Origin of the sequence: Pseudomonas sp. WS 5011, assembly GCF_012985775.1 — a bacterium.
In the GTDB taxonomy this organism is placed as follows: domain Bacteria; phylum Pseudomonadota; class Gammaproteobacteria; order Pseudomonadales; family Pseudomonadaceae; genus Aquipseudomonas; species Aquipseudomonas peli.
On record NZ_JAAQXA010000016.1, the window covers coordinates 53,717 to 110,500 of the forward strand.

Here is a 56,784-nt window from a genome sequence, read left to right on the forward strand (position 1 = left end):
CCGCAAACCCCTCGGCTTGTCTTGCCTGCGGGATGCGCTACCATGGCTACCTTCGTTCTAAGGCTGGCCTTATTTATGCACTGTCCCTTCTGCGGTGCCAATGACACCAAAGTGATCGACTCGCGCCTGGTTGCCGAGGGTGAGCAGGTGCGTCGTCGGCGCGAATGCCTGGCCTGTGAAGAGCGTTTCACCACCTTTGAAACCGCTGAGCTGGTGATGCCCCGTCTGATCAAGCAGGACGGCAGCCGCCAGCCCTTCGATGAAGACAAGCTGCGTGCCGGCATGCAGCGTGCGCTGGAGAAGCGCCCGGTGAGTATCGAGCGCCTCGAAGCCGCAATTGCCCACATCAAGCACAAGCTGCGCGCCACTGGCGAACGTGAGATCAAATCGCTGGTTCTGGGTGAGCTGGTGATGGGCGAGCTGCAAAAGCTCGATGAAGTGGCCTATATCCGCTTTGCCTCGGTGTACAAACGCTTTCAAGACCTTAACGAGTTCCGCGAGGAAATCGATCGACTGTCCCGCGAGCCTATTAAAGGTTGATGATGAATTCAGATCACGCCTTTATGGCGCGCGCGCTGGAGCTGGCCCGTAAAGGCTTGTACTCCACTCACCCTAATCCGCGCGTGGGCTGCGTGATCGTGCGTGACGGGCGTATCGTCGGCGAAGGCTGGCATGCCCGAGCCGGTGAACCGCATGCGGAAGTGCACGCGCTGCGTCAGGCAGGCGACAAGGCTCGTGGCGCGACGGCCTATGTCACGCTGGAACCCTGCAGCCACCATGGGCGTACACCGCCGTGTGCCGATGCCTTGATCAATGCCGGCGTTGCCCGTGTGGTGGCGGCTATGCAGGATCCCAATCCACAAGTCGGTGGTGATGGCCTGCTGCGCTTGATGCATGCCGGTATCGCCGTGCAGAGCGGCGTGCTGGAAACCGAGGCGCGGGCGCTGAATGCTGGCTTTATCAAACGGATGGAGAAGGGCTTGCCGTTTGTGCGGGTCAAGCTGGCCATGAGCCTGGACGGGCGCACCGCCATGGCCAGTGGTGAAAGCCAGTGGATCACCGGGCCCGCCGCCCGAGCGGCGGTTCAGCGGCTGCGCGCGCGCGCCAGCGTGGTGTTGACCGGCGCCGACACGGTGCTGGCCGATGATGCACGGCTGACGGTACGCCCTGACGAGCTGGGCCTTGGGGCAGAACTGAGTGCGCTGGCGCAGGCGCGACCACCCCTGCGGGTGCTGGTTGATGGACGCCTGCGGGTACCGCTCAGCGTGCCGTTCTTTCAGGCTGGCGCTGCGCTCGTGGCGACGTGCGCAGCGGCTTCGGCGCGTGATCGCTATCTGGACGATGGACACGAACTATTGGCCGTTCCCGGCAGTAACGGGCATGTTGACTTGCGTCGTCTGCTGGTCGAGCTGGCCAATCGTGGTGCCAACGAAGTACTGGTGGAAGCTGGGCCGCGGTTGGCCGGGGCGTTTGCCCGTCTGGGCCTGGTGGATGAGTACCAGCTATTTGTCGCGCCCAAGCTGCTGGGGTCCAGCGCGCGGCCGCTGCTTGACCTGCCGTTGGCGCGCATGGCCGATGCGCCAGCGTTGAAAATTGTTGAGATGCGCGCAGTCGGTGATGACTGGCGGATTATCGCGGTGCCACAGCCGGTTGTTTAACCAGCCGTTATCCGCAATGGCCCGCCATTCAGGCGGTCGTTTGCCGGTGCAGGGCGTGTGCAATATGTGGTAAAACGCGTCTCGGCTGCGCAAGCGGCCGTAACGTTCTCAGGGCGGGGTGTAATTCCCCACCGGCGGTAATGGCTGCACAGCCTAGCCCGCGAGCGCTTGCCCGGTGGCGTAAACCGCTTGGCAAGGTCAGCAGACCCGGTGTGATTCCGGGGCCGACGGTTAAAGTCCGGATAAAGAGAGAGCGGGATTGCCTCAAGAAGGCGCGTTCAGGCGTGCCTCGAAATCCCTATCGATCAATCACGCCCTGTTTTTTATAAAACAGGAGTTGGTCTAGATGTCTGATTTTTATTCCAAGCCTCAGGCTACTGGCGTTGTGCGCCAGTGCTTTGCCGTGGCTGCGATACAGGGGGTGGCATGTTTACCGGCATAATCGAAGCTATTGGCAGTATCCGTGCCCTGACACCTAAGGGTGGCGATGTGCGGGTGTATGTGGAAACCGGCAAGCTTGACCTTGCAGACGTCAAGCTGGGCGACAGCATTGCGGTCAACGGCGTGTGCCTGACTGCAGTTGAGTTGCCCGGCGATGGTTTTTGGGCTGATGTCAGCCGCGAAACCTTGGCTCGTACCGCGTTTATCGACTTCAAGGCCGGTAGCAAGGTCAACCTGGAAAAGGCCCTGACACCCACCAGTCGTTTGGGTGGTCACTTGGTCAGTGGGCATATTGACGGTGTCGGTGAGATCGTCTCGATGGCGGAAAATGCCCGAGCGTGGCAATTCACCATTCGTGCACCACGCGAACTGGCCAAGTACATTGCCCACAAAGGCTCGATCACCGTCGACGGCACGAGCCTGACCGTCAATGCGGTCAACGGCGCCGAATTTGAGCTGACCATCGTGCCGCACACCCTGGCCGAAACCATCATGCTCGACTACCGCCCTGGCCGTCAGGTCAACCTCGAAGTGGATCTGCTCGCGCGTTACCTGGAGCGCCTGTTGCTCGGTGACAAAGCCGCCGAACCTGCCGCCTCGGGCCTGACCGCCAGTTTTCTTGCCGAACACGGCTACCTGAATAAGTGAGATCGCCCGCATGGCCCTGAATACCGCAGCAGAACTGATCGAAGACATCCGCGCCGGCAAGATGGTCATCCTGATGGATGACGAGGATCGTGAGAACGAAGGCGACATCATCATCGCCTCGGAATGCGTCACCGCCGAGCACATCAACTTCATGGCCCGCTTCGCTCGCGGCCTGATCTGCATGCCCATGACCCGTGAACGCTGCGAGCTGCTTAAGCTGCCGCTGATGGCGCCGCGCAACGGCTCTGGTTTCGGCACCAAATTCACCGTGTCGATTGAGGCCGCCGAAGGCGTGACGACCGGTATTTCCGCCGCTGACCGTGCGCGTACCGTGCAGGCTGCGGTGGCGCGGAATGTGACCGCCGACGATATCGTTAGCCCTGGCCACATCTTTCCTTTGATGGCTCAGCCTGGTGGCGTGCTGGCTCGTGCCGGGCATACTGAAGCGGCCTGTGACCTGGCGCGTATGGCCGGCTTCGAGCCGAGCGGAGTGATCTGCGAGATCATGAACGACGACGGCACCATGGCTCGTCGCCCGGAGCTGGAAGTGTTTGCTGAGCAGCACGGCCTGAAGATTGGCACCATCGCTGACCTGATCCACTACCGGTTGATCCACGAGCGCACTGTGCAGCGTGTCAGCGAACAGACGATCGACAGCGAGCTGGGCCAGTTCAACCTGGTCAGCTACCGCGATGACCTGGATGACAGCGTGCACATGGCCCTGACCCTGGGCGCCATCTGCGCCGAGACCCCGACCCTGGTGCGCGTGCACAACGCCGATCCGCTGCGTGACTTGCTGATGGTCAAGCAGGCTGGACGGTGGAGCCTGCGTGCGGCCATGGCCGAAGTGGCCAAGTCCGGCAGCGGTGTGGTGCTGTTGCTGGGTAATCCGATCAATGGTCCGGAGCTGTTGGCTCAACTGGAGCGCAGTCAGAGTGCAGAAAGCAAGTCAGCCAGCCCTGCGACCTACAGTACGGTGGGTGCCGGCTCACAGATTCTGCGTGACCTGGGCGTGCGCAAGATGCGCTTGCTCAGCTCGCCGATGAAGTTCAACGCGATATCCGGTTTCGACCTGGAAGTTGTAGAATACCTGCCCGCTGAATAACGACCGCCGCGCTACTGCGCATGGATAGACTGCGTTGCAAACAGGTTTGGCTTGTCCTTTACCTTGGTAAATGTCGCGGCCTTACCTGCTCCTCACCTGTCCTGCGCTCGCTACGCGCTGTTCCGTTGGGCTATAACTTTTTTGCCCCCTGGCTCTTTAACGCTATATGAGAATTGTTTTATGACCCTGAAGACCATCGAAGGTACTTTTATCGCCCCCAAGGGCCGTTTTGCTCTGGTTGTCGGCCGTTTCAACAGCTTCGTTGTTGAAAGCTTGGTCAGCGGTGCGGTGGATGCGCTGGTGCGCCATGGTGTGAGCGAAAGCGACATCACCCTCATTCGCGCGCCGGGTGCCTTCGAGATTCCGCTGGTCGCGCAGAAAGTCGCCCAGCGCGGTGACTTCGACGCCATCATCGCCCTCGGTGCGGTCATCCGTGGCGGCACTCCGCACTTTGAGTACGTGGCAGGCGAGTGCACCAAGGGCCTGGCTCAGGTGTCCATGGAATTCGGCGTGCCGGTTGCATTCGGTGTTCTGACTGTCGACTCCATCGAGCAAGCCATTGAGCGCTCCGGCACCAAGGCCGGCAACAAGGGTGCGGAAGCAGCACTGTCCGCCCTGGAAATGGTCAGCCTGCTGGCGCAGTTGGAGGCCAAGTGAGCCAGCACGACGGTAACGGGCAGCAGCCTCAAGCACCCAAAAAAGGCCCCAGCACCAAGACGCTGGCGCGCCGTCAGGCACGTACGTTGGCCATGCAGGCGCTGTATTCCTGGCACATGGCAGGCCAGTCGCTGAACGAGATCGAAGCACAGTTCCGTGTCGACAATGATTTCACGGCGGTGGACGGTGCCTACTTCCATGAAATCCTGCACGGCGTGCCGCGGCAGAAAACCGAGATTGATGGCGCATTCGAGTCGCTGCTTGATCGTCCGCTGGATGAGATCGATCCGGTTGAACTGTCGATCCTGCGCTTGTCGACCTTCGAGCTGAAAAACCGCATCGATATTCCTTATCGCGTGGTGATCAACGAAGGCATCGAGCTGGCCAAGGTGTTTGGTGCAACCGACGGACACAAGTTCGTCAATGGTGTGCTGGATAAGCTGGCACCGCGCCTGCGCGCCGATGAAGTTCGCGCTAACAAGCGTTAAGCCTGTTTTGGGTGAGTTCGAGCTGATTCGTCATTACTTCGCCGCTGCGTCTTGTGCGCAGGCCGGCGAAGGCGTGGCATTGGGGATCGGCGACGATTGTGCCTTGTTGCAGGTGCCGGTCGGCGAGCAGCTGGCCATTTCTACTGACACCCTGGTTGCCGGGGTGCATTTCCCTGAATCGCCTGACCCGTTTCTGCTGGCGCAACGTGCGCTGGGCGTATCGGTCAGCGACCTGGCCGCGATGGGCGCGACGCCTGTTGGCTTTACCCTGGCCTTGACCCTGCCCAGTGCTGATGCCGACTGGCTGCAGGCGTTCGCCTCTGGTCTGGATCGGATGGCCCAGCAGTGCGCCATCCGCCTGATCGGTGGCGATACCACCCGGGGGCCTTTGAGCCTCACGCTGACCGTATTTGGCCGCGTGCCAGCTGGCATGGCGCTGACCCGCAAGGGTGCGCAGGTCGGTGATCTGCTCTGCGTTGGCGGTGAGTTGGGTGATGCGGCGGGTGCCTTGCCACTGGTGCTGGGGCAACGGGAAACCGAGCCCGCAGTGGCCGAGCCGTTGCTGGCGCGCTACTGGTCACCTATGCCGCAGCTCGACTTGGGTCAGGCACTGCGCGGCAAAGCCACAGCTGCATTGGATATCTCCGATGGCTTGCTGGCCGATTGTGGTCATATCGCCGCCGCCTCTGGCGTAGCGTTAATCATCGAGCAGGCACGGGTGCCGATGTCTGCCGCCCTGTTGGCCTTTGCGGGTGAGTCAGCGGCGCTCCAGTGCGCATTGAGCGGTGGCGATGATTACCGCCTGGCATTTACCCTGCCGACGGCCCATCTGGCGGATTTACAGCAAGCCGGTTTGCCGGTACGTGTTATTGGTCGTGTTGTGGCCGGTGAGGGCGTTACCCTGCTGGACGCGCAAGGTCAGCCCGTAAAGCTGCCGTTTAGCGGCTATCAACATTTTGGACGTGTCAGTGACTGATCATCCCAAGCAAGTTCCCGCCGAGTTCGTACCACCTTCGGTGTGGCGCAACCCCTGGCATTTCCTGGCCTTTGGCTTTGGCTCTGGTACTTTGCCGAAAGCTCCGGGCACCTGGGGGTCGCTGGTGGCGCTGCCCTTCATGCCGTTGTTTCAGATGCTGCCCGACTGGGGTTACTGGCTGATGCTTGGCATCACCATGTTGTTTGGCTTCTGGCTATGCGGCAAAGTGGCAGATGACCTGCGGGTGCATGACCATGAAGGTATCGTCTGGGACGAAATGGTCGGCATGTGGATTACGCTTTGGTTAGCCCCCGACGGCTGGGGCTGGCTGCTGCTAGGCTTTTTATTGTTCCGTGTGTTCGACATCCTCAAACCGTGGCCGATTCGTTGGATTGATCGGCATGTGCATGGCGGTGTCGGCATCATGCTTGATGACGTACTTGCCGGTGTGTTTGCCTGGATGGCTCTGCAACTGATTGTCTGGGGTTGGGGCAATGGGCTGGCCGCTGCGCTGGGCTGGTAATCAGAAGGGATTGAAAATGGGCCGCTGCTGTCGGTGGTTGCTGTGGCTGGTGATAAGTGCTGTCAGCGGGCCGCTGTGCGCCGTTGAGCTTACGCAGATCCGTATAGCCAGTGACACCTGGGAAGGCCGCACTCATCCTGATGGCAGCGGTATGGTGTGGGAGATTTTCCGTACGGTGTTCGAGCCTGCTGGCGTGAGGCTGGATATCCAGACGGTCCCTTACACCCGCTCCATCGGACTGGTGCAGCGCGGTGCTGCCGATGCCTGGGTGGGTTCTTACCTTAACGAAGTCGAGCAAGGCGTGTTCTATCCGCGCTGGAATTACGACTTCGATCAGATTTCTGCACTGGGCTTGCTGGACAAACCTATCCCGACCCAGCAGACCCTTGGCGAATTCCGCCTGGCCTGGATGCGCGGTTATGAATACCAGCGCTATCTGCCAAATTTGCACCAGTACCGCGAAGTGCTGCGTCGCGGCGGTATCCTGCGTATGTTGGACATGGGCCATGTGGATTTCTATATCGATGCCCTGGCCGAAGTTGACGATGTGTTGCGCACGACCAGCCAGCCTGAGCGCTACCGTGTTACTCAGCTGACCGACCTGCCGACTTACCTGGGTTTTGCCGATACGCCGCGTGGCCGGGCGCTGGCTGAGCTGTTCGATAAACGCATGGACAGCCTGGTGGCTGACGGCAGCCTACGGCCGATTTTTCAGCGCTGGCAGCAACCTTATCCATTTGACTAACCTGTGCGAGACGCTCCATGTACGCCTTGAAAGTACTGTTGTTGAGCCTGCCGCTACTGCTGAGCAGTGGCGTCATGGCGGCCACCCAGGTACGGGTTGTCGGCCTGTTCCCTGGCGCTGCGGTGTTGAATGTCGATGGTCAGCGCAAGCTGGTCAAGGTCGGTCAGGTTGGTCCAGGTGGGGTCATGGTGGTCAGTGCTGACAGCCGTGGCGCGGTGTTGCGTGTCGATGGCGTGGAGCGCAGCTACAGCTTGAGTCGTGAGTACAGCGATGGCTTTGCCGAAGCGCAGAAGAAACAGCTCAGTGTGGCCAAGGGCATCGGTGGGCATTACTGGATTGCAGGTTCGGTCAATGGTCAGTCCATTCAGTTCCTGGTGGACACCGGCGCCACTTCGGTGGCCCTGAATGATGAACATGCGCGTCGTCTGGGGATCGATTACCGGGTGATGGGTTCGCCTTTGCAAGTCAACACTGCCAGCGGTACTGCGCGCGGTTGGCGCGTGACGCTGGATCGGGTGAAGGTCGGTGAGCTGGAAGTGCTGGGCGTTGATGCCGTGGTGTTGGAAGGCGGCTCGCCGACCGAGGCGCTGCTTGGCATGAGCTTCCTCGGTCGCGTTGGTTGGAAGGTTGAACAGGATGTGCTGGTGCTGGAGTCCAAATACTAGCTCGTGCGTTGGTTCGATTCTTATCATCAGTAATTCAAGCTAAGCGGCTGCCAGGGCCTGCTGTTACAATGCCGGCCTGATTATTCCTGCCCATTTTCTTTAGGAGCATCCGGTGTCCGTAGTGTTTGTCGCCGCCTCCCAGTTGCCTACGCCTTTTGGCGTGTTCACCATGCATGGCTTCCTCGAAGAGGCCACAGGCAAGGAACATGTAGCCCTGACCTTTGGTGATGTGGCCGATGGCGCGCCCGTACTGGGCCGTTTGCACTCCGAATGCCTGACGGGCGATGCCCTGTTCAGCTTGCGTTGCGACTGCGGATTCCAGCTCGAAGCGGCGCTGCGTGCGATTGCCCATGAAGGCCGTGGCGTTCTGCTCTACCTGCGTCAGGAAGGCCGTGGCATCGGCCTGCTGAACAAGATCCGCGCCTATGAGCTACAGGATGGCGGCGCTGATACCGTAGAAGCCAATGAGCGCTTGGGCTTTGGCGCGGACCAGCGTGACTACGCCATCTGCTTGCCGATGCTCGATCACCTGGGTATTAGCCAGCTCAAGCTGATGACTAACAACCCGCGCAAGGTCAAGGCGCTGGGCGACATGGGCATCAATGTGGCGACCCGTGTGCCGTTGCAGATCGACCACAACCCGCACAACCAAAAGTATCTCGCGACCAAGGCCGGCAAACTCGGGCATATGCTCGGCAGCCTGCACCAGGGCGAGGTTGAGGAAAGCCTGTGACGCGCGGCCAGGTGCGCCGTCGACTGGCGCTTGAGTGGTGGCGGCAACTGGCCGTGACCCTGGCGCCATTGTTCGTGCTCAATCTGCTGTTTGGCGCCGAACAGAAAACCGGTCTGCTGACCATGCCGCTGTTTATCGCCGGCCTGGCCTCAATGTTTGTTAGCCTGCCGCTGTTCAGTGGCTACAAGCGCGCGCTGGTGGCTACGGAACAAGCGCTCGACACTGCCGCTGAACACGATGCCTGGCTGGAACTGGCGCGTGTACGCCGCCTGGCCTTTCTCGGCGCAGCGTTGCCAGCCTGGGTTGCCGCTATCGCAGTCTTCGCCGGTCTGGAAGCGATCCCGCTGATCCTTCTCGCGATTTCCAGCATCGTTTTGCTGTACCTCTATCGTATTCCACGCCAACTCGGCTGATGCGCGCTGCCACTCTCTGTTTGCTGCTGTTGCTGGCGTTACCCGCAGCAGCCGTCGAGCGGGTGGTCACCCTGGCTCCGTCCCTGACTGAGATCATGCTGGAGCTGGATGCGGGCGAACTCTTGGTTGGTCTGCTGGATGGCGGCGAGCGCCCTGCAGCGGTGGCGCAACTGCCTTCGGTGGGCCGCTATGGCCAGCTTGAGCTGGAAAGCGTGCTCAAATTGCAGCCTGACCTGGTGCTGCTCTGGCCTGACAGCATTAGCCGTGCGCAACGTCAGCAGCTAGAGCGCATCGGGATTCCACTGCTGATTGTGGAACCGCGCAAACTGGCTGATCTGGCGGAGAACTTCGTCGAAATCGGCGCGCGTATCGGTCGCCTCGATAAGGGCCGGGCGCTGCAACAGCACTTCAATAACGGCCTGACCGTGCTGCGTCAGCGCTATCAACGTGAGCAGCCTTTGCGGCTGTTCTATCAGGTCTGGGATACGCCGCTGTACACCATCGGCGGCGAGCAGATTATCAGTGATGCCCTGCGTATCTGCGGCGCCGAGAATGTCTTTGCCGAACTCAGCTTGCCGGCACCGCAGGTCAGTGTGGAAGCGGTGCTGCAAGCAAACCCCGAGGTGATTCTGGCCGGTGTGCAAGACCAGCTGGACGCCTGGCGCATCTGGCCAGGCGTGGCGGCGGTTGAGCGTAAGCAGCTGTGGCTGGTGCCGGATGCGGGACTGGAGCGGCCAAGCTTTCAGATGCTGGGGGCGGTGGAGCGGTTGTGTGAGGTGTTGAGCGAGGCTCGCTAAGAAAAGCCCCGCACTCAGGCGGGGTCTCTTTAGGGCGCTATTGAGCGGATAGTGGCTGACTCAAAGCTAAGGTGTCCAGGTCACAGCAAACAGCGCAGTGCGGCCCTCTCTGTTGTAGCCGAAGCGTCCGTTGGGTGTCTTGTAAGTCGCCTCGGCGTAGTCCTTATCGAAAAGGTTGTTTAGCTTAAAGTCGAAGGCCACTTCCTCGCTCGCTTGCCATTTGCCGCGCAGGCTAAACAGGCCGTAACCACTCAGTTCGCGTGTGTTGGCGGCGTCGTCATAGCGGGCGCTGACCGCGCGCCAACTGGCGCCCACTGCAAACTCACCGAACGGGCGGTCCAGATCCAGGCTTAGGGTCCGTTTGGCGCGGCGGGTGAGTGTATGTCCAGTGGCGCGATCCCGTGGATCGATCAAGGCCAGGGTCAGGTTACCCTGCCAGCCGTAGAGCTCCTGCTGGAGCACCGCTTCGAAACCGTTTATTCGAGCGGCCTGGACGTTTTGCGGAATATTATTCTGATCTAGAACAATCGCGTCTTGCAGGTCGATACGGTACAGCGATAGCTCCAGCGCACCGGTTTCGCTATAGCGGCTGCGCCATTGTGCTTCATAGCTCTTAGATGTTTCCGGGCTGAGTTCCGGGTTGGCGCTGGTAACGCATCCGAAACCCGGGAAGCACAAGTCTGGATAGTACAGGTCGTTGAAAGTCGGAGCTCGAAAGCCTTCGCTGTAGGACAGGATCAAGTCGTTGTTGCTGTTGAATGGCACGGTCAGTGCCGCGTTCCAATTGTTTTTGCTGCCGAACTGTTGGTTCTGATCATGACGCAGGCCCAGTTCTGTCGAAAAGCCTTCTGCCTTATAGCGGTGTTGGATAAATGCTGCCTGGTTCCAGCGCGAATCCTCAGTAAAGTCCTCGCTGCCCGTAACCCGATCCTCATACCAGTCGGCACCCAGCAGCACTTGGTGTCGATCATTGAGTGCTAGGGTGTTCACCCAATTTGCCGAGTCGCGGTAGGTATTGATGCTGTAAAACGAGCCCGCGCCGGCCTGTGGCTGGTCATTGCCTGTGTCGCGCTTGTCCTCGCTGTGACCGATTTCCAAGCGGCTATTCCATATATCGTTGACATTGGCATCGATGAAGCTGGACAGGCTGCTGAACTGGAAGTCCGTAGTGGGCAGTGATGTGCCGAAGATGTCCTCAAACTCGCTCTGGCCGCGTTGGTCGAGGGCACTGAAACCGATCGTCAGATCGTCATTGAAACGGTGTGAAAGATTCAGGCTTAGTGATTTATTGCGGTAGGCATCGTCATCGCCGTTGGCGCCGAAGTTATCACGCGTGGCGTCGATCCCTTGGGTTTCATCGAGTGCAGCACCCAGGTTGAAGCGAGTCTGCGCGTCGCCGCCGGACACGCCAAGGCTACGCTCGAAGGTCTGGTTGCTGCCGACGCCAAGGCGAACGTAGGGCTTGAGTCCGTCGCCGCTGCCTTGACGGGTGAAAATCTGCACAACCCCGCCGATGGCATCGGAGCCATAAAGCGCCGAACGCGCGCCGCGCACGACTTCAACGCGTTCGATCTGCTCAGGACTGAGGAACTCCAGGCTGCTGGTGCCGCTGGACGCGGCAGAAATACGTTGCCCGTCTACCAGAACCAGGGTTTGCGCGGTTGAGGTGCCGCGCACAAACAGGCCGGTCTGGCTGCCTGCGCCGCCGGTGCGGCTGATGCTGACGCCGGGTACGCGCTCAAGTAACTCTGCCACGCTGCGCACTTGCAGGCGTTCGATGTCCTTGCGGGTGAATACCGTGGTTGCAGCTGTAGTTTGCTGGACCGGTTCGGCATGACGCCCGGAGGTCACAACCAATGGCTGCAACTCAAGTGGATCTGCATGAGCAGCCAGCGGCATCAGCGCCACAGCCAAGGCAAGACGGGACAATTTCACGTAGAGAATCCTCAAAAGATCAAACGACTTTTGAGGAGGGCAGGGGCAAGAACGGGCGCGCTGGCGCAGCCTGAGCTTGACGGTGATGCCCTCCGCAACACCAGTCACATCCAGCAAGGCCGGTCTCCGGGCTCTCGACGTGCGCCGCCTCGCCTTCCCGGGATAACCCAGTGGCGTTGAGGTGACGTGCAGAACGACTCTGCGGTCGATTACCGTTGCGGGGGCAGCGCCGGGGTTGCTCTTCGTGAGCGCACCGGCTTCCCGTTTAACGCCGCTTCACTGTGGAAGGGCGCACCTTGGCGGAAGTAAAACGCCGCGCACCTTAATGCGCGGGTGAATGAATTACAAGCAAGCCTGGCTCAGCTCTGGATGAGCGGTGCTCATGCAGAAAGCATGGCAAGGCGTGCGCGGATGGCGGCCTCGATGCCGGCGGCATCCAATCCACATTCGGCGAGCATCTGCGCAGGCTTGGCGTGCTCGACGTAGTAGTCCGGCAGGCCCAGGTGCAGCACAGGTTTGAGGATGCCAGCGTGGGCGAGGAACTCGCTGACCGCACTGCCGGCACCGCCCATCACGCTGTTTTCTTCGATAGTGACCATCAGCTCGTGGCTGGCGGCCAGCTGGCGTACCAAGGCCTCATCCAGCGGTTTGACAAAGCGCATGTCGACCACCGTTGCATCCAGTACTTCGCCGACCTTGAGGGCTTCGGCCAGTTGTACGCCAAAGACCAGCAGTGCGGTTTGCTTGCCGTGGCGTCGAATGGTGCCCTTGCCGATTTCCAGCGGTTCCAGGCCCGGCTCGATGGCGGCATTCGGACCGCTGCCGCGCGGATAGCGGACGGCGGCCGGGCCATTGAACAGGTGACCGGTGGTGAGCATACGGCGCAGTTCGTTCTCATCGCTGGGTGTCATCACCAGCATGCCGGGGATGCAGCGCAGGTAGGAGATATCGAAGCTGCCGGCGTGGGTCGGGCCGTCTTCACCGACCAGGCCTGCGCGGTCGATGGCGAACAGCACATCGAGGTGTTGCACGGCTACATCGTGGATCAGCTGGTCATAGGCGCGTTGCAGGAAGGTCGAATAGATCGCCACCACCGGCTTGGCGCCGTCGCAGGCCATGCCGGCCGCCAGGGTCACGGCATGCTGTTCGGCGATGGCCACGTCGAAATAGCGCTCGGGATAACGTTCGCTGAACGCCACCAGGTCCGAGCCTTCCTTCATCGCCGGGGTGATACCGACCAGGCGCGGATCTGTCGCGGCCATGTCGCACAGCCATTGGCCGAAAACGCTGGAGTATTTCGGGCCGCTGGTTTGTTTGGGAACGGCCGGCGCGTTGATCGGCTCCAACTTGGTAATGGCGTGGTAGCCAATCGGGTCGGCTTCGGCCGGGGCAAAACCTTTGCCTTTCTTGGTCACCACATGGAGGAACTGCGGGCCGTCGAGGTCGCGCATATTACGCAGGGTGGCGAGCAGGGTGGGTAGGTCGTGGCCGTCGATGGGGCCGACATAGTTCCAGCCCAGCTCTTCGAACAGGGTGCCGGGCACCAGCATGCCTTTGGCGTGTTCTTCGACCTTGCGCGCGATTTCCCAGGCACCCGGCAGGTGCGAGAGGATCTTTTTGCTGCCTTCGCGCATGTTCGAGTAGGTGCGGCTGGAGATGATCTTGGCCAGGTAGTTGGACAGGCCGCCGACGTTCTTGGAGATCGACATGTCGTTGTCGTTGAGGATCACCAGCATGTTGGCCCCCACGTCGCTGGCGTGGTTCAGGGCCTCGAAGGCCATGCCGGCGGTCATGGCACCGTCGCCGATTACGGCGACGGCCTTGCGCTTGCTGTTCTGCAGGCGCGCGGCGATGGCCATGCCCAGCGCGGCGCTGATGCTGGTGCTGGAGTGGCCGACGCCAAAGGTGTCGTACTCGCTCTCCGAGCGGCGCGGGAACGCGGCGATGCCGTCCTTCTGACGCAGGCTACCCATCTGTTCGCGGCGGCCGGTGAGGATCTTGTGCGGGTAGGCCTGATGGCCCACGTCCCACACCAGGCGGTCGTCCGGAGTATCGAAGACGTAATGCAGGGCCACGGTCAGTTCGATCACGCCCAGGCCCGCACCAAAATGTCCGCCCGTCTGCCCAACGGTATACAGCAGGTACTGGCGCAGCTCGTCGGCCAGAATTTCCAGTTCGGCTTCACCCAGACGGCGCAGCTCGTCCGGCGTATTGGCGCGGTCTAGAAGGGGCGTCAGCGGGCGCTCACGGGGAATCTCGTGGAAGGTCGTCGGCATCAGGCAGATCGTTATCGGTGCAAAAGATGCGGCAGTTTACCCGAAGCGCCGGAAAGTGCCCAAACAAGGTTCGGGCAGACGGTTATTACCAGGTGTCGACTGAGCGTTTCTTGCCTTCGCGCTTAGCGGGTTTAGGCGTGGCGTTGAGGCCGCGCAGCAGCCACGCGCGGGTTTCCACGGGGTCAATCACCGCATCGATCTCCAGGAAACTGGCCATATTGATGCCCTTGCCATTCTCGTAGGCCTTGGCCACCAGCTTGTCGAACAGCTGTTGGCGTGCCGCCGGTTCTTCGACGGCGGCCAGTTCCTTGGCAAACCCCAGGCGCACCGCGCCTTCCAGGCCCATGGCGCCAAATTCGGCGCTGGGCCAGGCTATGGTGAACAGCGGCGAATGGAAACTGCCGGCCGCCATGGCCTGGGCACCTAGACCGTAGCCTTTGCGCAGCACTACGGTGAAAAACGGCACGGTCAGACTGGCGGCGGCGACAAACATGCGTGAGACATGGCGCACCGTGGCCTGTTTCTCCGCCTCCGGGCCGACCATAAAGCCGGGGGTGTCGCACAGCGACAGCAACGGAATATCGAAGGCATCGCACAGCTGCATAAAGCGCGCAGCCTTGTCGCCGGCGACCGCATCGATGGCGCCGCCGAGGTGCGCGGGGTTGTTGGCCAGCAGGCCGAATGGTTGGCCTTCGATGCGGATAAAGGCAGTGATCAGCCCTGGGGCGAACTCGCGGCGCAGTTCCAGCACGCTGTCCCTGTCGGCGAGGGTGGCAATCACTTGGCGGATGTCATACACGCGCAAACGGTTTTCCGGGATCAGCTGGCGCAGCTCGCGCTGATCGGCGCAGTCCCATTCGCTGAGCGCACCCTGAAAGTAGCTCAGGTACTGCTTGGCTACCTGCACCGCTGCGGCTTCATCGTCCACCCGTACGTCGATGACGCCATTGGGGCCCTGCACGCTGACCGGGCCGACCTGCTCAGGCTTGAAGCTGCCAAGGCCGCCGCCTTCGATCATCGCCGGGCCGGCCATGCCGATGGTGGCGTTGTCGGTGGCGATAATCACATCGCAGCAGCCGAGCAGGGCGGCGTTGCCGGCAAAGCAGCGCCCGGACACCACGCCCACCAGCGGCACCAGGCCGGAGAGTTTGGCCATGCCGACAAAGGTGTGGCAGTCCAGCCCGGCCACGCCGACAAAATCGGTGTCACCCGGCCGGCCGCCGCCACCTTCGGCAAACAGCACCAGCGGCAAGCGCCACTGCGCGGCCAGGCTGAGCATGCGGTCGGTCTTTTTGTGGTTCATCACGCCCTGGGTGCCGGCGAAGACCGTGTAGTCGTAGGCGATGGCCATGCAGCGCGCGGCCTGGCTGCCGAACGCCTCGGCGTTGACCGTGCCGGTGCCAGCCACCAGGCCATCGGCCGGACTCTGCTCAATCAGCTCGGCTAGCGAGCGGCGCCGCCGTTGGGCGGCAATCGCCAGGGCGCCGTATTCGCTGAAACTGCCTTCATCCAGCAGGTCCGCCAGGTTCTCGCGCACGGTGCGTTGACCCGTCTTGCGCCGTTTGGCCACGGCGGCAGGACGGCGTACATCGGTGAGGAGCGCGTGGCGTTCGAGCACTTCGGCCAGGTCCGCACGGATATGATCCAGGTCCAGGCTCTGTTCGCTCTGGCGGGCCGCGGCATCGACCTCGGCGGGTTCGATAAACAGCAGCGGCTGGCCTTCATTGAGCGCGCTGCCGACCTGCACGGCCAACTGGCGGACGATGCCGCTGTGGCTGGCGGTGACGACAAACTCCATCTTCATTGCTTCCAGCACGGCAATGCTCTGGCCAACAGCCACCGCATCGCCTTCGGCCACCTCCAGGCTGACCACCACGCCGGTGCTTTGGGTTAGCAGGGGCACGCAGCCGGGTGGTGCATCCTGTATCTGCTGTGTGTCTTGGCTGGCCGCCTGCGCACCGGCAAAGAAATGATGTGGATGGGCCTGGGGCTTGGCGGCCAGCAGCTCGCTTAGCTGGCTTTCGACAAAGCGCGTGGTCAGCTGATAGCTCGCCACTTGCGGCAGGCGCAGCAGGTTCTGCAGCAGGTGCAGATTGCTCGCCACGCCCTCCAGGCGGAATTCGCACAGGCCGCGGTAGGCGCGGCGCAGGGCGCTGGGGTAGTCCGGCGCATGGGCGATCAGCTTGGCCAGCAGTGAGTCGTAACTGGGACTGACCGGGTAGCCGGCGTAACCGTAGCCATCTACGCGCAGGCCGGGACCGCTGGGCGGCTGGTAGGCCGTCAGGGTGCCGGCGGCTGGGCGGGTGCTGCCATCGCTGCTCATGCTTTCCAGGTTGATGCGCAGCTGTACGGCGCAGCCATTAAGCGGCGGCGGCTGCAGCAGGCCGAGTTGCTCAAGCGACTGACCCGCCGCCAGCTTGAGCTGGGTATGCAGCAGGTCGATGCCGGTGACCTGCTCGGTGACGGTGTGCTCGACCTGAATACGCGGGTTGGCTTCCATAAAGTAAAAACGCTCGGGCTGCTCGGCATCCAGCAGAAATTCGAACGTGCCCAGGCCCTGGTACTTCGCTGCGCCGGCCAGTTTCAGCGCGGCCGCGATCATCCGTTCGCGGGTGGCTGCGGGCAGGTCCGGGCTGGGGGCGATTTCCACCAGTTTCTGCTGGCGGCGTTGCAGGCTGCAGTCGCGCTCCCATAGATGGCTGACCGCACCCGTGCTGTCGCCCAGTACTTGAATCTCGATATGCCGGGCGCTGCGCACCAGTTGCTCGATATACAGCGCATCATTGCCGAAGGCGGCGCGGGATTCGGACTGGCAGCGGGCAAAGGCCTGATCCAGCTCACTGGCTGCGAATACCGGGCGCATGCCGCGACCACCGCCACCCGCCAGGGCCTTGAGCATGACGGCGCCATGTTCAGCGAGAAAGCCATGGGCATCCTCCAGGCTGATCGGCCGATTGATCCCCGCCACCAGCGGCACGGTGCAGCGTTCGGCTAATGCCCGCGCCGCTGCCTTGTCGCCAAACAATTGCAGCACCTCGCTGCTGGGGCCGACAAAGCACAGCCCAACGGCCTCGCAGCGACGGGCGAATTCGGCGTTCTCCGCGAGAAAACCATAGCCGGGGTGAACGGCATCGCAGCCCTGCGCCTGGGCAATCGCGATCAGCTGGTCCATATCCAGGTAAGCCGGTACGCCACGGCCCTTGAGCGCCACGGCGCTGTCGGCCTGCCGCACATGCAGGGAGGCAACATCGTCTTCGGCGTAGATGGCGACCGAGCGGATGTCCAGCTCACTGGCTGCGCGGGCGATGCGGATGGCGATTTCGCCCCGGTTGGCGATCAGCAGGGCGGCGAAGGGCGCAGTCGTAATGGGCATGATGGCTCCAGATTTTTATTCTGCAGCCATCTTAGGCGCTCTGTGCGCGAGGTAAACCAAGCCTTAGCGGGTGAGGGTTGGGCTATTGATGCGGGTGATAAGGTGCCGCTGGGTTAGCTGCGCCGCTCGACGATATAGCGCGCCAGATCGCGCAGCGGCTCTGCAGCCTGATCGAATGGGCGCAGTGCATGCAGGGCTTGGTCACGCAGTTCCATGGCATAGGCCTTGGCCGCGTCAAGGCCGAGCAGGGCCGGGTAGGTCGGTTTGTCGTGGGCCTGATCTTTGCCCTGCGTCTTGCCAAGGGTGGCAGTGTCGCTTTCCACGTCGAGGATGTCGTCCTGCACCTGGAAGGCCAGGCCGATGGCGCGGGCGTAGATGTGCAGGGCTTTTAGTGCGTGTTCATCGGCCCGGCCACTGGCCAATGCGCCGAGCTGTACGCTGGCTTCGATCAGCGCGCCGGTTTTGTGCCGGTGCATGATTTCCAGGGCGTTCTGGTCGAGGGTCTGGCCCACTGAGCCGAGGTCGATGGCTTGCCCACCTACCATGCCGGCCGGGCCAGCGGCGCGCGCCAGGGCGCTGATCATGGCCAGACGCAGGTCGGCGTCATGCGGGTTGTGTGTGGCATCGCTGAGCACTTCAAACGCCAGGCTCTGCAGGCCATCACCGGCGAGAATCGCGCAGGCTTCATCGAAGGCGATGTGGGTAGTCGGCTGGCCACGGCGCAGGTCGTCATCGTCCATTGCCGGCAGGTCATCGTGGACCAGGGAGTAGGCGTGAATCAGCTCCACTGCGCAGGCGGCCGCATTGGCGCGCTCCGGCGCGCCGCCGAGGGCTTCACAGGCGGCGTAGGCCAGCAGCGGGCGTACGCGTTTGCCGCCATTGAACAGGCTGTAGCGCATGGCGGCATAGAGGCGTTCCAGTTCCGGGCGTGGGCTGCTCAGGAGATTTTCCAGGGCCGCATCGACGCGGCTTTGGCAGCTGCTCTGGTAGGCCGCAATCATGCCTGTTGGTCCGCGTCGAAGGGGGCTTCCTCAAGCTCGCCGTCGCGCTCCATGAGGATTTGCACTTTCTGTTCGGCCTGGGCCAGCGCAGCCTGGCAATCACGGGTCAGGCGCACGCCTTGCTCGAAGGCCGTCAACGAGTCTTCCAGCGACAGCTCGCCGTTTTCCAGACGCTCGACCAGGTTCTGCAGATCGGTCAGGGATTGCTCGAAGTCGAGCGCGGCTTTTTTGCGGGCGGCCATGGCGGATATCTCGGGGTAGATCGGGGAGTCGGAACCGGCGCGACACTAGCAGAGCCATGCCGCGCGGGCAAATCAGCGCGGCAGGTGGCTGGCGGCTGGCTGTCAGCCGATTACGCCGTAGCCGCGTGCCATCAGCACCGCTAGTAATGGGATGACCAGTAGCAGCAACAGTTCCAGGCGAATCACCATGATCACCATGCGCGCCTTGGCTGGACTGACCTGTGGCACTTCGCCGGCCTTGAGGCTGTTGCGCCAGTTAAGGAAGACAAAGGTCGGCACCACGGAAATCAGCCCGACCAGGATAAATAGGCCGACTTTTGCGTGAAACAGGCTGTTGCCCAGGTAGTAGTCCAGGCCCTTGCCGTACCAGAGCACCCGCGCCAGACCGGTAAACAGCACCACGCCGGCGCAGATGCCGTAGGCGATGTCAGTGATGATCAGGCTGCGCGCGCGGCGCACGTCCAGCGGTAGTTTGAATTGCACATGCTCGATGCTGAGCAGGGCGAACAGCAGAAATATCGACAGGTAGTGCAGATAGGCGGCAATGGCTTGGCCCATGGTTGCGTCCTTTCTTTGGGGTGTGTGATCAGCTGGCCAGCTCGACCCGGTTACGGCCATTGCCTTTGGCCTGATACAGCGCCTGGTCAGCGCGGTTCATGGCTTCGTTTGGCGTCTCACTAGGCGTGCGCAGGGCTGCGCCGATGCTGATGGTCAGGCTGAGCTGCTGCTCATCCAGTTCAATGGGCTCTTTGCTCAGGGTGTTGCGAATCCGCTCGGCAATGTGCAGCAGTTCCTGTTCATCGTGTACCTGCAGCAGCACCACGAACTCCTCACCGCCGCTGCGGGTGACGATATCTTGCGGACGCACGGCCGCATTGATGCGCCGGGCAGTTTCCCACAGCACCTGATCACCTGCGGCATGCCCGTACTGGTCGTTGATCCGTTTGAAATGATCAAGGTCGCAGAACAGTACACCCAGGTGTAGGCCGAGTTCGTCTGCCTGTTGTTCCTGCTTGAGCAGGAAGTGGTTCAGGCCGGCACGGTTCCAAAGTTGTGTCAGCGGATCGAGCATGGTTTTGCGTTGCTCGCGGCTCAGGGCCTCGCGCAGTTTTGCCGTCTGGGCACTTACATGGCGCAGCTTCAGGTAACCCTCCACCAGCACAGCCATGTCGACAAACAGACGCAATTGTTTGGCGGTGAGCTGCCGGGGCTCTGGGTCGATCATGCACAGCGTACCCAGTGGCTGGCCTTCTTCGGAGAGCAACGGCTGTCCGGCATAGAAGCGAATCTGCGGGTTGTTGATCACTACCGGGTTATCGTGAAATCGCAGATCGTTGTGCGTGTCTTCGACGATAAAAGGTTGAGTGCCAAGAATGGCGTGAGCACAAAAGGAGATGGTTCGTGGGGTTTCGGTGATCTCCAGGCCGATGCGCGACTTGAACCACTGACGGTCATGGTCGATCAGGCTGATCAGCACGGTCTTCACCCCGAAAACTTCACGTACTACCCGCACCAGCGTGTCCAGGTAGGCGTCGGCCGGGGTATCGACCAGCTCGTTATCATCGAGAATCTGCTGGCGCAGCACTTCATCGCAGGGCATTTCAGGACTGAGCATGGGGTGTTCCTGATTGACTGGGGGCGAACCATTGATTGGCACGTGTCAGACGATAAGCATAGCCACCTAGGCACAGACCGCGAAGGGCCATAAAAGCCAGCAGGGCCAGCCACAACCCGTGGTTGCCCAGCGTCTGCAGCCACCATGCCAATGGCAGGCTTAGCAGCAGGGCAAGGAGCATGGCGTTGCGCATTTCGCGGGCGCGGGTTGCGCCGATAAACAGGCCGTCGAGCAAGTAGCTCCAGACGCCGATGAGTGGCAACAGAGCTAGGTAGGGTAAATAGGTCAGGGCCATGCTGCGCACGGCGGCAATATCGGTCTGCAGGCCGATAAACCAGTGTCCACCCAGCCAGAAGAACAGGGCGAATACCAGGCTGGCCAGCAGGGACCAGGCCCCCGCCACCAGTAGGCTGCGTCGCAGTGCCTGGCGATCCCCCGCTCCCAGCGCATGTCCGCCGAGCGCCTCGACTGCATGGGCCAGCCCGTCTAGGGCGAAGGCGCTTAGCATCAGTCCATTGATCAGTAGAGCGTTGGCCGCCACAGTGGCATCACCTAGGCGGGTGCCTTGTACGGTGATGAGAAAAAATGCCGCTTGCAGCGCCATGGTGCGGATAAAAATATCGCGATTTACCGCCAGCAAAGGTCGCCAGTTCCTCCATAGCCGCAGCGCGGGCCAATTGATGCGCCCAGCTTGGCGCTTGATTGTCTGGCATGCCAAGTAAAGGCCGAGCAGCGCCCCACTCCATTCAGTCAGTACCGAGCCCCAGGCCGCGCCCGCCACTTCCCAGCCCAGCCCGAGGACGAACAGCAGGGTCAGGGCAACATTGAGCAGGTTGGTGCCAAGCATGATCAACAACGGCCCACGGGCGTTTTGTGTGCCCAGTAGCCAGCCGACCAGGGCATAACTGGCCAGCGCGCCCGGCAGGCCGAATAGCCGAATATGCAGATAACTGCGGGCGAGGGCGTCGAGCTGCGTTGAAGGCTGCATCAGCTCCAATATCGGTGCGCTGTGCAGGCGCATCAGCAGGCTGAGCGCCAAGGCAAGTACGCCGCCCAACAACAAGGCTTGTAGCAACACCTGGCGCAGCGCGCTGCCGTCCCTGCGGCCAGCAGCCTGGGCGGAAAATCCCGTGGTGCCCATCCGCAGAAAACCAACGCTGCCGACCAATAAGCCGTACAAGCTTGCTCCCACCGCCACTGCAGCCAATTGATGGGCGTGCGGCAAATGGCCGATCACCGCACTGTCGACCAGCGCCACCAGGGGCACCGAGAGGTTGCAGAGGATCATCGGCGCAGCCAGTGCCCAGACCCGTTTATGGGTAGGCGAGTGCTGCCAGGCATCGCGTAAGGCGTTTATCAAATGTGCTCTCAAACTTGATTGGCGTTAGCTGCAACGAAATGCGCGGGCGTGTGTCACAGGCGGGTTATTAAACACTGATCGACAAGCGTGCGCTGCCAAGCAATTTTGCATGTGTACGCGTAGAACCTGTTTATGGTCTTGCGAGCTAGAGCCCTGCAAGGCAAAGGCAGGCGAGAAACGCAGCGTAGCGGAGTAACAGCCAACGGCTGGCCCGTAGGGTGAGCGAAACGAATCACGCGGAGTGTACGAGTTGTACATGAGCATTACTCGTTTCACTCGCCCTTCGGGCCGCGCTAAAGCGCGTTAGCCGCAAGCGGCTTGTCGAGCCTGGCTTTAACGCAGCAGGGCCGACGCGCAGCAGACCGTTAACAGGTTCTTAGTTGTCGGCAGGTGCCTCGACTATAGTGTCAGGCCTCTGCACCTACCCTTGTTGGAGCCCGCAATGCCGAAGAATGGACTGCTTCTGGCACTTGTCCTGAGCCTGCTCAGCGCCTGTGATTCATCCACCCCAGGGCCTGCCGAAGTAACGGCGACCCAAACTCCCGCCGAGAGCAGTGAGGCTGCCAAGCCTGTGGTCGACCGCAAGGCGTTGGCCGAGCGTTACGCCGGCCGCGAGCTGACCGTGGTGGATGTCTCGGAGGTGCAGCTGGATGGTGCCAGCACGCTGTCGATCAGCTTCTCGGTGCCGCTCGACCCTGAGCAGAAGCTCGCCGAGCGTCTGCACCTGGTCGATAGCAAAGACGGCAAGGTCGATGGCGCCTGGGAGCTGACGGACAATCTGATGGAGGTGCGCCTGCGCCACCTGGAACCACAGCGCAAGCTGGTGCTGACCGTTGATGCCGGCCTGCTCGGGCTGAATGGCAAAAGCCTCGCTGCCGAGCAGGTCACCCGCCTGGAAACCCGCGACCTGCAAGCCAGTGTCGGCTTCGCCAGCCGTGGTTCCTTGTTGCCCACACGCCTCGCTGAAGGCCTGCCGGTGATCGCACTGAACGTCGACAAGGTGAATGTCGAGTTCTTCCGCATCAAACCTGAATCGTTACCGGCCTTCCTTAACCGCTGGGGCCGCGCGAGCAATCTGGACAACTGGGAAGCCCGCAGTCTGTTGCCGATGGCCGATCTGGTCTATGGCGGCCGTTTCGATCTGAACCCTGCGCGCAACACCCGCGAAACCTTGCTGCTGCCGATTGCCGGCCTGGAGCCGTTCAAGCAGCCCGGTGTGTACCTGGCGGTGATGCGTGAAGCCGGCAGCTACAACTACTCGCAACCGGCTACGCTGTTCACCCTGAGTGATATTGGCCTGTCCGCGCGGCGCTACCAGAACCGTATCGATGTGTTCACCCAGGCCCTAGCCGGCGGTGATGCCCTGGGTGATGTAAGCCTGGAAATCCTTGATGCCGAAGGCCAGGTGCTGGCCGAAGGCAAGACCGATGGCGCTGGCCATGGCGAACTGCCGCTGCCGCCCAAGGCCGAAGTGCTGCTGGCCCACCAGGGCGAACAGACCAGCCTGCTGCGCCTGAACACTGCGGCATTGGACCTGGCCGAGTTTGATATCGCCGGCCCCGTCGCTCACCCGTTGCAGTTCTTCGTGTTCGGCCCGCGTGACCTTTACCGTCCCGGCGAGACCGTGCTGCTCAACGGCCTGCTGCGTGACGCCGATGGCCGCGCAGTAAAAGCCCAGCCGGTAAATGTGGAAGTGCGCCGGCCGGATGAGCAGGTCAGCCGCAAGTTCGTCTGGCAGGCCGATGACAGCGGTCTGTACCAATACCAGCTGCAACTGGCCGATGAAGCGCCGACCGGGCGCTGGCAGCTGCTGTTCGACCTCGGCGATGGCCGCCAGCAGCTGTATGAATTCTCTGTAGAAGACTTCCTGCCCGAGCGCATGGCCCTGGAACTCAAGGGCAGCGAAGAACCCTACACCCCAGCGGAAAACGCTCAGTTCGACGTGACCGGACGCTACTTGTACGGCGCACCGGCCGCTGGCAATCGTCTCAGCGGGCAGCTCTATGTAAGGCCGTTGCGTGAGGCGGTGGCGAGTCTGCCGGGCTATCAGTTCGGCTCGGTTACCGAAGAAGAACTGAGCGAGGATATCGAGCTGGATGAAACCAGCCTCGACGAGCAGGGCAAGGCCAGTCTGGATATCGAAAGCCGTTGGAGCGATGCCAAATCGCCGCTGCGTTTGATCCTGCAAGCCAGTCTGCAGGAGTCCGGCGGCCGGGCGATTACCCGGCGGATTATCCAGCCGGTCTGGCCAGCCGAGCGTCTGCCGGGTGTGCGCGGGCTGTTCGATGGCGAGGAAGTCGACGCCGACAGTCTGGCCGAGTTCGAAGTGTTGGTGGCCGATGCCGAGGGCAACAAGCTGGCGGCTGATCAACTTAGCGTGCGCCTGATTCGTGAGCGCCGTGACTACTTCTGGAATTTCTCCGAAAGCGATGGCTGGAGCCATAACTACACCGAGAAATTCCTTACCCTTAGCGAAGAAACCCTCAAGGTCAGCGCTGGCGGCACCGCCAAGATCAGCTTCCCGGTGGAGTGGGGCCCGTACCGCGTCGAGGTCATCGACGGTCAGACTGGCATGCTCAGCAGCATGCGCTTCTGGGCCGGCTACCGCTGGCAGGACAACGCCGACGGCGGCGCCGTGCGCCCGGATCAGGTCAAGCTGGCGCTGGATAAACCGGCGTACGTCGATGGCGACACCGCTCAGGTCACCGTAACCCCGCCTTCTGCGGGCAAGGGTTACCTGATGGTGGAGTCCAGCGAAGGGCCGCTGTGGTGGGAAGAGATCGACGTGCCGGCCGAGGGCAAGACCTTCGACATCCCGATTGCCAAGGACTGGGCGCGGCATGACCTGTATGTCAGCGCCCTGGTGATTCGCCCCGGCGAGCGCAAGAGCAATGCCACGCCTAAACGCGCGGTCGGCCTGCTGCATCTGCCGCTGGAACGTGCGCCGCGCAAACTGGCGCTGACCCTCACTGCTGCGGAAAAGATGCGTCCTAATCAGCCGCTGAAGGTCAAGGTACAGGCGCGCAACGCTGACGGCAGCATCCCGAAACAGGCGCAGGTGCTGGTGGCTGCGGTGGATGTCGGCATCCTCAATATCACCGAGTACGCCACGCCTGATCCATTCGCCAACTTCTTCGGCCGCAAGGCCTATGGCGCGGACCATCTGGATATCTACGGGCAACTGATCGAAGCCGGCCAGGGGCGAGTGGCCAAACTGGCCTTCGGTGGTGACGCGGCGCTGGCCGGTGGCGGCAAGCGTCCGGACACCAGCGTGTTGATCGTCGCGTTGCAGAGTGAGCCGCTGAAATTGAACGAGCAGGGTGAAGGCGAAGTCAGCCTGAATATCCCTGACTTCAACGGCGAACTGCGGCTGATGGCGCAAGCCTGGACCGATGAGCACTACGGTATGGGCGAAGGCAAGACAGTGGTCGCTGCGCCGCTGATCGCCGAGCTGTCCGCGCCGCGCTTCCTCGCTGGCGGTGATGAAACCACCCTGGCCCTTGACCTGAGCAACTTGTCCGGGCGCGAGCAGAAACTCGATGTGCAACTGAGCGCCGAAGGCCAGCTGCGTCTGGCGCAGAATCCGGGTGCTGCGGTTGCACCGATCACCCTGGCGGATGGTCAGCGCACCATTCTGCGCATCCCGGTCACCGCGCTTGGCGGTTACGGGCAAGGGCGCTTCAAGGTCAGTGTCAACGGCCTGGCCCTGCCCGGTGAGGATCTGCCGCCGTTTAGCCGTGAGTGGACGCTGGGCATTCGCCCGGCCTACCCTGCGCAGTTGCAGCATTTCCGCGCGGTGCTGAAAGATGAAGCCTGGCTGCTGCCTGCGGATGCTTTGAGCGCCTTTGAAACGGCGGGTCTGGAAGCGCGGCTGGCGATTTCCAGTCGTCCGCCGCTGAATCTTGGCGAGCAGATTCGTGCGCTCAAGGCGTATCCGTATGGCTGCCTGGAGCAGACCACCAGCGGTCTGTACCCGTCGCTGTATGCCGATGCTGCAACGCTAAAACGCCTGGGCGTGGAAGCCGAGCCGGATGAGCAGCGCAAGCGGTCCATCGAGTTGGGCATCGAGCGTCTGCTGAGCATGCAGCGCTACAACGGCAGCTTCGGTCTGTGGGGCGCGGACAGCGACGAGGAATACTGGCTGACTGCTTACGTCAGCGACTTTCTCCTGCGTGCCCGCGAGCAGGGCTTTGGCGTACCGGAAGAGGCGCTGAAAAAGGCCAACGAACGCCTGCTGCGCTACCTGCAGGAACGCCACCTTATTGAGGTCAACTACAGCGACAACGCCGAACACAGCCGTTTTGCCGTGCAGGCCTACGCCGGCTATGTGCTGGCGCGCAGCCAACAGGCGCCGCTGGGTGCCTTGCGCAGCCTGTATGAGCGGCGCAGTGATGCACGCTCCGGCTTGCCGCTGGTGCACCTGGCTGTGGCCCTGCAGAAAATGGGCGACCAGCCGCGTGCCGACGAGCTGCTGACCGCCGGCCTGGCCCGTGGTCGTGACAGCAATAACTGGCTGGCCGACTACGGCAGCCCGCTGCGCGATCAGGCGCTGATTCTGGCGCTGCTGGAAGAGCACGACCTGGCCGGCAATCGCCGCGAAGAGCGGCTGTTCAACCTGGCCGATGAAGTGGCTGGGCAGCAGTGGCTGTCGACCCAGGAGCGCAACTCGCTGTACCTGGCCGGGCGCAACCTGCTGAGCAAGCCGGAGCCGAGCTGGAGCGCCGCGCTGCAAAGCGGCAGCCTGGCTTTCGAGCTGAGCAATGCGCAGCCGGGGCTCAAACTCGATGGCAGCGACCTTACTGCGCCGTTGAGCATCCGTAATTCGGCAAGCAAGCCGGGTGATACCCCGCTGTATCAGCAGCTGACCCTGTCCGGTTACCCCAGTCAGGCCCCAGCTGCCGGTGGTGAAAACCTCAGTATCTACCGTGAATACCTAGGTATGGACGGTGAGAAGCTGGACCTGAGCAACCTGCAAAGCGGCGAGCTGGTGCTGGTGCACCTGGCCGTATCCGCCCAGCAGCGCGTACCGGATGCCTTGGTGGTTGATCTGCTGCCGGCGGGCCTGGAGTTGGAAAACCAGAACCTGGCACAAAGCTCGGCCAGCCTGGATGACGCCAGCAGTGCGGTGAAAGAGTGGCGTGAGTCGATGCAGAACGCGGCGATCAAGCACCAGGAGTTCCGTGGTGATCGCTACGTTGCGGCGCTGGATGTGAACGGCTACGACACCACCCACCTGCTGTACCTGGCCCGCGCTGTTACCCCGGGAAGCTACCGCGTGCCGCCACCGCAAGTAGAGTCGATGTACCGGCCGAACTGGCAGGCCCTGGGCACCACGCCGGGGCGTCTGGTGGTCAAGGAGCGCTAGAACGCACAAGGCCCGCCAAATTGGCGGGCCTTGTTGTTTAGCCGGTGTGATTTAGCTGATCAGACCGCTCAGCAGCCACAATCCGAGCACCAGCCAGATCACCCCAGCAATGATCGAGCGGCGTATAAAGGCGCGTACCGCCAGGTACAGCAACCAGAGACCAGCCAGCAGAACCACGATGCTGAGCAATGATGGCGTTACCCCCAAGGCCTTGGACATGCCCGTGATAAAGCTGCTGACCGCGCCGCCGAGCATGCCGAAAAAGCCGCTCAAGCCTTCGACGATAAAGCGGATCACCGAGCCGACTGCCTCGCCAAGGGATTCAAAAAAACCTTCTACACCCATAGTTCTCGTTCCACTCGACCCTGCGTTGATTGCTGCTGCGCGCCAGTGTGCCAGTCATTTGGCAGAATGGCAGCGCTGTTGGCCGGTTGGGCCGTTAATTGTGGTTACAGACCCGCGATGCAAGGAATGGATCAGCGCATGACCCGCGTTAAACAGTTGTATTGGTTGGCTCTGTGCGTGTGGCGTAACCGTCTGTGGTCGCTGCTACGGCGTCCTTGGTTGGGGCTTCCGCTGTGCCTGCTGCTGGTTCTGGCAGCCGCTGACCGGCTATTTCCGCTGCCCTTGCCTGGCGATGACCTGGCCCGCGTGGTGCTGGCCGAGGACGGTGCGCCGCTGTGGCGTTTTGCCGACCGTGATGGCGTCTGGCGTTATCCGATCAGCCCCGGTGAAGTGTCGCCCTATTACCTGGACGCGCTGCTGACCTACGAGGATCGCTGGTTCTATCAGCACCCCGGGGTCAACCCACTGGCGCTGGGCCGCGCGGCCTGGCAGAACCTCAGTGGCGGGCGCGTGCTGTCGGGTGGTAGCACGCTGTCGATGCAGGTGGCGCGGCTGCTGGATCCACATGCGCGCAGTTACAGCGGCAAGCTCAAGCAGTTGTGGCGCACGCTGCAGCTGGAGTGGCACCTGTCCAAGGATGAAATCCTCACCCTTTATCTCAATCGCGCGCCGTTTGGCGGCACGCTGCAGGGGGTGGCGGCCGCCAGTTGGGCTTATCTGGGCAAATCACCGAGTCAACTGACCCGCGCCGAAGCCGCTCTGCTCGCTGTGCTGCCGCAAGCGCCCAGTCGTTTGCGCCCCGATCGCCACCCCGAGCGAGCGCAGGCGGCGCGCGACAAGGTGCTCAAGCGCCTGGCCAGTTTTCAGATATGGCCGCAGTCGGCAATCAACGATGCGCTGGAAGAACCGGTGCTGCTGGCGCCGCGTCAGGAACCGCGCCTGGCCCCGTTGCTGGCGCGGCGGCTGAATACGGCGGGCAGTCCAACGCTGATTCGTACGACGATCGATGCCGCGTTGCAGCGCCGCCTGGAAGACCTGCTGCTGGGCTGGCGGGCGCGGCTGCCAGAGCGCACCTCGGCGGCGATTCTGGTGGTCGAGCAACCCAGCATGGCGGTGCGCGCCTACCTGGGCTCAGTGGATATCGGCGATGCCAAACGCTTTGGCCATGTCGACATGATCAACGCCGTACGCTCGCCGGGTTCGACCCTGAAACCCTTTCTTTACGGCATGGCACTGGACGAGGGGCTGATCCATTCCGAATCGTTGCTGCAGGATGTGCCGCGACGTTATGGCGATTATCGCCCGGGCAACTTTGCTGCCGGTTTCAGCGGCGCGGTGTCCGCCAGCGAGGCCCTCGCCACCTCGCTCAATCTACCCGCTGTGCAACTGTTGGAAGCCTACGGGCCGAAGCGTTTTGCCGGCGAGTTGCGCAGTGCCGGCGTGCCGTTGCTGCTGCCGCCGCTGGCCGAACCTAATCTGGCGCTGATTCTCGGCGGTGCCGGCAGCCGCCTGGAGGAATTGGTCAGCGGTTACAGCGCCTTTGCCCGTGGCGGCATGGCCGCACGTCTGCGTTTGCAGCCACAGGATGGGCTGCATGAGCGGCGCCTGCTGTCGCCTGGCTCGGCCTGGATCGTGCGGCGCATTCTCAGCGGCCAGGCCCGACCGGACCGTGACCCGCGCGCGCAGCTGGTGCAGCGCCCGAGCCTCGCCTGGAAGACCGGCACCAGCTACGGTTTTCGCGATGCCTGGGCGATTGGCGTGGCACCGCGCTACCTGATCGGCATCTGGATCGGTCGACCGGACGGCACCCCGGTGTCCGGGCAGTTTGGCCTGGCCTCAGCCGCACCGCTTCTGCTGCAGGTGCATGATCTATTGGTCAACCGCGACAGCCAGCGCGGCATTTCCCTGCCGATTGACCCGCAACCTAGCTCAGTCGGTGTAGCCGCGATTTGTTGGCCGCTGGGCCAGCCACTCGACAGCGACGACCCCAACTGCCGGCGCCAGCGCTTTGCCTGGACGCTGGATGGCACCACACCTCCGACCTTGCCGGCGCAGGATCAACCGCTGGGCTTGGGGTTGCAGGAAAGCCTCTGGGTCAATGCCGCCGGGCTGCGGGTTGATGCCAGTTGTCCGGGGGCCAAGGCACAGAGCCTGGCGCTGTGGCCGGCGCCGCTGGAGCCCTGGCTGCCGCGCCGTGAGCGGCGCAGTGCGCGCCTGCCGGCGGTTGATTCGCAGTGCCCACCATGGCATGTACCCGTTGCCGCGCCGCTGTCGATAGTCGGTGTGCGCGAAGGCGACCGTTTACGCCGTCCGGCCGGCAGCGCCGAACCGTTGCGTTTGCGTCTTTCGGCCTTGGGTGGCAGTGGCCGGCGTTGGTGGTTTGTCGACGGCCAGCCGGTCGCAGAAACCACGGCCGACGTGGCGCTGAACCAGCTGTTCTCTCGCCCCGGTCGCTATCAACTCAGTGTCCTCGACGAGAGTGGTCAGACCGCCAAGCTGAGTTTCAGCGTATTGCCGTGAGTGTTGCCCAGAAGGGCCGCGTTGAAAAATCAACGCCCTGTTGTGCCAAGGTGCTCAAGACGCCGGGTTGCGGGTCGATAGGGTTATACATCGGCGAGCGTTTGAGTTTGTATACAAAATTGTATTCAATTGGCTCTTCGAATAATAACGAGAGGGTATCCCCATGGGTTTGTGGAAGCGCAGCATTCAGTGGCAGCTGATTCTCAGCATGGGCGCCGCCCTGCTCACCAGTATTTTGATCGTCGTGGGCGTTTACTCGGCAGTGGTTAACCGCCTGACTGAACGCTTTCTGGTGGAAGAGGCCTTGCCGGCGAGGGTGCTGGCGATCCGCAACGACCTGGAACGGGTACTGACGGCACCGATCACCGCCAACGCCGGGATTGCCGCCAATACCTTTATTCAGGATTGGCTGGCCGCTGGCGAAGATGAAGGCCAGCGCGACGCCGTGGCGCGTTACCTGGAGGGCGTGCGTACGCAGCAGAACGCCATGACCACCTCGATTGCTGTGTTGGAAAGCGGCAACTACTTCACCGGCGAGGGCCTGGCCCGGGTAATCAGCCGTGATCAGCCGGAAAACCAGTGGTTCTATAAGCTGGTCGACAGCAGCCGTGATCAGGTGTTGGAAATCGATATCGACAAGGGCACACGACTGCCGACCCTGTTTATCAACCAGCGGATCAAGCAGGGCGGCAAAACCCTCGGTGTTTCTGGCTTGGGGTTCAGCCTCAAAGCCATGTCGGAAATGATCCGCGACTTTCGTTTTGGTGAGCGCGGTCAGGTGTTTCTGATCGATGCCCAGGGCGAGGTCAAGGTGCATCCACAGGCTGACCTGAGTGGCAGTGGCCGCCTCGCCGAGTTGTTTGGCAAGGCGCCGGCGGATGAACTGTTGAGCAGCGGTGGTAAGGCAGTACGTTTCGAGCGTGATGGTGAAACCTACCTGGCGGTGGCACAGAAGCTGTCCAGCCTGGATTGGCTGCTGGTCAGTGAGGTGCCGGAAGCGGAAGTCTATGCCGAAGCGCGTCAGGCGCTGCTGATGACCAGCGCCATTGGGGTGGGTGTAGCCTTGCTGTTCCTCGGCCTAGTGGTGCTGTTGGCGCGTGGCCTGGTGCGGCCGATCCGTCAGGTGACCGCTGCACTGGTGGAAATTGGCGGCGGCGGTGGCGACCTGACCCGTCGCCTGGATGAGTCCCGCGAGGATGAGCTGGGCGATCTAGCCCGTGGCTTCAACCGCTTTATCGGTGGTCAGCGCAGCCTGATCAGCGATGTGCTGGCGACCAGCGAGCGTTTGCGTGCCTCGGTCAGCCAGGTCGCGCAGGTGGTCGACAACACTGCTGGGCGTTCCGGCCAGCAGCAAGAAATGACCGATATGGTCGCCACGGCGGTGCACGAGATGGGCCTGACCGTGCAGGAGATTGCCCGTAACGCCAGCAGCGCCGCGCAGTCATCGCAAAGCGCACGGGACGAGGCGCAAGGCGCGCGTAATGAGGTGCGCCAATCCATAGGGCATATCGAGAGCATGTCCACTGATATTGGTAATGCCGCCGCCGCAGTCAGTGAGCTGGCCGAGCAGGTGGCCTCAATTGATCAGGTGCTGGCTGTGATTCGTGGGATTTCCGAGCAGACCAACCTGCTGGCGCTAAACGCGGCCATCGAAGCGGCGCGCGCGGGCGAGATGGGCCGTGGTTTTGCTGTGGTAGCCGATGAAGTGCGCACCCTGGCCAGCCGCACGCAGAGTTCGACCGATGAAATTCAGCAGATGATCCAGCGCCTCAAGCAGGGCGCGGAAACGGCCGTGAGTTCCATGCATGCCGGTCAACGTGCGACCGGTACTGGTGTGCAAGCCAGTCAGCGGACGGGTCAGTCGCTTAGCGCGATTACCGAACAGATTGAACGCATCAGTGATATGAACACCCAGGTGGCCACCGCGACCGAGGAACAGTCATCGGTGACCGAGGAGATCAACCGCAACGTGCAGGGCATTGCCGACCTGGCGCATGCCACCGCCGGCGAGGTGCAGGTGTGTAAAGAGGACTGCAAGACCCTGCGCGGTCTGGCGGATGACCTGGCTAAGCAGATGAGCAGTTTTCGCTTGTAAGCCTAAACAGGCGGCACGCCGGTGCCGCCGCACTCAGGCCTGCTCCAGGCGGTTACGCCCGGCAGCCTTGGCCTGATAGAGCGCATCGTCGACGCGCTTGAAGAAGCTTTCAGCGCTGCCGTCACGGCGCATGTCGTAACAGCCCACCCCAAGGCTCGTGGTCAGCGGCAGGATTGCCCCCGGTACATTGAAGCCTTCACGCTCCAGTTCCAGGCGAAACTGCTCGGCCAGCAGGCGTGCCTGTTCCAGCGGGGTGTTGGGCATTAGGATGCCGAATTCTTCGCCGCCCAGGCGCAGCAGCGCGTCGCTGTCGCGGCGGAAGTTCTGGCGCATGCGCTCGGCAAAATCGCTCAGGCAGCTATCGCCACAGGCATGTCCGTACTCGTCGTTGATCCGCTTGAAGAAGTCGATATCCAGCAGTACCAGCGATAGCGGTTGGCTCTGCCGCTGGGCGTTGGCCACCATCACCGGGAACAGGCTGTTGAACTGATAGCGGTTGCCCAGCTGGGTCAGGCTATCGGTGCAGCTGAGGTGTTCGAGGCGCTCCTGCTGGTCGAGCAGCTGCAACTCCAGCTTGAGCGTGTTGTGGTATTCGCGGTGGCTGCGGTTCAACGCCAATAGTAGGTAGCTGAGGTAAAAGCTCAGGGTAATCAGAAGGGCGTACTGCTCGCGCCATGCCAGTGCCAGCGTGAGCAGCCCCGGCAGGTAAATCAGCAGCAATGCCAGGAGCGCGCGCTTTTTGCGCATGGCGAAGTTGAAGGCCAGGGCGGTGCTAAAGGCGATGGTGCTCAGGGTGGCGATAATCGCTGAGCTGCTGAACAGCGGATGGTGCTGCGCCAGGGCATGGGCAGCGCCCCAGCTCAGCGCGGTGATCAGAATCAGGCTCCAATGCAGGTTGAGCCAGCGGCTGAGTGAATCGTTGCTCTGCTCCTGAGGCAGGCGGTGTAGCAGGCGTAGAGCCAGCAGCAGGGCAAATAGGGCGATGCCGATGACACCCGGCAGCACTAGGGCGGCCGGGTCATTGCTGAACGCCCACGTGAGCAGCCAGGCCAGCAGATAATAGATGCCACCCAGTGGCGAGCGAATGCGTGTGTCTTGCGCTTCGCGCCAGAGGGCGAAGGCATGTGGTTGGCGAGGTACTTGGGCTTCAGCCATGGCTTGTGATCACAAATAGCAGCGTTATAGCAGCATAACTCTTTGCTTTTGAAAAAGCTGTCACATTGCTATCGCGCCTTGGGCGACACCCAATGCCGAGCTGGCATGCGCCAGCACGGGCTTACAGCATGATCGCCGCGCCGAACTTAGTGGCCGAGTACCCGCTCAATCGCTTCAGGATTTTCGTGGGTGCCGAAACGATCAACGATGGTGGCGCTAGCCTCGTTCAGGCCCAGAACGTGGACCTCAATACCTTCGCGGCGCAGTTTGATCACCACTTTGTCCAAGGCGGCAACGGCGGTGATGTCCCAGAAGTGTGCCCGGGACAGGTCGATGGTGACCTTGCGGACGGTGTCCTTGAAATCAAAGGCGGCGATGAATTTGTCGGCAGAGCTGAAGAACACCTGCCCAACCACCTTGTAGGTACGCTGGCTGCCCTCGCTGTCGAGTTCAGCGTTGATATAGAGGAAGTGGCCAATCTTGTTGGCGAAGAACATGGCCGCCAGCAGCACCCCGACAAACACGCCGTAGGCCAGGTTGTGGGTGTAAACGGTCACGGCCACGGTGGCGAGCATCACGATATTGGTGGAGAGCGGGTAGTGCTTCAGGTTGCGCAACGAGTCCCAGCTGAAGGTGCCGATCGACACCATGATCATCACCGCCACCAGCGCGGCCATGGGAATCTGGCTGACCCAGTCGCTGAGGAATACCACCATCAGCAACAACACCACGCCGGCCACCAGGCACGACAGTCGACCACGGCCGCCGGATTTCACGTTGATGACTGACTGGCCGATCATCGCGCAGCCCGCCATACCGCCCAGCAGGCCGGAGGCGATATTGGCCACGCCCTGGCCTTTGCATTCGCGGTTCTTGTCGCTGTTGGTGTCGGTCAGGTCATCAATGATGGTCGCGGTCATCATCGACTCCAGCAGGCCCACCACAGCCAGCGCAGCGGCGTAGGGAAAGATGATGGCCAGGGTTTCAAACGTCAGCGGTACATCTGGCCAGAGGAAAATCGGCAAGGTGTCCGGCAGCTCGCCCATGTCGCCGACGGTGCGGATATCCAGGCCGAAATACATGGCCACGGCAGTCATCGACAGGATGCACACCAGCGGTGAGGGAATGACCTTGCCCAGCTTAGGCACATAGGGGAACAGGTAAATGATGGCCAGGCCCGCCGCACACATGGCGTAGACCTGCCAGGTGACGTTGGTCAGCTCCGGCAACTGCGCCATGAAAATCAGGATGGCCAATGCGTTGACGAAACCGGTGACCACCGAGCGCGAGACAAAGCGCATCAGCGAGCCGAGCTTGAGGTAGCCCGCGCCGATCTGCAGCACGCCAGTCAGTAGGGTCGCTGCCAGCAGGTATTCCAGGCCGTGGTTTTTCACCAGAGTGACCATGACCAGAGCCATGGCCCCGGTGGCGGCGCTGATCATGCCTGGGCGGCCACCGACAAAGGCGATCACTACGGCGATACAGAAGGAGGCATACAGGCCGACCTTGGGGTCGACGCCGGCGATGATCGAGAAGGCGATGGCTTCCGGGATCAGCGCCAGCGCCACCACCAGACCGGCGAGCACATCGCCGCGGATGTTAAAGAACCAGGTGTTTTTCAGGCTTTGCAACATGGTCAATTCCAAAAACTGGGGTCCGCAGATGCACGCAAGGGCAGGGCGGATGGGCTAATAAACGCTGGGTACAACGAGAGCAACGCAGCCTTGCGGCCAGCGTGCAGGCGCACAGCTACGGCAACGGGTAAGCCGCCGGGCTATGCAGGGAGGGGCGAAGCGCTATGGCGGCGTAGGCAGCCAGCGGGATGGTTGGGCCAGTGTCATATCGACCTGTCTCGATCCATTCGGGCGAAAAGGGCGCTCACCTTAACACATGCCTCTCAGTCTTCGCCGGCCGCGGGTTGTGGCTCTGCGAGTTGAACTCAGCAGCAGGCGGGGACTCATACACCCGCAGCCCAGCGTCTGGCCCGACCAATCGACACCCTTACAGCCGTGCTGTCATGTTCACGCAGCACACTGCTGTTTCCCGTAAGCACGCGAGTATGACTATTCATGATGTCCGCTGCGAAAGGGGTGCTAGGACGGCTACCTGATGTAAGCCCATGGAAATGGGCGCTATTACTGCTGGTGCTGACCCTGGTTTACCAGATAGGCGTGCAGCACCTGGATAACCGTCTGTATTTCTGGATCAAGACCTCCTGGCATGAAACCGAATGGGAAAGCCGCAGCCTGTGGCTGCCCGAGTACCAGGTGCGCATCGATGCGCTGCCGATTGCCGGAGTGAGCAACAACCTGTCCGGCCTGACCTACGACGAAGGGCGCGACCAGCTCTGGGCGGTGGTGAATAACCCCGAGGAGCTGCTGGCCCTGAGCAAGGAGGGTGAGCTGTTGGCGCGTTATCCGCTCAGCGGCTTCAGCGATGTCGAAGGCATCACGTACCTGGGCGATAACCTCTTGTTACTGGCTGAAGAGCGCGATCAGGCGCTGGTGGTGGTCGAACTGCCGGAAAAACCCGGTGCTCTGTTTCGCGAGGATTACCGGGCGCTGACCCTGGGCATTGATCTGGGCGGCAACCAAGGCTTTGAAGGGGTCGGCTACGACCGCGCGGGTGACCGACTGTATGTGGTCAAGGAGCATTCACCGCGCAAGCTGTATGAGGTGCGTGGCCTGAAATCCAGCTTCCAGGGGGACTTCAACCTGCAGGTAATCGATCGCCAGGCCTGGATCGATCACAAGGTGTTTGCCACGGACTTGTCGTCGGTGCATTACGACGAGCAGACCGGGCATCTGGCCCTGCTCAGCGATGAGTCCAAGGTGCTGATCGAACTGGATGCCGAGGACGGCAAGCTGATCAGCTTCCGCTCGCTGCTCAGTGGCTTCGCCGGGCTGCAAGGCAGCGTGCCACAGGGCGAGGGTCTGACCCTGGATGATCAGGGCAATCTCTATCTGGTCAGCGAACCCAACCTGTTCTACCGCTTTGAACGCGAGAGTCGGCCTGGCGCTTAACCGCGCCTGATCAGCCAGATGCCGGCGACGATCAGCAGCAGGCCGCCGACTTTGCCCGCAGTAATCGGCGCTTCGCGAAAGCCGGCCCAGCCGAAGTGGTCCAAGGTCAGGGCCATGCTCAGTTGCCCGGCGATCACCAAGGCCATAAATAGCACGGCGCCAACCTTGGGGCCGGCAAAGGCGGCGGTGGCGATAAACATCACCCCCAGCAGGCCGCCACTCCAGTGCCACCAGGTCAGGCCTTTCAGCGCGCCGAGGCTGGGGAACTCGCGCTGGGCCAGCACCAGAATCAGCAGCGCAAGGGTACCCACGGCAAAGGACACCAGCGCGGCGGCCATCACGCTCGACACCTGTTTGGCCAATTGACCGTTGATGCCCGCTTGCAACGGCAGGCAGGCGCCGGCTACGAAGGGCAAGGCCATCAACCACCAGATCGGGGCAGGCATGGGCATATCTCCAGGTGGGCAAGGAGCGATTATGCCGCAAATGCGCCCCGCGCCGTCAGCCTCACCAGGGCAACGCCTGGCCTTGGTAATCGAGGAATGTGCAGCGTCGGCGACCCAGCTCTGCGGTGATCACCTGACACAGACCGCTTGCGCTGTCCGCCACGCTCAAGGGGGCATCCGCGCCTCCCATGGCCGTGCGCACCCAGCCTGGATGTAGGGCCAGCAGGCTCCAGGGCAGCTCGGCATAGTGGCTGCTCCAGCTCAGCAGCAGGCTGTTCAGCGCCGCTTTGCTGGCACCGTAGAGCGGCATGTCGAGGGCACGGTTGAGCTGCAGGCTGGCCATCTGCGAGCTGATAAAGGCCATCACCCCGCCGGTTTCGATTCGACCGGCAAGCTGTTGCGCCAGGCTGATCGGCGCGACCGCATTGGCGAGAAACAGCTGGCCGATCTCCGCGCTATTGGCCTGGCGCGGGTCCTGATGCGCTGGGCCATAGACGCCGGCATTGAACAGCGCACAGGTCAGCGGTTGGTCGCCCAGGGCGTGGTCAATCAAGGGGCCCGCTTCGCGTTGCTCCAAGTCGCACTCGATCAGCTGCAAGCACTGACCATATTGCGTGGCCAGCGCCTGCAATTCATGGCTACCCGCCAGGTTGCGGATCACGGCGTGCACCTGCCAGCCCGCCTGCACAAAGGCCTGGGTCAAACCCAGGCCAATGCCGCGTGAGGCGCCGGTGATCAGGATATGGCGGCTTACGGCCACTGCATTTCACCCTTGAGCACCTTGGCGCTCAGTTCCAGGCTGCTGGCGTCGAGCAGCTGTGGGTACTTGGCTTTCATTGTCTCGATCAGCGCCTGGCTGTTCTGTGCCTTGGGCAGTGCTACTTCTAGGTCATTCAGGTAGTTGCGGGTAAAGCGCAGGTCATCCAGGCTCAGCGTCGGTTGGCCCATAAAGTGCCCCGGCACCAGGGTCTTTGGCTGCAGCGCTTGCAGTTCATCCAGGGATTTCAGCCAGGATTTACGCGCCTCTGCGGTTTGTGCATCGGCAATCCAAGGGTGAATGTTGGCGTAGGTCAGCACACCGCCGACCACGGCCTTGATGCTCGGAATCCATAGGCTGGTGTGCTTGGGGTCATGGCCGATCAGCTCGATGCGCTGGCCTTCCAGGCTCAGGTGGTCGCCTTGCAGGGCTTGCGGCACCATTGTGCGGGCCGGTGCGCTGTCCTTAAGGATCGGGGCCCAGTAGGCCAGCTTCGGTTCACGGCTTTTCTCGATATAGGCGATGGTCTGCGGCGTGGCCAGGACCTTGGCCTTGGGGAAGGCGCGGGTCAGGGTGTCCAGGCCGAAGTAGAAATCCGGGTCACCGTGGCTGATAAAGATGGTGGTCAGGGTTTTGCCGCTGGCTTGGATGCGCTCGACGAGCTCTTGCGCTTCACGGTTGGAGAACTGCGCATCGACGAGGATGGCCTCGCGTTCGCCGCTGATCAGCGTCGAGGTTACCGGGAAGATGGCCTTGTCGCCTGGGTTGTAAACGTCCAGGGTCAGCGGTTGGGCGAGGGCGGTGGTGGCCAGGGTCAGCAGGCTGGCGCTGGCGAGCAGGCTGCGCAGGTGAGTGATGAGCGACATGGTGAACTCCTGTTGAGTGAATGAGTTCATTTTAGTTGCTTTAAATCGATCAAAAAGCCCGTAATCTGCGCATGTTTGTTGCGTTAAATGGGCTAATTATGGATCGCCTGACGGCTACGCGGGTTTTTGTCGAAGTGGTGGAGCGTGGCAGCCAGACCGCCGCTGCCGATGCGCTGGAGATGTCGCGGGCGATGGTCTCGCGTTACCTCGGCGAGCTGGAAACCTGGGTCGGCGCGCGCCTGCTGCACCGCACCACGCGCAAGCTGAGCCTGACCGGTGCCGGTGAGCAACTGCTGGGGCAATGCCGCGAGATGTTGGCCATGGCCGACGCCATGCAGAGCGTCAGCCGTACGGACGAGGCCGCGCCGCGTGGCACCTTGCGCATCGCTTGTAGCCAGTCGCTGGCTCAGGCCTGGTTGGTGCACGCGCTGGATGACTTCACCCGCCTGTATCCGCAGGTCAGCGTCGATCTGCTGGTGGGCAGCCAGGCGGTCAATCTGGTGGAAGCGCGTATCGACCTGGCCCTGCGCATCACCAATCAGCTCGACCCCAACCTGATCGCCCGCCAGCTGGCGGTGTGCCGTTCGGTGGTGTGCGCAACACCCGCGTACCTGGCCAGGCATGGCACGCCGCAGCGGCCCGAGGACCTGGCGCAACACAATTGCCTGAGTTATGCCTATTTTGGCCGCAGCATCTGGGAGTTCAGCCGTGCTGGTGAGCCGCATGCTGTGGCGGTCAGCGGCAACCTTAGCGCCAATGAATCCATGGTGCTGCTGGAGGCCGTGCTGGCCGATATCGGCATCAGTTTGCAGCCGCGCTATTCGGTCGGCGCGTATTTGCGTTCCGGGGCGCTGGTGCAGTTGCTGCCTGACTACGAGCCACAGCAATTAGGTATTCACGCCCTCTACGGAACGCGCCGGCAGATGCCGCCGGCGCTGCGCGCTGCTGGATTTTCTGATCCAGCGGTTGGCGGATCGGCCGGACTGGGACTTGTAAACGGTCTACAGGAGTTTGCTGAACTGGATCAGCGCGACGCGCTGGCCCTTGGGGTCGCGGCGTTCGACCACGCCGCTGAGGGCATAACCGAGCTTGGGGTAGAGCAGCAGACCGGCACTGTTGGCATTGAAGCACGATACCTGCATGCGTTTGGCGTGGTAATGCTCGCGCGCCAGCTGCTCCATCACCGCCACCAGATAGTGCGCCACGCCATGGCCACGGGCCCAGGGTGCGACCATCAGGTTGCCGAGGGCGCAGTGGTCGTCGTAGTGACATTGGTAGAAGTTGGCAAAGCCGGCTAACCGGCCATCGAGCAGCACCACGGTACTGTCGCGGCGCTCAGCCATGGCGGCGGCCAGCTGACCGATGCTCAGCGGCCAGTCGGCCTTGGGGTAACAGAAAAACAGCTCATCAGCGTTCTGCGGGAAACCGACAATCTCGGCCAGATCAGCCGCCGCCGCGGGGCGATGGCTGAGGTGTGGGGTTGGGCTCATGCAACATCCTTGTGGGTCAGCGGGGTGGGCACGCTGCTGCTCATTGAGGCGGGTACTGGCTCAATACGTCCTCCACGCTGCGGCGAATCGCGGCCTCGCGCTCGCTCGGGCTGGGATGTGGATTGCGCAGCACCTGTTCAGTACTGCCGCGCCAGACCAGTTTGCCATCCTTGCCGTCGAGCAGGTCGATCTGCAGGGTGCCGACCTGATAGTCCAGGGTGCGGGTTTCCACGTAACTCGGGCCGCCCCAGAAGCCGCCGCTCCAGGGATCACCCCAGGCGCCGCCGAGCTGGGTACTGACCTGCTGCTGGCGATTGTCGACGATCATCCACACCTGCACCTTGAGATCGCCTGGCGTGTTTGCCGCTGCCGGGCGCAGGCCGCGTTGGTCGAGCTGTTGGCTGACCGCCGTGCGGATGCGCTGGTCTGTCAGGTCGCTTTTCAGGCGTGGGTCATCAGGTTTGTATTGCACCGCCGGTTCCTGCCAGCTCCAGCTGCGGTAGGCGGCAAAGTCCCGGTTAGGGTCGAAGTCGCGCTGCAGCTGCGCGGTTTGGCAGGCGCTGAGGATCAACAGCATGGGCAGTAACAGCAGTGTTGCACGCACGGGTGCTCTCCTTTAATACAGCAATCAGTTTGGCGGGTATGCCGTCAGGGCCTGTTGGACCGCATTGCGCAGCGCGGCGGCGCGTTCACTCTGGCTGCCGCTGCTAAGGGTTTCGGCGCTGGCACTCCAGACGGGTTGGCCATCCTGGCCGTCGAACAGTTCGATGCGCACCACCATGACTTCTTCGGTATAGCTGCGCACCAGCGGCGCGCTGCCCCACATGCCGTAGTCGTTGCCATACCGACTATGACCGTACTGGCTGCCGTAGTGTTCGGTGACCTGGCGCAGGCGTTGCTCCAAACGCAGCTCGGCGCTGACCTTGAGGTCGCTGGTTTTACCGGCGCGATGTGGGCGCAGGCCGCGCTGGTCGAGGGCATTGCTGAGGGCTTCCTGCACCTGCTCGGAGCTGGCCCAGGCCGTGCCGGCAGGCAGGCGTTGCCAGCTCCAGGTAAGGTAGCGGCCGAAGTCGCGTGGTTTTGCCGGATAGGCGCTGAGATCCAGTTGCTGGGCCGCCTGTGCGGGTGCAGGCGGCAGGGGCTTACTTTCGGCGGTATACGGGTTGTCGCTCTGGCAGGCTGCGAGGCTCGCCAGTAGCAGTAATGCGCCCAGTCTTTTCATTGAGTGTTCAGCCTCCAGTGAGAGGGCAATCAGCGAGGCCGGCAGATCCAGTGCAGATAACGGCCCAGCCCGGCAAAGCTGGGGTGGCGGCGGTAGGCCAGCTCCATTTCCAGCAGATCGATCAGCTCGGCCTTGGCCTGGAAGGGTTGCGGCATATAGTCGTGAAACACCCGCACGCCACTCTGGCTTTCGACCTGCCAATTAGCCTCAAGTTGCGCCGCCAGCTCGCGCGGATCAAGCGGCATCTGCGGGGTCAGGCTCTGTTTTTCCCCGGCGAACTCGGCCTTGCGCAGTTTGCGGAAGTGGCCCTTGAGCAGGTTACGGTAGATCAGCGCGTCCTTGTTGTAGAACGCCAACGACAGCCAGCCGCCGGGCGCGCACAACTGGTGCAACACCGGCAGGATGCTGTGCGGCTCGGCTAACCATTCCAGCACCGCATGGCAGATCACCAGGTCATAAGCTTGCTCAAGCTGGCCGAGCAGGTCCTGCCAGGGCGCTTGGATAAAGGTGGCGTCTTGTCCTGCGGCGGCAAAGCGCTCGCGTGCGCCATTGAGCATCGGTTCGGCGGGTTCCGTCAGCGTCACCTGATGGCCGCGCTCGGCCAGCCACAGCGACATATGGCCGAGGCCCGCGCCGATATCCAGCACCCGCAGTGGGCGTTCGGGTAGCGCTTCGGCCAGGTCAGCCTGGAGTACGGCCAGGCGAATCGCGCCCTTGGCGCCGCCATAGATCTTCTCGGCAAAGCGTGTGGCCAGTTCGTCGAAGTGACGATCACTCATTGGATGCGCTCCCGAGGAAGCGCCGTTCGTTGTCGGCCAGCTTGGCGCGCACCACCTGTTCCATATCCAGGCCCAGCTCGCCGCACAGCAGCACCAGGTAGAGGATCACGTCGCCGATTTCCTGGCCGGCATGGGCCAGGTGTTCAGCTGGTAGTTCGCGGGACTGCGCTTCGCTCAGCCACTGGAAGATTTCCACCAGCTCGGCCATTTCCACGCTGGCCGCCATGGCCAGGTTCTTCGGGCTGTGGAATGGCCGCCAGTCGTTGTGGTCACGAATGGCGTGCATGCGGGTGGTCAGTTCGGCGAGGTTCATCAGGCGCTCCAGCAAAGAGGAGCATAGCTTCGGGGTTTGCCGGCCGGTCTTCAAGCCGGCAAACCGATACCGCAGGTTATGGGTAGCCGCTTTCGTTCGGGTTGTTAGTCACTTCCAGCACGCGCCAGACGTTGGCATAGACACTTTCCTGGGAAAACGTAATGCGCCCCTTGCCTTTGTACAGCGACACCACGCGGGCGACGTCCTTGCCTTTGAAGTTGAACGGGATCCAGGCCTTGCCTGTCTGGTGCGAGAAGGTGGCGGTCGGCGCGCCGAGCAGCGCATTGACTTCATCCATGCTCATACCGGTGCGTATATCGCTGAACGAACCGCTGCCCTGGGCGGCGGTCTCTGGTGCAGCAGCGGGCGTCAGCGTTTGCGTGCTAGTAGCCGCTTGGCCTTGGCCGGCGCGGTAGGCGTCCAGGTTGACGCTGCCTGCGGTGTAAGGCGCGCCACCGGCGCTGAGGCTGTCAGCGGCTTTCTCGCAATGACGGTCGAGCTTGCGGTTGTCGGAGTTGGCCACCACTTCGCTCAGTACCGGCTTGTAGCGGCCGTTACCCGAGCTGGCCAAGGCCTTGCAGACCCAGGCGAGGGCGTCTGAGGTGGTGTTATCGGAGGCGCTACGGTACTTCTGCAGCAGCACTTCGGCTGCCACGTCGAGGGTTTCCTGGTCACGGTAGCCGCTGTGGTAGATGCTCTGCGCGGCCTCGCGAATCGACACCGGACCGCCCTGCACCAGCTGATTGACATAGCGCTGCCCGGACGCGTCCAGGGCATGGGCCTGCAGTGCGCTGCAGGCGAGGACGAAGGACGTGGCAAGTACGGCGGTGTTTTTCATGCTGAGGCTCTCTGATCCATTGGAGTTGCCGTGCGGGTCAACCATGACCGCGTGGGCGCAGGAGTCGACACGATAATCGGCCCCCGCAAAAACGCCAAGCCTTGCGGTGCGCCTAGTCCAGCGGCTGCCAACTGCCGCTCATATGGCTCAGATCATTCTGGCCAAGGAGGCTGAACTGGCCATGGCTGCCGGGTTCGCTGGCCAGCAGACGCACCTCTGCCGGCAACAGCACCGGTTTCTGGAAACGCACGCTCACGCTGTAACCGGCATCCGGTAGGCGTGCGCCCAGTTCGGCCAGGGCGCGGCCCTTGTTCCACAGGCCATGGGCAATGGCGCGGGGAAAACCGAACAACTTGGCGGTGGCGGCAAACATATGGATCGGGTTGTAGTCGCCGGCGATGCGCGCATAGCGCCGGCCGATATCTGCGGGGGCGCGCCAGTGGGCCAGGGTGGTCTGGGTAAGCGTGGTTTCGGCTGCGCGTTCGGCCGTTTTGCCGTCCAGGCGCAGAGCACGGCAAAGGATGCGGCTATCGCCTTCCCAAAGCAGACCGAGCTGGTCGTGCAGCTGGGTGATCAGGCTGAAGGTCACACCCTTGTCATGGGGCTGCAGGTCTTGCACCTGCACGCTGACGGTAAAGGGCCCGAGACCGCCGAGGGGGCGCAGCACGCGAATATGGTTTTCCAGATGCACCAGGCCGAGCAGCGGAAAGGGAAAGCGCGTATCGGTGAGCAACTGCATTTGCAGGGCAAACGCCAGAATATGCGGGTAGGGTGCGGGCAGCCGATGCTCATCGCTAAAGCCGCAGATCTGCCGATAGCGCGACAGGTGCTTGGGGTCTACCGTGACCTGGCAGCGCACGCCCAGCTCGGGCAGGCTGCGGCCGGTCACACGGCGGCGCAGGGCGGCGCGCAGAAAAAGACCGGGTAGCGCGGGCGGGGCGGGCAGGTCGAGCCAGTCGATGGCCATGGGGTCACTCCTCAGAACGGTGGCAGCAGCTTAGATGGCGCGCCTGTATCTGCATTGGCCGTGCTGCCTGGTTATGTGGCGGGGCAGTCAATTGCCTGCATTCACGCCTTGAGCGCATGGCCTAAAGCTGCCTAAGATGGCCGCGCCTCGCACACAATAAGAACTCTTCAATATGCGTGACCTGACTGACGACGTGGCGCTGATGCGCCCCGTGATCGACGCCCTGCGTGCCAGCGGTACCGACCCTGATCGGGTGCTGGCGCGGGTTGGCCTGCCGCCGGGTGGTTTACCTGCCGGGCGCTTCCCCCATGCCGCCCAAGCGCTGTTCTGGAAAGCCGCCATCGACGAATGCGGCGAAGAGCATGTCGGCCTCTACCTGGCTCAACACCTGCCGGCCTTCCACGGCCTGCTGCTGGAGTACCTGTTTCTTTCCAGTGAAACCTTCGGCGAAGGCCTGCGCCATGCCCTGCGCTATGTGCGTCTGCTCTCCGACACCCTGAATGCCAAGTTGGAGGTGCAGGACGACCGCGCGGTGCTGCTACTTGGGCTGGTTCCCGGCACGCCGCGACACTTCCCGGAGATGCTCGCCGGCGCGGTGATCCGCCTGTTTGATGCGCTGACCGAAGGTGATTTCACCCCTTATGAAGTGCAGTTCATGCACACCGAAGGTGCGCCGGCCGAGCGCTATCAGCAGGTCTACGGCTGCCCGGCGCAACTGGGCGGCGAGCGTTACGCGCTGGTGTTCAATGCCTCGGTGCTGGACAAGACCTCACGGCACGCTGCGCCAGAATTACTGCGCATGCACGAGTCGCTGGCGCGCCGGCAGCTGGCTGAAGTCGAACGTCTGGACCTGGTGCGCAAGGTACGTGAGTTGATCGGCGAATTACTGGTCGACAGCGGCGCGACCCTGGAGCAGGTCGCCGCGCGATTGAACATGCCGGCGCGGCGTCTGCGCGAGCGCCTGGCCATGGCTGGGGTGCGCTTTAACGACCTGGTCACCGACTACCGTTGCCGTTTGGCCAAAGACCTGCTGCTCAACACCGACGAGCGTATCGAAGTGATCGTCGAGCGCACCGGCTTCTCTGAGCCGAGCACCTTCTATCGTGCCTTCAAGCGCTGGGTCGGCGAAACGCCAGTGGAGTTTCGCAAGCGCGGCAAGCAGTGATGGCTACTGGGCGAAATAGGTCGCCCAGAAGTAATAGAGCGTCATCCCGCTGCCCACGCTGATCACCAGCAGGCGCAGGAACTTGGCCGGCAAACGTTGGCCCAGTGCACCGCCGACATAACCGCCGACGGTGGCGCCCACCAGCAGAATCACCAGCTCATACCAACTGACTCGGCCGGCGATGATAAAAGTCGCGGTGGCGACGCTGTAGATCACCGCGGAAATCAGGTTCTTCAGGGCATTGGCGCGGGCCAGCGGGTGGCCTTCGATAGAAAACGCCGCCAGTTGCAGAATGCCCATGCCGGCACCGAAGTAACCGCCATAGATCGATACGCCGATATGCGCGGCCAGTGACAGTGGGCCGTGCGGCGGTTGTGCAGCCTCGGCACGGCGAGCAGCCAACCAGCGGCTCAGCCAGGGACTGGCTGCAAACAGCGCGGTGGCGGCCAGCAGCAGCCAGGGAATCAGCTTGGCAAACACCGCATCGCCGCCAACAAGCAGCAACAGCCCACCCAGCAAGCCGCCCGCCAGCCCGGCCGCCAACAACGGCAGCAGATAACGCCCCAACGGCCGCAGCGAATCCCGCGCCGCCCAGGCCCCAGCCAGGCTGGCCGGCCACAGCGCCACGGCATTGGTGGCGTTGGCCGTCACCGGCGGCAGACCCGCAGCGAGCAACGCCGGAAAAGAGAAAAACGTGCCGCCACCGGCCAGGGCATTCATCCCACCAGCAGCAAAACCGGCAAGCACCAGCAGCAGAATCTCGAACACAGGCATGGCAAAGGCTCGGGCAAAAGGTCAGCAGCTTACCCAGCGCGCGCGGTGGGGCCAAGTCGACCAAGGTTGTTGGCGCATGGGTTGGCCGCATTGCGGGCATAAAAAGCTGTGTGGAGCCGTTTTTAACGTCACGCAGCGACGGTTAGAAGGGTGGCTGCCATAAATTACAGGCAATAAAAAAGCCGGCTTGTGGCCGGTGTTCTTATTAAATATGTTGTTGATTTTAAAATACTTTATTTTTGCTTGTCGTATTGACCCACACTTTGACCCCCACTGATGCGGGTTGCTGCCCTGGGAAGCTGATCTCAGATGTTCCTAGGGCTCATCATTTCATGCTTCGCTAGGACGGCCCTGATTGCCTCCTGGATCTCGCGCATTCGCTTCTCGGCAATCCTGTTAGCTTCGGACTCCTGCTCAGCCGAAAGTTCGGGGGTCTGTTCGTTGAGGTATACCTGCCAGCCAGCCAGTCGTCTCAGGCTGGCGTCCAGGTGCTTGGTGGTCACTTCGAGCCTGATCTTGTTCAGCTCCTGCGCAAGCTTGCTTGAGTTGCGGGTGATTGTTTTCTCCAGGGCCTCGCGTCGCTTTCCCTCTTTCTGATCTTGGCTCGACTGCAGGGCGCCTGCGATCAGACTTTCTATGATCGCTGTTTCGGTGGTGTCAGCATTTTTTGCAAGGATTTTTAGCTTGTCCTTGGTGTTGAGAGGCAGGGTGAACGAGCACGTCTTTCGACCGCCTTCTGCTTGCCGATAGCGCCGCTGTCTGATGGCGTTTCTCAGTCGTTCAATGAGCTTCACGCCTGCGACATCTGACTCCAGGGTGCGGATCGAGTCGCCAAAGGTGATGAAAACCATGACGGGCGACGGGTCGGGCTTAGGCTCAAGTTCATCAGGCCATCGATTCAGCAGGTAGTTTGCGGCCCACACTGTCTCCTCACGATCGAGCTTCTTTAGCCAGCCCGGCTTATTCCCGGTCGTCTCCATCCAATTTTCTCCTGTTGCTGAGCGGTGCCGCTGCGCGGTGGATGCTCAGCTAATTGCGTAGTGTTAACAGCGATGTTAACTGTCTCGTTAACGGATTTTAATAATGAACTGTTAATGGATGTGTTAAACGAATTGTTAACGTATCCGTTACATGAATTGTGAATACTGATTCTATAGGTATAAAATCACTTAAAATCTATGTTTTATCCGGGCTTATTTGCGCATGATAGCTCTGTCATCACTAATAGATGTTAATGCTGAGTCAAGATTTTTTCTTCAGGCTTTGATGCTCAGAAAGCCTGACTGGCTGGGTGCGCCTTATGAGATCAAGTCGGTAGCGAAGGAGCTCTGCTTGACGGAGAGGTTCGCTAGAGATGCGTCGAGGGAGCTGATCAGGGCTGGGCTTCTGATAGAAAATAAGCAGCACGGTGGTCTTGGGCGCCCAGGTGTCGGTTACGTAGCCTCGGAGTACGTACGCAGAGTGCTTTGCGAAGTGGACAGAGATCTTGCCCACCACGAGCTCATCGTTCGCCTTTTTCTTGAGCCGAATATCTATGCGACTGGGCTGGAGGCCACGTCGACATCGATAGCTCAGAAGGAAAAATCATCCCGTCCAGCTATCCGCAAAGATGGTCGGCCTGCCGCCCCGGGGGCTAAGGGACGGCTGGGCGCTGCAAGTCGTGTTTTATTGGCGGCTCTTCTTAGCGAGGCCGATAAGTGCGGTGTAGTGGCGGAGCTTAGCGGGCGCAAGCTGAGGGAAATGACGGGGCTCGATTCCTCGTCGATCAAGCACCAATTGAATCGTCTGTTGAGCTTGGGCTTTCTTCGAAGCTATGTGCCGGGGGTGTCCAATGGGGTCTTGGTCGGCTCGAAGACTATGAGCATCTACTACCTGAACCTCGACCACCCCCAGCTCCCAGTGAGGCAGGGGAAGCAGGAGCGGGGCTTGGTGGTGTATGCAGTTAAAGGGCCGCAAAAGTACGACCTGGTCGAAGCTGCGCTGCCTTCAACGGTGCAGCTAGCAGGGGTGGATAATCAAGTTAAAGAGATGCTTTATCACAGGCTGGCAAGTCATGCGTCACAGCTGCTGACGGCTCTCTGGTCTGATCCTAAGTGCGATATTGCCGATCTGAAGGCTGCAGGCTTCGAAAGCGTTGGCGGTAAGTCAATCGAGCCACTGACGGTTAGCCCCGAACCGAGCGAGCCTGACCGATGGAGTGACTTCAAGGAAAGCTTGCATGCTGAGGCGTGTCGATGGGCCGAAAGCATCTACAAAGGGCTGCGCCGTATGAACGTATGGCCAGAATACAGCCCACAGCTGGTGAGGCTCATACCTGCACCTGACGCAGGGGATGGCTGGAGCGTCGTGTCGCTGATTGTCTATCCAGCGCCCAAGGCCAGTAATACATGCCTTTGGGTATGGGACGTGCGCGGAGGGAGGTCTGACCCGTATGTGGGAGAGGAGGCGTTGGGTTTGGAGCTGCGCTACAGGCTGGCGCTCTTGACCAAGACCAAGGTGCCCTAGGCCAAGCTAGGGCGGGTGATTTTTTACTGCCCCTGCAGATCCTCTGAGCCACAGAGGAGCCTGCTCATGCGAATCATCCGTCTGAAAGAAGTCATCGACTCGACCGGCCTGTCTCGGTCGACCCTGTACAAGTACATCGGCGAAGGCACCTTCCCGAAACCGGTATCGTTGGGCGACCGCTGCGTCGGCTGGGTCGATAGCGAGGTGCACGACTGGATCCTGGCCAGGATTGAGGAGCGTGACCAAGCAGAGGGCGCGTCCACGCGTCCCATCGGCCATCTGAGCATGGCCAGCTAGAACCGCCACCTGCGCCATGATCGGCTTCGGCTGGTCATGGCGTTTATGCCGACTCGAACAGCTTTGGGCTCTCAGCTAACTCTCCCAAAGCTCAATGCGGCAAATCTCTCGACAGGCTCGGCAATGTTGCTCCCCATTGCCCGGCCTGCTCGGGGGGGACTGCTCTGGTCAGGGCTGCATCTATTGATATAGCTGTTAACTACCAACTCTTACTAACCATCACTACCCATCACCACTGACTACACCAGAGGGAAAGAAGACCAGTAAAAAGAAACACACCACGTACCTGGTATGCACCAACAACCAACCAGGTACTCAGCCATGAACAACCGCAAGCACAACACCCACCTCTCACAGTCCGACATAGCCCTGCAGATCGAATCACTCGTCCAGGCTATCGAGCGCAGCGATACACCCGCATTCCGGATTACGCACAAACGGTCAGGCTATGAGCAAGTCGAGCAGACCAGACTCTCCCGGTCCTTCACCAACGTCCAGCAGATGTACAACCTGTTCGATGACCGAGTGCCATACGACTACAGCGAGCACCTGTTAGCGTTCCGGGAAGCCTGTGACGACATCGGCCTTCAGCGTTCACCCAATGGCCCTGTCTGCATGAGCGAGACGGGGACGTACTGGCTCAGTCATCACCAGAGCATGAACGTACTCACCGAACGGATCCGTGAGTTGACCCGCCAGCAACGGTATCGACGCAAGCCGGGGGATCGTCGGGGGCTGGCCAGGCAGCAAGAGATGGAGATCAAGGCGTACACGGATGCTGTGATGAGCCTTTACTCACGCACTACGGTCATCAGACTGGACCTCTACTACCGACCTGAAGCTCGGGCAAGGCAGCGCGTCGAGCAGGTCTTTGATCACCTGGATGATCTGATCTATGAGCACAGCCGTAATCCGATATTCGAGCACCTGATTGGCTACACCTACTCAGTGGAGCACGGAGATCGCAATGACGGGAGTGGTTATCACATCCATGCGGCCTACTTCTTCAATGGCAACCAGGTATGCCGGGATGTTTGGAAGGCGATTGAGATCAGTGAGCTATGGGAGGAGGTCACGCGTGGTCAGGGCTATGCCCACAGCTGCAATCATGAAAAGGAGGGGTATGGCGATAGGCGTGGAATCGGCCATATCCAGAGGGATGATCAGTCAATACGGCCTCATACGCACTACGCGATGAAGTACCTGGTCAAGGACGGTCAGCACCTTCGCTTGAAGCCTGCTGGGGCGCGCTGTCTGCGTAAGGGCACTCTGAACCGTGTTCGTCGCAGATAGATGAATGGGAAGGCTACTTGGCCTTTGCAGCCTTTAACTCGGACCGACGAGTGGGCTATGCGCAGAGAATTGCTCTCCCCCGCATAGCCAACTCGGCTGGCTTGGCATCCCGTCGCCGGGCGTCGTTCACATCAGCTGAAGTAGTGCGGCACCTTGGTCTTCCAGTCGCTGATGAGGACCATGTCGCACACGACCTTGGTGTCACCGGCCACCACAAGCTCCAGTTCACCCGCCTTGGTGGTGCCGTCCTCGCGGAAGTGCTGCGTCATCAGTTCTAGTAGCTTGCGCTTGTACTTCGTGTCGTCGTTCCCGGCCAGTTGGTCGCCCTTGGTCTCGACGACCATCACCTTGTGCTGGCCACCGGTCTCCTTTAGCCCGAACAAGAAGTCGGGATAGACCTTCGCCTTACGCCAGCCCTGCACGTGATAGTGGCCTGACTTCGCCACGTTGCGATGCCACCAGACCAGCGCAGCCTGCTCGTCGATGTAGCAGGCGAAGTCGCGCTCGTCATTGTTGAGTTCGTCTTCCAGTACCGGCTCCAGCACGCTCTTCTCAATCGGTGCATCTGACTTGCGACGCAAGCTCCGGGACCCTTCCGGCAGGTCGGATGTGATGGTGTGTGGCACGCGCCAGTTGCCACCGTCCGCACGCAGTCGGAACTGAATGTCACCTTTCGCCACCGCCGCGATGAAGTGACCCTCGGCCATGCGGTCGCGCTCAGCCAGTAGGTGCTTGCGCAGTTCTTCCAGCAGGTAAGACGCCATCGCGCCGATAGTCTTTGCCTCGAAGCCCCGAGCCACCAAGCGGGCATAGAAGCGTCCGACCAAGTCACGCGCAACCCATGGGTTCACGACAATGTCAGACACGATACGCGTCGCATAGACGGGGTCGAACAGTACCGCGTCTTCAGCAGCGATAGCGGCATCAGTCTTAAGCAGTTCACCCTTGTCCGCACCGACAAAGCTAATGCGCGTGACCTGCGTTCGCTCCAGATGAGCTCCCGGCTTGATGCCATCAGCGAGCGTGTCGACATCCACACCGTTCCAGTCGACAGCCGCCAGTACGTCCTGCTCGTAATCGAGGTCACGAGCGACCGAACCATCCACCCACTTCACCACCGGCAAGAAAATTTCGACTTTGTTGAACTGGCTACGACGCTTCAGCACCTGCTTGGCCTTGGTCGTTCCAGAACCATCACTCGTGTCCCGAATTTGGTCCACGAGGTCGCCCATGCCATCCTCCTCCAGCGCCTTCTTGATGTTCGTAACGACATCGCGGGTTGATGCGTGGTGGCATACCACATAGCACTGGTCGAGCGACGGAACGCCGGTCTTGCGTGCATAGGGCTGACGCAAGATACGACCCACCAATTGGGTCATGGCCGACAGGTTCGAGTTCGCGGCCAGCGAGCACAATAGGTACGCGAACGGGCAGTTCCAACCTTCCTGCAAAGCCGACTTCGTTATCACCACCCGCACCCGGTTGTTCGGGCTGAGCAGGTCTTGGTTTTCCGGGTTCTTCAGGTCGTTGACCTCGGCGCTCTTAACTGCAATCTCCGCGTCGTCAAGGCCCAACAGCTTCAAGTAATCGCGCACGTCTTCGGTGTGGATGTAGCCCGACTCGCGCTGCTCCTTACCCGTGCGCTCCACCTGCACCAGCATGATGGGGCGGATGTAGGTCGCTTCGTTCGCATGCAATTTGTCTGCATCGGCCTGTAACTGCTTCAGAAGGTCCCACGAGTCACGAATGCAGTCGCGCCAATCATCCCCAGCCTTCACCTTCAGGTTGATAGGCAGCTTTATCATGTCCTCGGCTTCGAGGTCTGCGCCACGCACGTCCACCAGCCAGTTGGCGTAGGTCGGCGGGGTGTCGCCCAAACGGTCACGGGGTGTGCCTGACAACTCCAGCACGAAGCTGGGATTGAAACCGTAGATGGTCTCCATCGCCTTGGTCGAGTACGCCTTGTGGCCCTCGTCGATGATGGCCATCGGGCGAATCAGGCGCAGCACGTTGCCGAGGCTGTCCTTGATGATGTTCGCCTGCCCACCGGGAATCAGTTCCGCGTAGCAGTCAAGGTTGGGTATCTCAGCCTTCAGCGCGTTGTGGGCGTCGTAGTCATCGCCCACTGGGAAGAAGCCCCGGACGTTGCCACGGTCACGGAAGAAGCGCAGTGTCTCCTTGGTCTCGCGGTTTGCGGACTGGAGCATCAACATCATCACGCACAAGTGCGTTTCCACGTCCCGCGCATCGAGCGGGTCGTCCTTGTCTAGCACCTTCACCTTGCCGGCGCTGACCTTTTCCAGCAGTTGCCGGTAGGGGTGCTCACGGTTCGCCAGTTGTCGCTTGGTTTGGGTGTAGATGGCCTCGTTGGGCACCACCCACAGCACAAAACCTGTGTTGCTGTTGAGCAGATGGCTAAACACCTTCTGCACCGCTGCCGTGGCCAGCAAGGTTTTGCCGCCGCCGACCGGTACCTTCGCGCAGATGCTTGGCACAGCACGTCCTACCCCGTCCTTGCGCGGACTGTAGGGGATGTTTGTGCGGCTCGCGGGCAGCCAGCCCTTCGCGTTCAGTTCAGTCCAGGTTTCGCCGCAGAAGTCCGGCAACGGGATACCCAGGTCAGGATTTGCGCGGCGCAGTTCCTCGACCTTGTCAGCCTTGTACTTGCGCTCCTTCAGTTCAGACAGGTACACATCGAGCGTGTCCAGCACGCGCTGCTGATAGTCCTTGTACTCCATGGCTCACTTCTCCACACGGTACAAGGCGAATGGCAGCGGCGAAAACTCTACGCCCATGGGCAGCAGATCCTTATTCGGGACGAACTTGGCTGCTGCGAACACCAGATGCTTTTTGCCGGACTTCGCTGCAGCAATCTTCTGCGCGAGGTTCAGCGTGAGTGCCGCATCACGGGACTTGAGGAATTCAAGCTCAGGGCGATAGACCAGCCACACGTGGTACTGGCTCGACTCGCCCAAGTACCACTCGACCTCATTAACCTTGGCAGGCTCCAGCGCAGCCATGGTCGCCGTATGGAACAGCCATGAACCCAGCGAAAGGTAGTCCGGCAGCGCCTCGCCGGTCAGCAGCTTATCGAGGTCCAGCGGTTCGCCCAGCGTGCAGTAGGTGAAGCTGCCGCCCAATCCCTCGACCTTTTCGGTTACCTTCTTCTCACCGACCACAGTGAGCGTGTCGTTCTCGATTTTCTTGGTGATTTTGTCGAAGCGATGGCCTTCGAGGTTTTCAATGCCTTGGATTTGCGCCAACAGCTTGTCTGCCTTCTTCAGGCTAGTGAAGGAAATCTTCGTTGACAGCAGCTGCTCCTTGGTCGTGCCCTCAAAAGCATATCCGCCGATAACGCGCCGAACTCTTTCCGCAGTAAGGCGGTCAGCATAACTCTCACATTCCACCAAGATGAATCGACGGTTACCACTATCTCGTTTGTTCAGGCGAAGAATGGCATGCGCGGTAGTCCCCGAGCCTGCAAAACTATCCAAGACCAAACTATCAGGGCGAGTCGCAATCTGAAGAATCTTCTCCAATAGCCTCACAGGCTTCGGTGTTGCAAACTGTTCTTCAAGATTGAATGCTGCCAATTCCTTGCTGGCCTCATCAGTATGTCCAGAGTTGTCGTGCGGCCACCAAGTAGTCGGAACGACGGTTTCCGCATGTTTCAAATAGCGCTTGTATGATGGTGCGCCATCTTCGTTTTTACCGAAGTATGCCAGTCCTTTTTCGACCAACTCTAACCACTGCGACTCTTCCCGCGACCAATGCCGTCCTTTTGGCGGATACTTGAGTGAGCCCTTAGGGGTTTTAATTGGATAACAGAGGTTCTCTCGCTCTTCCGGCGCATCCCAGGGTATCGCCCTCCAAGGCCCCTCTGGATCTTTGTCTAGGTTTGAATATTGGCGCGCTTGCTTCTCGTCTCGTTCAATCTCATTCCTCAATTTTTTCCAGGTTTCAGGTGCTTTTGAGTAGACAAGAATGTGGTTGTGAGAGTTGGAAACCGACGCATCACTTGAAACCGAATAACGAGCCTGCCAGACGATGGAGGCAACGAATGCCCCTTCACCGAAAATTTCATCCATTAGCATTCGCGCCCGATGGATTTCATTATCGTCAAGAGTCATCCAGAAACTGCCATCTTCAGCGAGCAGCTCATGGAGCAATTTCAACCGGGGATACATCAAACAGCACCACTTGTCGTGGCGCAGCATGTCTTCTTTATCCACTGGATTCGTCGTGAGCCAGTCCTTCAGAATGGGGCTGTTGACGTTGTCGTTATATGACCACTTTTCGTTGCCAGTGTTGTAGGGCGGGTCGATGAAGATGCAGTCAACCTGTCCCGCATAGAACGGCATAAGCGCCTTTAGCGCGTGTAGGTTGTCGCCTTGGATGATGAGATTGCCGTCCAGCGCAGCACCGCCGACAGACTTGTTGGCGTCCGGCTGGAGAGGCCGATACGGCACCCCGAGGTGGTGGTTGAAGACAAACTCTTTCCCCTTGAAGTGAAGTTCCGGCATCGCTCTGTTCTCATTCCTATAGTTGTGCAAAGCCACAGGCCGCAGCCTTCGGCTCTTCCTTTATGTTCTCGTAGCTACTGCTCAACCCCGAGCGGCAGCACCTTGCAGGAAGGGCATCAATTCCTGCAGGTCGGCTGTTGCGTCTCCAATATGTCCCGCAGCAGCCGAAAACATGTGGCTGCTATCAGTCGAGTCATTGCAGCTCCAAGGATACCGGTTCTTCGCCCATCACGGACCTTTCATAACCAGTAACAGCGCTGGTACAGAGCAAAAGAAAAACTGGAGCCGGTTGGACAGCCTTTCGACTGCCCATCCAAGCCCGGCACTCAAAGGGTTTATGTGATTTTCTGCTTTCGGTAGATCCAGCACGCAAACACCACGGCTATCAGCAATGGTGGAAAGCGCACCATTAGAATCGCCAGCAGCAATACACCTAAACAGCCCGATAGAATCCCGGCAAAGATCATCACAGCACCGAAAGTGCGTAGTAGCCGTTTCATGCCTCCTCCTTTATTCGCTCTGCTTGTGCATCCAGCTTCTCAGCCAACCTGGTTTTGGTGGCAGTGACTTGAGGGTTGATGGCTGTCGGGCTTTCTCCTTCGGGGTAGAACTCCTCAACGATCGCGCCGGCATCCTCCTCGCTGTCCTCGAATGCACCGTTGCCGAATCCGCGTCGCGCAGCCTCATCCAACGCGGCCTGATTGAAGCCAGCAGCCTGGCGCCGTGAGTCGAGTTCATTGGCGGTCACAAGTGCTTCAGCCATGTCCATGCTGCCGCGTACTGTCAGGTCGGCGTAGAAGATCGGCGTACCATGACTCTGGCGAGTCGACTTACCACGCAGACGCAACTCCAGCGGCAGACAGGCCAGGCGGTTACCCGAGATGGCCTGGAAGTAATGCAGGCGAGCGGCGAGGGTGCGGATGCTGTTGAAGCCAGTGGTGCGAAACACAAAGCTGCCCAGCGGATCCTCATCGCCAATGACCACGTTCAGTCGGCCGTAGGGCTTGCAGGCACCGCCTTTGGCGAGTGGGCAGGCATCTGGTGAAGGACAGGGCAATGACTGCATACCGTCCTGTGTGACCCGCTTGCAGGTTTCGCCATTACCGACGCAAACCGGGCGCCCCGATTGCCGGTCGAACAGTGTGTAGTCGGCTCGGAAATTCAGCTCAGGTTCGTTGAACAGCAGGCGTACCGGAATGCTGCGCAGCTTGTCGTCCTTGCCCTGACGTAGCTCGTCATTGAGCGGGTGCAGCAGCCAGCCGTCCTTGCCTTGCACCTGTGAGGTGATAGTGAATTGGTCATCCTTCTCCGGTAGTCGTTTGCCGTTCTTCTCGATGACCTTGCCGATGGAAATCCGCCCGAGTACCGGCGGCGTGATAGCCAGACCTTTGAGCATGGTGTGTCTCCTGGAAATGAAAAAAGGCCAGCCACGCCGGGTGAGCGGCATGGACTGGCCAAGTGGGAGGGAAGGGTTGGAGAAGTTGGGTTTCAGCCGACCAGGAAGCGCCGTGCACCCGGTTTCAGTAGCGGGTACTTGGCCTGCAGGTAGGGCTTGTCTTTGAGCAGTTGAGCGACATCGAGGCCGATGCTGTCCTTGGCCTTGCGCCAGCTGACATAGCCGCTGGTGAACTCCGCCCGACTGGCATCGCCCATGGCCTGCTGCAGCATCTGCTTGAGCTCAGACTCGCGTTTTTCCTTGTCAGCAATCGACTGACGCACGGCTTTCAGCTCGATGTAAGCCGCTGACAGACCAGCATGCTGGCTGAAGTCGATGACCTGGCCGTTGTCCTCCGGGTAGAGGCAGCGCAGTGCCGACTCAGCGGAAGCCGTGCCATCAGCCGGTGGTGGCGTATCAGTCTCCACGTAGTGCCAGAACTTGCGCTCCAGCTCGATCAGGCGGGAGATCATCTGCTCGTCCCGCTCGATGCGGTGGATCTCCAGCGTCTGGCCACCGAGCAGCACGGCGACATCCGCCGCCTGTTTGCCGGTGACGGCGAGCTGGTGCATCACTTGCAACTGCACATACTCCGGCACGCCTTCCTTCCAGAGGCGTGCCCCGTTTATGCCCGCGGTCTTGCATTCGAGGATCTGCACATCGTCGGCCCCGATCACCTCGCGGTCGATGTTGGCCAGCATCCAGGGCAGCTGGGGATCGGGATGCTGCAGCACGGCGTTGATGCGGCGGACCTTGTGCTTGGTGCGCTTGCTGTAATGCCAGGCCACGATGGGCTCCAGGACGTTGCCCCAGTACATCGGACTTTCCTCATCCTGGGGATCGGCCTTCGGAAGCCCAGCATCACGACCGGTCTTCTCCATCCAGAGTTCCAGCTGCGACTTGTAGGGGTTGAGTCCTACTGCTGCAGCTGCATCCGAGCTGCCGATGCCTTGCTTGCGG

At 61.3% G+C, this 56,784-nt stretch carries 49 protein-coding genes, 1 pseudogene and 2 riboswitches (1 of these 52 running past the window's edge); of the genes and pseudogenes, 22 read left to right on the forward strand and 28 right to left on the reverse strand.

What is annotated here, in order from left to right; all coding sequences use genetic code 11:
* Positions 1–75 precede the first annotated feature (75 nt).
* The 13 genes from nrdR to HBN63_RS16575 all read left to right on the forward strand — a co-directional run bounded on the left by nrdR (position 76) and on the right by HBN63_RS16575 (position 9,849).
* Positions 76–540, forward strand: coding sequence for a transcriptional regulator NrdR (gene nrdR / locus HBN63_RS16515; protein WP_090255738.1), 465 nt, complete (start codon positions 76–78; stop codon positions 538–540).
* Entirely contained in the window at positions 540–1,658 is a 1,119-nt protein-coding gene (ribD, locus tag HBN63_RS16520) for a bifunctional diaminohydroxyphosphoribosylaminopyrimidine deaminase/5-amino-6-(5-phosphoribosylamino)uracil reductase RibD (protein WP_090255735.1), read from the forward strand. The genes nrdR and ribD overlap by 1 nt, the downstream gene beginning before the upstream one ends.
* Before the next feature lie 100 nt (positions 1,659–1,758).
* Positions 1,759–1,917, forward strand: a riboswitch (FMN riboswitch).
* A 167-nt stretch (positions 1,918–2,084) separates the two neighbouring features.
* On the forward strand, positions 2,085–2,747 hold the full coding sequence (locus HBN63_RS16525) for a riboflavin synthase (protein WP_090255733.1): 663 nt from the start codon (positions 2,085–2,087) through the stop codon (positions 2,745–2,747).
* Positions 2,748–2,757: 10 nt separating this feature from the next.
* Positions 2,758–3,852 (forward strand): bifunctional 3,4-dihydroxy-2-butanone-4-phosphate synthase/GTP cyclohydrolase II, encoded by a 1,095-nt coding sequence (gene ribBA / locus HBN63_RS16530; protein ID WP_090255731.1) that lies wholly within the window; start codon positions 2,758–2,760, stop codon positions 3,850–3,852.
* Positions 3,853–4,032: 180 nt separating this feature from the next.
* Positions 4,033–4,509 (forward strand): 6,7-dimethyl-8-ribityllumazine synthase, encoded by a 477-nt coding sequence (gene ribE, locus HBN63_RS16535; RefSeq protein ID WP_090255729.1) that lies wholly within the window; start codon positions 4,033–4,035, stop codon positions 4,507–4,509.
* Entirely contained in the window at positions 4,506–4,997 is a 492-nt protein-coding gene (gene nusB / locus HBN63_RS16540; RefSeq protein WP_169852851.1) for a transcription antitermination factor NusB, read from the forward strand. Before ribE ends, nusB begins: the two co-directional genes overlap by 4 nt.
* Positions 4,998–5,004: 7 nt before the next feature.
* Positions 5,005–5,973, forward strand: coding sequence for a thiamine-phosphate kinase (gene thiL, locus HBN63_RS16545; RefSeq protein ID WP_170050192.1), 969 nt, complete (start codon positions 5,005–5,007; stop codon positions 5,971–5,973).
* Positions 5,966–6,496, forward strand: coding sequence for a phosphatidylglycerophosphatase A (locus HBN63_RS16550; RefSeq protein WP_170050161.1), 531 nt, complete (start codon positions 5,966–5,968; stop codon positions 6,494–6,496). Before thiL ends, HBN63_RS16550 begins: the two co-directional genes overlap by 8 nt.
* 16 nt (positions 6,497–6,512) lie before the next feature.
* Entirely contained in the window at positions 6,513–7,241 is a 729-nt protein-coding gene (locus HBN63_RS16555; RefSeq protein WP_090255820.1) for a transporter substrate-binding domain-containing protein, read from the forward strand.
* 17 nt (positions 7,242–7,258) lie between these two features.
* A complete protein-coding gene (locus HBN63_RS16560) occupies positions 7,259–7,906 on the forward strand; it encodes a TIGR02281 family clan AA aspartic protease (RefSeq protein ID WP_160089314.1) in 648 nt (215 codons plus the stop codon).
* A 112-nt stretch (positions 7,907–8,018) separates the two neighbouring features.
* Entirely contained in the window at positions 8,019–8,639 is a 621-nt protein-coding gene (gene ribA, locus HBN63_RS16565; protein ID WP_090255721.1) for a GTP cyclohydrolase II, read from the forward strand.
* The gene (locus HBN63_RS16570) at positions 8,636–9,052 is read left to right on the forward strand and encodes an MFS transporter (RefSeq protein ID WP_090255718.1); all 417 of its coding nucleotides are present in this window, start codon (positions 8,636–8,638) and stop codon (positions 9,050–9,052) included. The genes ribA and HBN63_RS16570 overlap by 4 nt, the downstream gene beginning before the upstream one ends.
* The gene (locus HBN63_RS16575) at positions 9,052–9,849 is read left to right on the forward strand and encodes a cobalamin-binding protein (RefSeq protein WP_170050162.1); all 798 of its coding nucleotides are present in this window, start codon (positions 9,052–9,054) and stop codon (positions 9,847–9,849) included. Before HBN63_RS16570 ends, HBN63_RS16575 begins: the two co-directional genes overlap by 1 nt.
* Before the next feature lie 66 nt (positions 9,850–9,915).
* On the opposite strand, the gene HBN63_RS16580 is transcribed toward HBN63_RS16575, so the two are convergent.
* From HBN63_RS16580 to HBN63_RS16615, 8 genes are all read right to left on the reverse strand, one after another.
* The gene (locus tag HBN63_RS16580; RefSeq protein WP_170050163.1) at positions 9,916–11,784 is read right to left on the reverse strand and encodes a TonB-dependent receptor; all 1,869 of its coding nucleotides are present in this window, start codon (positions 11,782–11,784) and stop codon (positions 9,916–9,918) included.
* A 99-nt stretch (positions 11,785–11,883) separates the two neighbouring features.
* A riboswitch (cobalamin riboswitch) is annotated at positions 11,884–12,098 on the reverse strand.
* Between the two features lie 66 nt (positions 12,099–12,164).
* Positions 12,165–14,060, reverse strand: a complete 1,896-nt coding sequence (gene dxs / locus HBN63_RS16585) for a 1-deoxy-D-xylulose-5-phosphate synthase (RefSeq protein WP_170050164.1) — start codon at positions 14,058–14,060, stop codon at positions 12,165–12,167.
* Positions 14,061–14,145: 85 nt separating this feature from the next.
* A complete protein-coding gene (locus HBN63_RS16590) occupies positions 14,146–17,433 on the reverse strand; it encodes a carboxyl transferase domain-containing protein (protein WP_170050165.1) in 3,288 nt (1,095 codons plus the stop codon).
* A gap of 113 nt (positions 17,434–17,546) precedes the next feature.
* Positions 17,547–18,434, reverse strand: a complete 888-nt coding sequence (ispA, locus tag HBN63_RS16595) for a (2E,6E)-farnesyl diphosphate synthase (protein WP_170050166.1) — start codon at positions 18,432–18,434, stop codon at positions 17,547–17,549.
* Positions 18,431–18,676 (reverse strand): exodeoxyribonuclease VII small subunit, encoded by a 246-nt coding sequence (locus HBN63_RS16600; protein ID WP_090255704.1) that lies wholly within the window; start codon positions 18,674–18,676, stop codon positions 18,431–18,433. The genes ispA and HBN63_RS16600 overlap by 4 nt, the downstream gene beginning before the upstream one ends.
* Positions 18,677–18,778: 102 nt before the next feature.
* Positions 18,779–19,234 carry a DUF2214 family protein gene (locus HBN63_RS16605; RefSeq protein WP_170050167.1) on the reverse strand — a complete coding sequence of 152 codons (456 nt, stop codon included), beginning with the start codon at positions 19,232–19,234 and terminating at the stop codon, positions 18,779–18,781.
* A 28-nt stretch (positions 19,235–19,262) separates the two neighbouring features.
* Positions 19,263–20,291: a sensor domain-containing diguanylate cyclase gene (locus HBN63_RS16610; protein WP_090255700.1), complete on the reverse strand. Its 1,029-nt coding sequence runs from the start codon at positions 20,289–20,291 to the stop codon at positions 19,263–19,265.
* Positions 20,278–21,648, reverse strand: a complete 1,371-nt coding sequence (locus HBN63_RS16615; protein ID WP_170050193.1) for an MATE family efflux transporter — start codon at positions 21,646–21,648, stop codon at positions 20,278–20,280. Before HBN63_RS16615 ends, HBN63_RS16610 begins: the two co-directional genes overlap by 14 nt.
* Positions 21,649–22,093: 445 nt before the next feature.
* Between HBN63_RS16615 and HBN63_RS16620 the strand changes: the two genes are divergently transcribed.
* A complete protein-coding gene (locus HBN63_RS16620) occupies positions 22,094–27,016 on the forward strand; it encodes an alpha-2-macroglobulin (RefSeq protein ID WP_170050168.1) in 4,923 nt (1,640 codons plus the stop codon).
* A 51-nt stretch (positions 27,017–27,067) separates the two neighbouring features.
* Here the strand turns inward: HBN63_RS16620 and HBN63_RS16625 are convergent, their stop codons facing one another.
* A complete protein-coding gene (locus HBN63_RS16625; protein WP_090377189.1) occupies positions 27,068–27,361 on the reverse strand; it encodes a hypothetical protein in 294 nt (97 codons plus the stop codon).
* Positions 27,362–27,499: 138 nt separating this feature from the next.
* Here HBN63_RS16625 and pbpC point away from each other — a divergent pair, with 138 nt between their 5' ends.
* Positions 27,500–29,881 carry a peptidoglycan glycosyltransferase PbpC gene (gene pbpC / locus HBN63_RS16630; protein WP_170050169.1) on the forward strand — a complete coding sequence of 794 codons (2,382 nt, stop codon included), beginning with the start codon at positions 27,500–27,502 and terminating at the stop codon, positions 29,879–29,881.
* A 163-nt stretch (positions 29,882–30,044) separates the two neighbouring features.
* Positions 30,045–31,976, forward strand: coding sequence for a methyl-accepting chemotaxis protein (locus tag HBN63_RS16635; RefSeq protein ID WP_170050170.1), 1,932 nt, complete (start codon positions 30,045–30,047; stop codon positions 31,974–31,976).
* Positions 31,977–32,009: 33 nt separating this feature from the next.
* On the opposite strand, the gene HBN63_RS16640 is transcribed toward HBN63_RS16635, so the two are convergent.
* Together HBN63_RS16640 and HBN63_RS16645 are read right to left on the reverse strand one after the other, a co-directional pair.
* Positions 32,010–33,131, reverse strand: a complete 1,122-nt coding sequence (locus tag HBN63_RS16640; RefSeq protein WP_170050171.1) for a GGDEF domain-containing protein — start codon at positions 33,129–33,131, stop codon at positions 32,010–32,012.
* 146 nt (positions 33,132–33,277) lie between these two features.
* The gene (locus tag HBN63_RS16645) at positions 33,278–34,765 is read right to left on the reverse strand and encodes a SulP family inorganic anion transporter (RefSeq protein WP_170050172.1); all 1,488 of its coding nucleotides are present in this window, start codon (positions 34,763–34,765) and stop codon (positions 33,278–33,280) included.
* Positions 34,766–35,200: 435 nt separating this feature from the next.
* Here HBN63_RS16645 and HBN63_RS16650 point away from each other — a divergent pair, with 435 nt between their 5' ends.
* Positions 35,201–36,154 carry an SdiA-regulated domain-containing protein gene (locus HBN63_RS16650; RefSeq protein WP_170050173.1) on the forward strand — a complete coding sequence of 318 codons (954 nt, stop codon included), beginning with the start codon at positions 35,201–35,203 and terminating at the stop codon, positions 36,152–36,154.
* On the opposite strand, the gene HBN63_RS16655 is transcribed toward HBN63_RS16650, so the two are convergent.
* The 3 genes from HBN63_RS16655 to HBN63_RS16665 all read right to left on the reverse strand — a co-directional run bounded on the left by HBN63_RS16655 (position 36,151) and on the right by HBN63_RS16665 (position 38,223).
* The gene (locus HBN63_RS16655; RefSeq protein ID WP_160089286.1) at positions 36,151–36,600 is read right to left on the reverse strand and encodes a DMT family transporter; all 450 of its coding nucleotides are present in this window, start codon (positions 36,598–36,600) and stop codon (positions 36,151–36,153) included. The genes HBN63_RS16650 and HBN63_RS16655 overlap by 4 nt on opposite strands.
* 61 nt (positions 36,601–36,661) lie before the next feature.
* Positions 36,662–37,360 carry an SDR family oxidoreductase gene (locus HBN63_RS16660; protein ID WP_170050174.1) on the reverse strand — a complete coding sequence of 233 codons (699 nt, stop codon included), beginning with the start codon at positions 37,358–37,360 and terminating at the stop codon, positions 36,662–36,664.
* On the reverse strand, positions 37,351–38,223 hold the full coding sequence (locus HBN63_RS16665; protein WP_170050175.1) for an MBL fold metallo-hydrolase: 873 nt from the start codon (positions 38,221–38,223) through the stop codon (positions 37,351–37,353). The genes HBN63_RS16660 and HBN63_RS16665 overlap by 10 nt, the downstream gene beginning before the upstream one ends.
* A 98-nt stretch (positions 38,224–38,321) precedes the next feature.
* Between HBN63_RS16665 and HBN63_RS16670 the strand changes: the two are divergent.
* Positions 38,322–39,219, forward strand: a pseudogene (locus HBN63_RS16670) (LysR family transcriptional regulator).
* Positions 39,220–39,224: 5 nt separating this feature from the next.
* Here HBN63_RS16670 and HBN63_RS16675 read toward each other — a convergent pair.
* The 7 genes from HBN63_RS16675 to HBN63_RS16705 form a co-directional block, all read right to left on the reverse strand.
* Positions 39,225–39,713 (reverse strand): GNAT family N-acetyltransferase, encoded by a 489-nt coding sequence (locus tag HBN63_RS16675; RefSeq protein WP_170050176.1) that lies wholly within the window; start codon positions 39,711–39,713, stop codon positions 39,225–39,227.
* A gap of 40 nt (positions 39,714–39,753) precedes the next feature.
* Entirely contained in the window at positions 39,754–40,317 is a 564-nt protein-coding gene (locus tag HBN63_RS16680) for a DUF4136 domain-containing protein (protein ID WP_345940493.1), read from the reverse strand.
* A 24-nt stretch (positions 40,318–40,341) separates the two neighbouring features.
* A complete protein-coding gene (locus HBN63_RS16685; protein ID WP_170050177.1) occupies positions 40,342–40,935 on the reverse strand; it encodes a DUF4136 domain-containing protein in 594 nt (197 codons plus the stop codon).
* Positions 40,936–40,964: 29 nt separating this feature from the next.
* Entirely contained in the window at positions 40,965–41,714 is a 750-nt protein-coding gene (locus tag HBN63_RS16690) for a methyltransferase (RefSeq protein ID WP_170050178.1), read from the reverse strand.
* Positions 41,707–42,027, reverse strand: a complete 321-nt coding sequence (locus HBN63_RS16695) for a nucleotide pyrophosphohydrolase (protein ID WP_160089272.1) — start codon at positions 42,025–42,027, stop codon at positions 41,707–41,709. Before HBN63_RS16695 ends, HBN63_RS16690 begins: the two co-directional genes overlap by 8 nt.
* A gap of 76 nt (positions 42,028–42,103) precedes the next feature.
* A complete protein-coding gene (locus HBN63_RS16700; RefSeq protein WP_170050179.1) occupies positions 42,104–42,865 on the reverse strand; it encodes a hypothetical protein in 762 nt (253 codons plus the stop codon).
* Positions 42,866–42,977: 112 nt separating this feature from the next.
* Positions 42,978–43,832 carry a MaoC/PaaZ C-terminal domain-containing protein gene (locus HBN63_RS16705; RefSeq protein ID WP_170050180.1) on the reverse strand — a complete coding sequence of 285 codons (855 nt, stop codon included), beginning with the start codon at positions 43,830–43,832 and terminating at the stop codon, positions 42,978–42,980.
* Between the two features lie 172 nt (positions 43,833–44,004).
* Here HBN63_RS16705 and HBN63_RS16710 point away from each other — a divergent pair, with 172 nt between their 5' ends.
* Positions 44,005–44,997 (forward strand): AraC family transcriptional regulator, encoded by a 993-nt coding sequence (locus HBN63_RS16710; protein WP_170050181.1) that lies wholly within the window; start codon positions 44,005–44,007, stop codon positions 44,995–44,997.
* 3 nt (positions 44,998–45,000) lie between these two features.
* On the opposite strand, the gene HBN63_RS16715 is transcribed toward HBN63_RS16710, so the two are convergent.
* Positions 45,001–45,771 carry a sulfite exporter TauE/SafE family protein gene (locus HBN63_RS16715; RefSeq protein ID WP_170050182.1) on the reverse strand — a complete coding sequence of 257 codons (771 nt, stop codon included), beginning with the start codon at positions 45,769–45,771 and terminating at the stop codon, positions 45,001–45,003.
* Positions 45,772–46,076: 305 nt separating this feature from the next.
* Positions 46,077–46,751, reverse strand: a complete 675-nt coding sequence (locus HBN63_RS16720) for a hypothetical protein (RefSeq protein ID WP_170050183.1) — start codon at positions 46,749–46,751, stop codon at positions 46,077–46,079.
* A 493-nt stretch (positions 46,752–47,244) separates the two neighbouring features.
* Between HBN63_RS16720 and HBN63_RS16725 the strand changes: the two genes are divergently transcribed.
* From HBN63_RS16725 to HBN63_RS16735, 3 genes are all read left to right on the forward strand, one after another.
* The gene (locus tag HBN63_RS16725) at positions 47,245–48,276 is read left to right on the forward strand and encodes a hypothetical protein (protein ID WP_170050184.1); all 1,032 of its coding nucleotides are present in this window, start codon (positions 47,245–47,247) and stop codon (positions 48,274–48,276) included.
* 66 nt (positions 48,277–48,342) lie between these two features.
* Positions 48,343–48,573, forward strand: coding sequence for an AlpA family transcriptional regulator (locus HBN63_RS16730; RefSeq protein ID WP_121378656.1), 231 nt, complete (start codon positions 48,343–48,345; stop codon positions 48,571–48,573).
* A 321-nt stretch (positions 48,574–48,894) separates the two neighbouring features.
* Positions 48,895–49,866 carry an inovirus-type Gp2 protein gene (locus HBN63_RS16735; RefSeq protein WP_170050185.1) on the forward strand — a complete coding sequence of 324 codons (972 nt, stop codon included), beginning with the start codon at positions 48,895–48,897 and terminating at the stop codon, positions 49,864–49,866.
* Between the two features lie 131 nt (positions 49,867–49,997).
* On the opposite strand, the gene HBN63_RS16740 is transcribed toward HBN63_RS16735, so the two are convergent.
* From HBN63_RS16740 to HBN63_RS16760, 5 genes are all read right to left on the reverse strand, one after another.
* Positions 49,998–52,604 carry a DEAD/DEAH box helicase family protein gene (locus tag HBN63_RS16740; RefSeq protein WP_170050186.1) on the reverse strand — a complete coding sequence of 869 codons (2,607 nt, stop codon included), beginning with the start codon at positions 52,602–52,604 and terminating at the stop codon, positions 49,998–50,000.
* A gap of 3 nt (positions 52,605–52,607) precedes the next feature.
* Positions 52,608–54,389, reverse strand: a complete 1,782-nt coding sequence (locus HBN63_RS16745; RefSeq protein ID WP_170050187.1) for a site-specific DNA-methyltransferase — start codon at positions 54,387–54,389, stop codon at positions 52,608–52,610.
* A 335-nt stretch (positions 54,390–54,724) separates the two neighbouring features.
* The gene (locus HBN63_RS16750; protein ID WP_170050188.1) at positions 54,725–54,889 is read right to left on the reverse strand and encodes a hypothetical protein; all 165 of its coding nucleotides are present in this window, start codon (positions 54,887–54,889) and stop codon (positions 54,725–54,727) included.
* Entirely contained in the window at positions 54,886–55,785 is a 900-nt protein-coding gene (locus HBN63_RS16755) for a hydrolase or metal-binding protein (RefSeq protein WP_170050189.1), read from the reverse strand. Before HBN63_RS16755 ends, HBN63_RS16750 begins: the two co-directional genes overlap by 4 nt.
* 92 nt (positions 55,786–55,877) lie before the next feature.
* Positions 55,878–56,784, reverse strand: the 3' portion of a protein-coding gene (locus HBN63_RS16760) for a lambda-exonuclease family protein (RefSeq protein ID WP_170050190.1). 98 nt of this gene lie beyond the right edge of the window; the window shows 907 of its 1,005 coding nt (coding positions 99–1,005); the start codon falls outside the window, past its right edge — the gene reads right to left on this strand; it ends in the stop codon at positions 55,878–55,880.

What these genes read in the sequence shown, in the direction of transcription:
- nrdR (WP_090255738.1), top strand. Translation starts at nt 76, where the DNA reads ATGCACTGTCCCTTCTGCGGTGCCAATGACACCAAAGTGATCGACTCG.
- ribD (WP_090255735.1), top strand. Translation starts at nt 540, where the DNA reads ATGATGAATTCAGATCACGCCTTTATGGCGCGCGCGCTGGAGCTGGCC.
- HBN63_RS16525 (WP_090255733.1), top strand. Translation starts at nt 2,085, where the DNA reads ATGTTTACCGGCATAATCGAAGCTATTGGCAGTATCCGTGCCCTGACA.
- ribBA (WP_090255731.1), top strand. Translation starts at nt 2,758, where the DNA reads ATGGCCCTGAATACCGCAGCAGAACTGATCGAAGACATCCGCGCCGGC.
- ribE (WP_090255729.1), top strand. Translation starts at nt 4,033, where the DNA reads ATGACCCTGAAGACCATCGAAGGTACTTTTATCGCCCCCAAGGGCCGT.
- HBN63_RS16555 (WP_090255820.1), top strand. Translation starts at nt 6,513, where the DNA reads ATGGGCCGCTGCTGTCGGTGGTTGCTGTGGCTGGTGATAAGTGCTGTC.
- HBN63_RS16560 (WP_160089314.1), top strand. Translation starts at nt 7,259, where the DNA reads ATGTACGCCTTGAAAGTACTGTTGTTGAGCCTGCCGCTACTGCTGAGC.
- HBN63_RS16575 (WP_170050162.1), top strand. Translation starts at nt 9,052, where the DNA reads ATGCGCGCTGCCACTCTCTGTTTGCTGCTGTTGCTGGCGTTACCCGCA.
- dxs (WP_170050164.1), bottom strand. Translation starts at nt 14,060, where the DNA reads ATGCCGACGACCTTCCACGAGATTCCCCGTGAGCGCCCGCTGACGCCC.
- HBN63_RS16590 (WP_170050165.1), bottom strand. Translation starts at nt 17,433, where the DNA reads ATGCCCATTACGACTGCGCCCTTCGCCGCCCTGCTGATCGCCAACCGG.
- ispA (WP_170050166.1), bottom strand. Translation starts at nt 18,434, where the DNA reads ATGATTGCGGCCTACCAGAGCAGCTGCCAAAGCCGCGTCGATGCGGCC.
- HBN63_RS16600 (WP_090255704.1), bottom strand. Translation starts at nt 18,676, where the DNA reads ATGGCCGCCCGCAAAAAAGCCGCGCTCGACTTCGAGCAATCCCTGACC.
- HBN63_RS16605 (WP_170050167.1), bottom strand. Translation starts at nt 19,234, where the DNA reads ATGGGCCAAGCCATTGCCGCCTATCTGCACTACCTGTCGATATTTCTG.
- HBN63_RS16610 (WP_090255700.1), bottom strand. Translation starts at nt 20,291, where the DNA reads ATGCTCAGTCCTGAAATGCCCTGCGATGAAGTGCTGCGCCAGCAGATT.
- HBN63_RS16620 (WP_170050168.1), top strand. Translation starts at nt 22,094, where the DNA reads ATGCCGAAGAATGGACTGCTTCTGGCACTTGTCCTGAGCCTGCTCAGC.
- HBN63_RS16625 (WP_090377189.1), bottom strand. Translation starts at nt 27,361, where the DNA reads ATGGGTGTAGAAGGTTTTTTTGAATCCCTTGGCGAGGCAGTCGGCTCG.
- pbpC (WP_170050169.1), top strand. Translation starts at nt 27,500, where the DNA reads ATGACCCGCGTTAAACAGTTGTATTGGTTGGCTCTGTGCGTGTGGCGT.
- HBN63_RS16635 (WP_170050170.1), top strand. Translation starts at nt 30,045, where the DNA reads ATGGGTTTGTGGAAGCGCAGCATTCAGTGGCAGCTGATTCTCAGCATG.
- HBN63_RS16640 (WP_170050171.1), bottom strand. Translation starts at nt 33,131, where the DNA reads ATGGCTGAAGCCCAAGTACCTCGCCAACCACATGCCTTCGCCCTCTGG.
- HBN63_RS16645 (WP_170050172.1), bottom strand. Translation starts at nt 34,765, where the DNA reads ATGTTGCAAAGCCTGAAAAACACCTGGTTCTTTAACATCCGCGGCGAT.
- HBN63_RS16650 (WP_170050173.1), top strand. Translation starts at nt 35,201, where the DNA reads ATGATGTCCGCTGCGAAAGGGGTGCTAGGACGGCTACCTGATGTAAGC.
- HBN63_RS16655 (WP_160089286.1), bottom strand. Translation starts at nt 36,600, where the DNA reads ATGCCTGCCCCGATCTGGTGGTTGATGGCCTTGCCCTTCGTAGCCGGC.
- HBN63_RS16665 (WP_170050175.1), bottom strand. Translation starts at nt 38,223, where the DNA reads ATGTCGCTCATCACTCACCTGCGCAGCCTGCTCGCCAGCGCCAGCCTG.
- HBN63_RS16675 (WP_170050176.1), bottom strand. Translation starts at nt 39,713, where the DNA reads ATGAGCCCAACCCCACACCTCAGCCATCGCCCCGCGGCGGCGGCTGAT.
- HBN63_RS16685 (WP_170050177.1), bottom strand. Translation starts at nt 40,935, where the DNA reads ATGAAAAGACTGGGCGCATTACTGCTACTGGCGAGCCTCGCAGCCTGC.
- HBN63_RS16690 (WP_170050178.1), bottom strand. Translation starts at nt 41,714, where the DNA reads ATGAGTGATCGTCACTTCGACGAACTGGCCACACGCTTTGCCGAGAAG.
- HBN63_RS16695 (WP_160089272.1), bottom strand. Translation starts at nt 42,027, where the DNA reads ATGAACCTCGCCGAACTGACCACCCGCATGCACGCCATTCGTGACCAC.
- HBN63_RS16700 (WP_170050179.1), bottom strand. Translation starts at nt 42,865, where the DNA reads ATGAAAAACACCGCCGTACTTGCCACGTCCTTCGTCCTCGCCTGCAGC.
- HBN63_RS16705 (WP_170050180.1), bottom strand. Translation starts at nt 43,832, where the DNA reads ATGGCCATCGACTGGCTCGACCTGCCCGCCCCGCCCGCGCTACCCGGT.
- HBN63_RS16710 (WP_170050181.1), top strand. Translation starts at nt 44,005, where the DNA reads ATGCGTGACCTGACTGACGACGTGGCGCTGATGCGCCCCGTGATCGAC.
- HBN63_RS16715 (WP_170050182.1), bottom strand. Translation starts at nt 45,771, where the DNA reads ATGCCTGTGTTCGAGATTCTGCTGCTGGTGCTTGCCGGTTTTGCTGCT.
- HBN63_RS16720 (WP_170050183.1), bottom strand. Translation starts at nt 46,751, where the DNA reads ATGGAGACGACCGGGAATAAGCCGGGCTGGCTAAAGAAGCTCGATCGT.
- HBN63_RS16730 (WP_121378656.1), top strand. Translation starts at nt 48,343, where the DNA reads ATGCGAATCATCCGTCTGAAAGAAGTCATCGACTCGACCGGCCTGTCT.
- HBN63_RS16735 (WP_170050185.1), top strand. Translation starts at nt 48,895, where the DNA reads ATGAACAACCGCAAGCACAACACCCACCTCTCACAGTCCGACATAGCC.
- HBN63_RS16740 (WP_170050186.1), bottom strand. Translation starts at nt 52,604, where the DNA reads ATGGAGTACAAGGACTATCAGCAGCGCGTGCTGGACACGCTCGATGTG.
- HBN63_RS16745 (WP_170050187.1), bottom strand. Translation starts at nt 54,389, where the DNA reads ATGCCGGAACTTCACTTCAAGGGGAAAGAGTTTGTCTTCAACCACCAC.
- HBN63_RS16750 (WP_170050188.1), bottom strand. Translation starts at nt 54,889, where the DNA reads ATGAAACGGCTACTACGCACTTTCGGTGCTGTGATGATCTTTGCCGGG.
- HBN63_RS16755 (WP_170050189.1), bottom strand. Translation starts at nt 55,785, where the DNA reads ATGCTCAAAGGTCTGGCTATCACGCCGCCGGTACTCGGGCGGATTTCC.